Here is a 57,671-nt window from a genome sequence, read left to right on the forward strand (position 1 = left end):
TCTCAGGAATCGTCTTAATACTCCCGGTTTGGTTATGTACAGCCGCCTGATAGATGGGATTTGATGTTAAATTGCGCACGTTGGTCCAGAGGTTATCGTAGGGTGAGCCCGTCTGCTGATCATAGCTGATTAAGGTTCCGTTGTTCGAAAAAATGGCCACGCTGCGAATACCGTTCTTCGCATAGGAGTAAGAAGCCAGTTGATTAACCAATTGGCGTTTACTAAGCTCCACGTCGTCCGCAGGATTATTGATTTCACGCAACAGTCGGATGACATCATCGTTCGTAACGATCTGAAATAACAAATCCTCATAAGCTTGAAGCGAGGTGTCCAAATTTTTGGAGGTTTGAGTCAGATTCGCCTGCACAAGAACGTCTATTTTTCGTTTCATCGCATCGCTAGAGACGTAGTATGATACCATTTGCACGATGAGTACAGGCAGCAGACTAACGAGCATAAACGAAATGATGAGCTTGTTACGATAACTCAATCGCCCTTTCATAACGGAGCAGCTCCCCTTTTCTAGGTTTCTATGATTTGCATGGCTACCCCTATTAATGGACACTACTACTCACATTCCGAGGAAACTAATATTTATAATATAAGGTTTAACACGGAAATACATCTACAAATCCGACAAATCCTGCAGATGAACAAGAAAGTGGGATCGAGTTTCATTTAATGGGGACTTGTGGGGACCCCATTTAACGCTCCCTGCGCGAAGAACGAACCCCAATGTCCTCCTTCGGATTCAGGATAATCGACAAACCCTCGCTCCACGCAAAAAAGCCAGCCTCTTGCGGCTGGCTTTTTTGCGTGGAGACGAACCGTGGCTGAGTAAATCCACAATTCACCGGAGTGTGATGATTCGGATGTTGGGAGGCGCATGATGTATCGAAAGTTACCGTTAATGTTCCTTCGAAAGACTGAATCCTCCTACTACAATCAATGCGACCCTCTTAGCGACTTCCTCTTTATTCATAGTGATGTTCCCAGTGGCCCATTGAATGGCACCTTCATGGATAGCTTGAGCAAAGATAGACGCATAAATATTCTTCTCATCATCTGTATAGATGTTTTCAAGACTTTCCGACAAGTAGTTCTTCAACTCGTTTATCATTTTGTCTTTTAATTGCGGTACGACTAATCCTATATAACTGGTACGGCATTGTATGTTTGGTTCATGATAAAAATCGCAAACCGCTAGCACTAATTGCTTAATGCTGTCTTGGTCAAATTTCGCCTCGCCCTTAGTACATTTTACTATGGCTTCCGATGCGGAGTCCCCCATAATGTAGTCCAACATTTCGTATTTATCATTAAAATGTGCATAGAACGTAGACCGATTAACTTGTGCTTCTTTTGTGATATCCTCTATTTTTATTTTTTCGAAATCCTTCTTGGACACCAAATGGAAGAAAGAATCGATTAAAGATTGTTTCGTTTGCGTCATTCGTACATTCATTACTTTATTCGCCATATCTTCCCCCTTACCCGACATTTTATCGGCATTGTCGCTATAGCAACAATCGCGCATTGTTTGTTGGTTGATGCATTTATTTGCAGAGTGTATATTTCTGTTACGGCAACACGTGTTAGTTTAATATAACACTCATAAGGGGGTTATGATAGTTGAAAACTATACTTGTAACAGGTGGAACAGATGGAATTGGTAAAGGAATCGCAACACACTTTTTAAAAATGGGCGAGCGTGTTATCGTGGTCGGCAGTTCTAGCACTAAAGGAAATCTTTTTTTACAAGAAGCTAGCCGGTTGGGAGCAGGGGAGAGAGCCGTTTTTCTTCAAGCAAATTTAAGTCTGGTTAATGAGAACAAGCGCATAGTAGAAGAAGTAAAAAGCCGGTTTGATTCTTTGGATATCATTGTTTTCTGCGCAACCAATCACAAGACCAATAAAGAATATACGGAAACGCAAGAGGGATTTGAATTGAGCTTCGGGTTATCGTATTTAAGCAGATTTGTTCTTGGCTATGGATTAAAAGAGCTTTTGGAAAAGGCGGATCAACCTGTTATTCTTAATGTTTGTGCTCCAGGAATGAACGGCACAGTTAACTTAGAGGATGTCCAAAATAAAAATAATTATAACGGCTCAAAAGCTAAGTATTATGGCAGCCGTTTAAATGATCTGTTAGGCGTTGCTTTTGCTCATAATGATACTGTTGGAAAAATTAAATATATTCTCTTTAACCCTTGGGCTGTTCAAACCGCTGGAACTTTTGAAGCAATTGAAAATCCATTTATGAGAAGCATGATGAAGCTAATTTATAAAACCATAGGTAAACCGGTAGAAGAAGCAATTCTACCTATCATCGAATTACTAGAGAAGCCACCTACCTCCTCTCTATCTGCCTACAAACAGAGAAAAGAAGTAAGTCTTTCGATGAGAACTTTTGATAAAGAAAATGCTCTCACACTTTATAACAAAACAGTTCAATTACTGAAAGGAGTCTTACGATAATGAAAACAATTGCAATCCAGAAATTAAGAAGTTCAATGGAAGCTATGTTGAGAAGGTAATCGTCTATAAGGAGCATGATGAGCTTATTCTGAAGCTAAATGTTGATGAAAAGCAAAATCCACAACCTCATGCGGTTGTGGATTTACATGGTGGAGGCGAGGGCAGTATCCAATTCCTCATTGAAATGGCTGACGATGGGTGCTCGACGATGACGTTCTTAGCGGTGGAATTGAATTGCGTGCTCAGTCCGCTCCGCTGACTGGGGCGACTCCCCAATTTTATCCACACAAAAACCCGACCTCTTGCGGTCGGGTTTTTCGTAGTGGAGGCGAACCGTGGCTGTGCAAAACCACAATTCGCCGGAGTGTGATGAAATTAAAGTTGTGGCTTACCTTAATAAGCGTAATCCATTCAAAATCACTAAAATAGTACTCCCTTCATGACCAACAACACCTAACGGAAGGGGAACTCCTATTATGAAATTGGAAAGAATCAACACAGTAATCACTAATCCTGCAAAAACCAAGTTCTGCTTAACAACCCATTTCAATCGCCGTCCAAGCACAATGGCCTCTTTTATCTTATCTAAATCATCATTCATAAGCACCAAGTCAGCTGTTTCAAGTGCTACATCACTTCCTGCTACACCCATTGCAATACCAACAGAAGCTGTCGCTAATGCGGGGGCATCATTCACCCCGTCCCCAACCATAGCTACATGGCTATATTCCTCTTTCAAGCGTCTGATGATATTTTGCTTATCATTTGGCAAAAGTTCAGCGTACACAAGATCAATACCAGCCTCATGAGCGATAGCTTCAGCAGTTCGTTTTTGATCCCCTGTTAGCATAGCAACTTGAACGCCAAGCCTCCTTAGTTGAGAAATCGTATTTTTCACTTGTGGTCGAATACGGTCCTGCAAGGCAATAACGCCTGCAATTCCTATCCCATTTGCCACGACTACAACCGTTTTACCTTGCTGCTCTAGTTGATAAATATGAGATTTAATCGGTTGAGTACATAAATCCTCACTAAACATTCCGGGTTTCCCGACCCTCCAATTATCCCCGTACATCTTGGCCTGTACTCCCCAACCTGTTAAAGCTTGAAAATCTGACGGACGCATTAGCATGACTGACATTTCATTTGCTTTTTGTACAATAGCTTTTGCAATAGGATGAGTAGATAAAGATTCAATGGATGCTGACAGTTGAAGCAATTGGGATTCAGTAAATGGTTGGAATGGTACAATGTCTGTAACTAGCGGTCTCCCATATGTCAAAGTACCTGTTTTATCAAAAGCAATTAATTTCACTTGAGATAAAGTTTCCAAATGCAAGCCGCCTTTGAATAATAATCCTTTCCTTGCGCAATTTGATATTGCCGAAAGCATAGCTGGCATAATCGAAGCAACCAAGGCACAGGGAGAGGCTACAACAAGAAAAACCATAGCACGATAAAAGGTTGTACTCCAATCCCAACCCATTAGCCAATGTGGAACTGCGATAAGCATTACTGTTGAAATGATAATTAACCTGGCATATGCTCGCTCGAATCGTTCAATAAAACGTTGAGTTTTCGGCATTTCATTTTGAGCCTCTTGGACCAACCGAATGATCTTAGAAAACAATGATGATTCACTTGATTTAGATACTTCAACAAACAAAGCTCCATCCCCATTTAATGTACCCGCAAACACTTCATCGCCAACTATTTTATCAACTGGCATGCTCTCTCCTGTAATGGAGGCTTGATTGACTGTAGATTTACCCTCTGTCACTATACCATCAGCAGGAATTCGTTCTCCTGTCTTGACTATAACAACATCACCAACTGCTAATTCTTCAATAGGCACTTGCTTTTCCTTACCAAATCGAATTAATACAGCCGTTTCTGGTTTTAATTCCATTAACGCGGATATGTCCCTTGAACTTCTTGCCATTGTAAGTGTTTCTAAAGCACCGCTTAATGAAAAGATAAAAATTAGCACAGCACCTTCTGCCCAATAACCAATACATGCTGCACCAATCGCAGCCATAATCATTAACAGATTCACATCTAAATCCTTTTTATGGACAAGCGTTAAATATCCTTCTTTGGCTTTTACATACCCACCCACGATATAAGCAAATAAATAAAGCCAAATTGAAATACCGACTGAAAAGTGTCCTAACACCCATGCAAACCCAATCAAACCTCCACTTACGATTGCCGCTGACATTTCTCCGTAACGTTCGATCCAATTCCTAAGCTGCTTTTGAGTAATGGTCTGGTTACTTTTTTCAATACTTTGAACAGCTCCAGCACTTTCGGACATATTAAACACCCCTTTTCATTGAGAATGATCATCGTTATTACTTCCCTTAAAACAGTCCATGCTGCCCCTAGACTCAGGGACAGCATGATTTGAGAATGATTATTTTTTTGTATTGATGCATAACTTTTGTATCAGGCAAACTTTGTTTAGAGTCATTTTAATTAACTTTTGCAGAGAAGTAAATTCTTTTTTTTGCCCACGGTAAATTTTTTGTCGCGCAGGCAACACCTTTGTAAGGGGATAATATCATAGTTCATGTGGTCAAAGCCCTTATGGTCGTATATAAAAATGTTTGCTTCGGGCAAAATACTCATAACTACATAAGACAGTAGTTATTTCTTTAACGACTCCCGAAGGGTGGTTTATTTTTGATGTTATACTTTTACAGCTTCGCTTGCCTTATTGGCGGATTAACCATTATTAATGCTACTTTTTCGTATCAAAGCAAACATATTGATCTAGCGTTTTGGTCAATGTTAAAATTTCAACTTATTGCATTACCATTGTTTTTAACTGCCAATATGCTGATTGGGTACGGTGTGAAATTGGGCTATAAAGCCCTGGGTAATTTAACATATGTGCTTTCTACATCAAAAGGATTAGAGATATTAATTTCAATTGTAATGGGATTTCTTTTTATGAAGGAAATCCCCTCTTGGAAAACTTGGGTTGGATTATCTATAGTTCTTGGAGGTTTTGTAATTGCAAAATTGAAATGAATCATGTGGTTGGCCAGCGTATTCAAACTCAAAAATTAAAATAAGAAATTACGTAAAAAAACTTGCAATTAGTTTCCCGAGGGAATAAAATTTGGTTAATATAAAAAAAGTTTACCTTGGGAAAGATTATAAGTATTGTGAGGAAGTGATGTTAATATGAATAGTCAAGTTGAGCAAGTAGAAAGAAATACGGGATGGCTACGACGCAGTTCTAATGTAAGCTTAGAGGAAGTTAATAATTCAGTTAGTATTCCAAACAAGGCGAGATTTTGGCGGAAATTTTTTGCTTTTGCTGGGCCGGGATCCTTAGTAGCTGTAGGTTATGTGGATCCTGGAAACTGGGCAACATCGATTGCTGGAGGAGCACGTTTTGGCTATACCTTATTATCTGTGATTTTAATTTCCAATTTAATTGCGATGTTACTTCAATCATTGGCAGCAAAATTAGGAGTTGTGACGGGCCGGGATTTAGCCCAGGCAACTAGAGATGCAGTTGGTAAAAAAACCTCCTTTATTCTTTGGATTTTATCGGAGGTTGCGATTATTGCATGTGATTTAGCAGAGGTCATTGGATCGGCCATCGCTCTTAATTTACTATTCGGAATCCCTTTATTAATGGGGATTTTAATTACAACCCTAGATGTGCTGCTTTTGTTGCTTTTACAGAAGAAAGGGTTTCGTATTATTGAATCCATCATCATCGTGTTAATGGCGACGATATTCTTTGTATTCGTATTTGAAGTGATCGTCTCCAAACCAGAAATATCGGCTTTATTAGGCGGTTATGTACCGAAGTTTGAAATTGTTACAAATCCAGAGATGTTATTTATCTCTTTAGGAATCTTAGGAGCAACGGTTATGCCGCATAATCTTTATTTGCATTCGTCCATCGTGCAAACCAGGCAATATAAGCGAAATAAAGAAGGACGAAAAGAAGCCTTGAAGTTTTCTATCTGGGATTCGAACATTTCACTATTTATTGCCTTCTTAATAAACTCCGCCATTCTGATTCTGGGTGCAGCTGCCTTCCACGGAACCGGTTTGAATGTTTCTGAAATTGAAGGAGCCTATGAGCTATTAAGCCCAACCGTAGGTGTAGGTATTGCAAGCACATTATTTGCGGTTGCTCTGCTTGCCTCTGGTCAAAATTCAACAATCACTGGAACATTAGCAGGACAAATTGTGATGGAGGGATTTATAAACTTAAGAATTTCCCCTTGGCTACGTCGTATGATTACTCGATTAATAGCTGTCGTACCGGCATTTGTTGTTACGTGGATTGCCGGGTCAAAGGGAACAGGTGATTTACTCTTATGGAGCCAAGTGGTACTGAGTTTACAATTGCCCTTTGCTGTTATTCCACTCGTATTATTCACAAGCGATAAAAGGAAGATGGGAGAGTTTGCAAACCGAACTTGGGTTAAAGTATTATCTTGGCTTTCTACTGTGATCATAGTAATTTTAAATATTTTCCTAGTTACTTACATCATAGCAACCGGTCATGACTTAGGTTAACTTCTGTAGCACTACCTTCCAACAGGGGGATTCGACTAGGATCTGGCAACTTCCTGTCGTTATTAAACTATACCCTCTCTATGGTCTCTCGAATGTTATTTCTTCTAGAAGATCATAAGATCTTGTGATCAATAAAACGCATAAATCCACAACCTCATGCGGTTGTGGATTTACATAGTGGAGGCGAGGGGATTTGAACCCCTGTCTTAAGACATCGCAACACAGGCATCTACGGGTATAGTCACAGTTTTGATGTCACCCTAGTTTCGTTCCATCAACTGCTTGTTACGAAAATCAAACATATCCCGATAAAGAGACATAACGGGGAATACAATAATGTGTCCCATTTGGCAAACAAGGTTCCTTTCTGTTTCTTAGAGAATCCAATCCAGCGAAAATCCCCGACGGTTCTTAAAATGAATACGCCTGATAAAATCCAACCCCCATAAAGAAATAACCAATCAGGGAATATCAGCCTCTCCATGACTTCTCCAAGCTCTAACACAAACAAACCCGCTAAAGCTAATGCCCCCGCTACAACGCTTGTAGCAATTTTCGTCGGTCGAAACTTTATATCTGAACCATCGTTTGGTATCGCTGCCAGAAACCCTCTTTTCCCGCCTACCACCCAATACAGATGAATTCCGCTCAGTAAAAACAAAATTACGCCTACAATCCAAGTGAAAACACTCGCCATCGTACTCCTCCTTTAAATTCCCAATAATTGTACCCTCAGCATTCTAATATGACGATATAGTTCTTCATCTTCAACCTGATCCTTCTTGAATCGTTCATACCACCCCAAATAATAGTGATATAAAATAAGAGATTTTTGCTCAGCAACTTCGGGATCCATTCCAACTTTTCTAAAGAGTGCCGTTGCATAGCTCATTCTTGTTTGCTCGATCGTTTCAAGCATTATATGAAAGACTGGAACCTCCTCACTCAGCTTCCTTAAATAAAATAAAAAATCGCCTTTTCGTGTCCCAGAGAACATTTGGATCAGCATCTTCGTCATTTGATCCTCTGCCTTCTCAGGCTCGGACGAACTTAGGATAACTTGTTGTGTCGATAATTCGACCCATCGTTCTATCAATCGCGTTATAAACTCATTCCGATTTTTGAAGTACCAATAGAAGCTGCTCTTGCTGCAGCCTAACTCTGATGACATTTTTTCAATGACTAAGCCATTTACTCCGCTTTGCGCAAATTGCCTCATCCCTATTTCAATCCATTGAAGTTCCGTGACAATAACTTTTGGAATCCTACTCGCCTCCTTTTCTGTACGATAGCGTCTAGAAAGAGTGTATTCTGATTTATGTAAAACTGCAACATCTATACGATAGCGTTCATAAAATCTTCTTCAAAAGCCCAAGTGCTTGCAAGCATAGCAAAAACCCAGCCCTCATGCCGTGCGGGCTGGGCTGACTCCCCCTTGTAGCTCCCCAAACGAAACACGACTACTTCGTGTCGGTTTCTTGTGTCGCGATTCTTTTATTCGGCTCAGGGGTATCCCATTCTTGATTAAATTTGCTTACGAAGATGATTCGCGGATGACGTTCTTAGCGGTAGAATGAGATGCCGTGCTCGTACGCTTCGCTCCCTGCGCGCGGAACGAACCCAACTGTCCTTCTTCGGACTGGATCGACTCCCCTCATTTCCACGCAAAAAAGCCAGCCTCTTGCGGCTGGCTTTGATGATGGTGGAGGCGAGCCGTGGCTGTACAAATCCACAATTCGCCGCCGTGTGATGATTCGGATGTTCGGCGAGGTAGCATAGTTTAAGATCATTCCATGGTCAGCGTATCGATCTAATGGATGTATGTTTCCAATCCCTGTGCAACTGATAACCATTCTTAAAGCATTTCGGCAAGTGCTCTTTGGACGGTTTTGTGCAGTCTATCTTGCTTAACGGGCTTCACGATGTAGTCGAATGCATTGACTTCGAACGCAAACAGTGCATATTCTTGGTGGGCTGTAACGAACACTAGCTTCATTTCTCTGCCGCTTTCTCCATGAAGCCTCCCCACAATTTCGACATCCCCAACCTCGGTAAGCATTCGTTTCATCATGAAATGCATCGCCTTTTCATCATCGATAATAACGACCTTCATCTCACTGCCCCTTTACAACAATTGGATTGATCTGAAGGTGTGGTTTCAGCCATATAAAAGATTGTAATGAAAACGCAGCCCCGACTTGATAAGGGGCTGCGTCATTCAGGAAAATTCCTATTTTCCTTGCTATAGGAACATTTTTACTTTACTTGCTCTTTTGCGCCAACACGTTCAATAGCACCGTTACGACCTCTGTTCTTGCTTCATGGTCTTGAGGGGCGAATTGGTTATCGCCTTTTCCTTTCACAATGCCTGCTTGTACCACTTATGCGACTGCTTTCTCCGCACAGCTTCCGATCTTCGCTGTATCTATGAAAGTCAGTCCGGTTTCTGCTCCTCTCAGACATTAGTTCAAGGAATCCAAGAGATTCTTAATTTGAGGGTTGAGGTTCAGTGCGTTCAAAATGACTGTCAGTGCCTCTGCGCGTGTGGCATTACCCTTCGGATCAAATACGCCACCGTTCTTCCCATTTATTATACCCACTTCTGCCGCATCTCTAATTAAATTCGCTGCATAAGAGCTTGCAGTGGACATATCCGTAAATTTGCCTTTGGAAACATCTTTGTTCACACTATCCAAGTTCACAATTCGAGATAAAATAATGACGATTTCTTCGCGGCTGATCGCTTGGTCAGGCTTGAATGTTCCGTCGTTATAACCGGCAAGCACCCCTGCGCTAGCGAGTTTCTCGATCGCGTCTTTAGCCCAGTGACTGCCAACATCGTTTAGTGCAACAGAATGATTAGCACTACCGCTGATATTGAATACACGATATATGATCTCTGCGAACTCAGCACGTGTGATTTTGCCGTCAGGACGGAACGTTCCATCCCCATACCCAACGATAACGTGCAGTTTCACGAATGTACCGATGGTCTTTTCTGCCCAGTGTCCTTTAGCGTCAGCTAGTTCAATCTTAACATTAGCTTTCTTAGCTTCCGTTACCTTGGATTCAATAGCATTAACTAAGTTTACTACATTAACAACGCTGCTTTTGAATACATCAATCGTAGGTTCCGTCGGCTTCGTAGGTTCCGTAGGCTTCGTAGGCTTCGTAGATTCAGGAGTCGGTGTTGGTGTTCCGCTGCTGCTGGATGGCGCCCTCGGCGTCACAGCATTGGATGCATCGGAAGCTGCGCTACTACCCATACCATTTACAGCTTTCACCGTAAACGTATACGTGGTTCCGTTTGACAGCCCCGTTACCTTGATCGGGCTTGACACCCCCATTGCGGTGATATTCCCCGACGAGGCTGTGACCTCGTAGCCTGTTACTGGGCTTCCTACATTCACTGCAGGGATGTTGAAGCTGACGGTCGCTTGTCCATCGCTTGCCACTGCTCTTACACCCGTTGGCGATGACGGAACTGCTATGGGCGTTTCGATCACTTCATTGGAAACAGCGCTGTCTCCTCCGGGGTTCGTTGCTTTGACGACAAAATAGTACGTGGTGCCATTCGTCAAACCTGTTACATCATAGCTGTATACCGAACTGCTTACCGTGGTTTCTTCCGCCCCATAAGCTCCAGAAGACGTACTTTTGAATATTTTGTACCCCGTGGAACCAATTACGGGATTCCAAGTAAGGCTTACTTGGGAATCGCTCGCTGTGGCAGGTAGCAGTACCGGCACTCCAGGCACTGGAACCTGCGGTGTTGCGCTCGCTTCATTGGAGTTGCCGCTGTAGCCTCCTGCGTTGCTTGCCTTGACTACGAAATAATACGTCGTGCCGTTCGTCAAGCCTGTTGCCGTGTAGCTATAGGTCGCCCCGCTCACTGTCGCAACCGGGGTTAAGCCGTAGGTGCCCGATGCCGTTCTTGTGTAAACATCATAGGTGACTGCGCCTAAAACACCGTTCCAGCTTAACGTCACTTGTTCGTTACCGGCTGTCCCTGTAAGTCCTGTTGGTGCCGTTGGTGCGTCAACCTGTGGCGTTGCGCTCGCTTCATTCGAGTAAGAGCTATCCCCGCTTTCGTTGCTAGACTTCACCGCAAAGTAATAAGTTGTACCGTTGGTCAGTCCTGTTATTGCTGTGGTTGTGCCGGTGACTGTCGCTACCGGACCTGCATCGTACGTACCAGGGGATGTTCCTTGATACACTTTATAGCTCGTAGCCCCCGAAACGCTGCTCCAGTTTAACGTTATTTGTCCATCACTTTTTGTAGCTGCAACATCAATTGGCGCAGTCGGAGATGCGATATTGAAAAGTTGAAACTCTGCAATGTCAGGAAAGAAAGTCCACGTATTAATAGTAATTTTTACGTATCTTGCACTGACAGCTTGTGACAATGTTTTGGTAATAGTTACTTCAGTATTTCCAGACACTGTATCCACTACAGTCCAAGTTGAATCGTCATTGCTTGTTTCTAAAGTGATTGCATGATTAATGTACTCACCAAGGCGTGATTGTACAACATAACTATTAAATGTAGTTACCGACCCTAAGTCAACCTTAAGCCACGGAGGACTGCTTGCAGATGAGGGTCCCCAATCAGTATATGGATTGCCGTCGACTGCATTACTTGCAGGACTACCGCCCCATACACTACTAGCTGTTGCAGTTTTATTCAAAGCTAAATTAGTTGGGGCTGCATGTACAGAGGTCACTCCTGCCATAAAAATAAATAATAATACCGATAACAAAAAATTACACTGTCTAATCATCCGCTTCTTTCACTCGCTTTTCGTTATATTCGATGATGAACTTCACACGAGCCTTCAATGCCTCAACGCTATGAAATTTACTTTACGCAATAATAACAAGTATTAGAAAACTCTTCTCGTATAGCCACTTTCTTTTAAGTAATGATAGTTTTCTCACTATCCATTCCTCCATATTTCACAACTACAGTATCCTATACTGTTTTCCTCTACTACTATACTACTATATATTCATCTAAGGTTATCAATCTGTAATCACGATCACATTTTTTCGAACAATTAAGAAATTTGGGTAAATACTCATCGTTAATCGCAACATGCTAAAATACATTTATCGGTAACTCATTCGAGATGAGTTACAGGTCAAGGAAAAGCAAAAATCCACAACCTCATGCGGTTGTGGATTTACATGGTGGAGGCGAGGGGAGTATCCAATTCCTCATTGAAATGGCTGACGAAGAGTGCTCGACGATGACGTTCTTAGAGGTGGAATTGAATTGCGTGCTCAGTCCGCTCCGCTACCTTCCGCGCGATCGAACCCCAATGTCCTTTTTAGGACTGGGAGACTCCCCGTTCTACTCCCCAAACGAAACACGACTATTTCATGTCGGTTTCTTGTGTCGCGATTCTATATTCGGCTCAGGGGTATCCCATTCATGATTAAATTTGCTGACGAGGGTAATTCGCGGATGACGTTCTTAGAGGTAGAATGAGATGCCGTGCTCGTCCGCTTCGCTCCCTGCGCGCGGAACGTACCCCATTGTCCTCCTTCGGACTGGATCGACTCCCCTCTTTTCCACGCAAAAAAGCCAGCCTCTTGCGGCTGGCTTTGATGATGGTGGAGGCGAGGGGAGTCGAACCCCTGTCCGAAGACAACGCCACATGTGCTTCTACGGGTGTAGTGACAGTTTTGATGTCACCCTAGAGACTCCCCGTCACCGGATTCCCTTCGGGTCAGCCTGGTTGTCTTCTTCTAGAGAGCCTCAGGCGGAGACTTTCTAGCGTATCCCACTATAGGTTAGCCCCTAGCCTGCCACATGGGCGATGGAAGGTAGAAGCACGCTAACAGTTTCTTAGGCTGCTAAAGCGTAGTTGTTTTGTTGTTTGCCGTTTAATAGGCTTTCCGCGTTAGTGAAGCAGACGCAGCCCTACTACCCGCTACCCACGCTCGTTCTATCCCCGTCGAATCCATAAACGCCCCCGAATGCTGGTCGTCCGCCGCCGAAGCGGTTGGAGTGCCAGGAACCTTCCCGAAGGAAGTACAAGCTTGCTTAGCTTACTGATCTATTATAACACGTGCGACTTACCCTATGCGAAAATATTGTTGCCATCCCTACCACATCATGCCCGCATATCCAAACCGCCAAACCTGCTCACGAGCAATCCAGAAGTGCCTTTTTACTTGTACACCTTCTGCTTCTCGCGGAGAATCCGTTGGATATCCCGTTGGGAATCCCGCTTGGCGTCGGCTTCGCGCTTGTCGAACTGCTTCTTCCCTTTACCGATGCCGATAAGGCATTTGGCGTAGCCGTTCTTGATGTAGACGCGAAGAGGAACCAAAGTGTAACCTTCTCGCTTAACGGAGCCGAGCATCTTATGGATCTGAGTCTTATGCAGCAAGAGCTTGCGAGCCCGAGTCGGATCGACCGGATTATGGCGATTGCCTTGCTCGAAAGGGCTAATATGCATATTGTGAAGGAACATCTCGCCGTTGCGAATCGTTGCGAAAGCATCGCCTAACGTCGCGCGGCCGGTGCGAAGAGACTTAATCTCCGTACCCGTCAGAACCATACCGGCTTCAATGGCTTCCTCGATGAAGTAATCATGGGACGCCTTCTTATTCTGAGCTAATGGCTTGTCGAATTGGTCTTTCTTGCCCATTTTCCTTCATCTCCCTTACCATAACCGTTGATGGCGCCGACCTATAGCTGCCGGACATTCATTATAGCACGCGCCGACCCGCGCCATCAACCGAACGGAACCCAGCTTTATCCTATTTCCCTTGAGACTCCGTGATGCTCTTGTCGATCAGCGCCATTCGAATGTACAAGCCGTTGACGGCCTGGCGGAAATACGCTGCGCGAGGATCGGAATCGACCTCTTCGGTAATCTCGCCCGCGCGCGGCAGCGGATGCAGCACGATCGCATCCTTGCGCATCCGGGACATTAATTCGGCATCGACGATGTACTGGCCGGAAGCCTTCTCGTACTCCTCGACCGAAGGAAAACGTTCCTTCTGAATCCGAGTCTGGTACAGGACATCGATGGAACCCGCGACGGAATCTAGATCGTTCGTCTCGGCGTAACGGATGCCTTTCTCGTCCATGTACTTCTTCACGTTATCGGGAATCCGTACGTTGTCAGGAGAGATATAGTACACCATCACATCCTGATAATTCGCCAAAATGTAGCTCAAAGAGTGAACCGTCCGCCCATACGCGAGATCCCCGACCATCGCGATCTTTAAGCCATCGATCTTGCCGAACTCCTTGCGAATCGTGTAGGCATCCAGCAGCGCCTGCGTTGGATGCTCGCCAGCTCCGTCTCCCGCGTTAATAACCGGGACGGTCGCGACCTTCGCCGCGCGTTTCGCCGCGCCAATCTCGGTATGGCGCATGACGATGATATCGCTGTATCCGCTGATGATGCGAATCGTGTCCTCCAGCGTCTCTCCCTTAATCGCGGAAGAGAATTGCGCCGCATTTTCTGTTCCGATGACGCTTCCGCCGAGACGATTCATCGCCGATTCGAACGACAGCCGCGTCCGCGTGCTCGCTTCGAAGAACAGCGTCGTCATAATCCGTCCCTCATGCCTTCTGTCTCCGCCGCGGGCGACTACGCCTTCCATATCGCGCGCCGCATCGAACAATGCTTCCAGCTCGTTTTTCTCGAACTGTTTGGCTCCTAGTACGTGGTAATATTGTTTCAAATTCCGTCAGCCTCCCCGACATCTCCGTACACACACTAAATACTATCCTATAAGATACTGCGAACTTTGTAAAATGGCATATGTCACGATTTCGAGCCGTCTTCCAAGCGGAAAAAGAACCTCCCGGCAACTCCGTCCGGAAGGCTCTTCCTAGCTTATTCTTTTGGTTTCTTGCGTCTGCTTGGCTTTGCTTCTCCGCTTGGCTTCGGAACGGAAGCTTCCGCCTTCGTGAACGGCTTGGAGCGCTTGCTGCCAAAGCCGCCGCCGTTTCCGCCTCCACGTCCTTTGCGCGGATTGGAGAACATGCCGCCATCCGTACCATCGTCCGTAGCTTTATAATTGCCGGAACGTGGAAGTCCCCACATATCAAGCTTGCCTCGCCTGGCCGGAGCCGCGCCGCCGGAACTTCCCGATCCGCTATTTCCAGCGGAAGGCTTTCCTCCGGATGAGGATGCATTAACAGTCGATTCCGGAGTAAATGAGTCCCGTTCCCCGCCACGACCTTTGCGCTTCGAAGGTGAACGCCCATTCTCGGCTGCAGCCGCAGTAACAGGGGAAGCTTGAATGCCAATCGACTCGACAGGCTCTCTAGCTTGCAAAGCCCCTTGGCCTACCGGCTTTCTCTTCCGCTTACCGCCACCGCCGTTGCCTTGACCGCCGCCGAATTTCCCACCTGCTCCATTAGCACCGCTGCGATCATCCGTCCGTTCGCCGCCTTTACGACCACCGTTTGCACCGCGATCATCCGTTCGCGCGCCTTTTCCGCCGCCCGGTTTACCGCCGCGCCCACCGCGTCCGCGACCGCCGTCGCCTCCGCCGCCAACGCCGACAAAACGTCCCGACGCGTTCAGCTTCTTCCGCTTCCGGTCGAATCCGCCCGGTCCGCGAGCATCGACGAAGCTCACTCGGCTGCCGCTGCGCGATTTCATGTCGACCATCTCAAAGTCGATCGTATGATCGCTCATGTTTACCCGCCCAACGCGAATCTTCACTTCATCGCCGATTCGGTAAATCTTCGATGTTCGTTCGCCGATAAGCGCCATGTGAAGCTCATGGAAATGGTAATAGTCGTCGGTCAGATCGCTAAGACGAATGAGTCCTTCTACTGTATTTTCCAATTCGATGAACATCCCGAAGCTCGTTACGCCGCTGATAATGCCGACGAATTCTTCGCCGATCTTGTCGAGCATGAACTCGGCCTTCTTCAGCTTCTCCGTATCCCGCTCCGCATCGACCGCTACCCGCTCCCGTTCGGAAGATTGAGAAGCGATGTCCGGCATCCGCGCATTCAGCGAATCGAAACGATTGTCCGGCAACGTTCCTCCGTTCTCCAGCACCTCGCGCATGACGCGATGGATCGCCAAGTCCGGATAACGGCGAATCGGGGAAGTAAAGTGGGAGTAATATTCCGCGGCCAATCCGAAATGCCCCAAGCTCTCGGCATCGTACTTCGCCTGCTTCATCGAACGCAGCATCATCGTGCTGAGTACGGTCTCTTCCTTCGTCCCTTGAATCTCTTCTAATAAAGTCTGCAACGCGCGCGGGTGAACGGTATTCCCTTTGCCCCGCACCGCGTAACCGAAATTGCCCGCGAACTGCATGAACGTCATCAGCTTCTCGTTGGAAGGCTCTTCATGAATCCGATAGATGAACGGAACCTTGAGCCAGTGGAAATGCTCGGCCACCGTCTCGTTCGCCACCAGCATGAACTCTTCGATGATCTGCTCCGCGATGGTACGCTCTCTTTTTACGATTTCAACCGGTTTGCCCTGCGCGTCCACGATGACCTTCGATTCCTGGAATTCGAAGTCGATCGCGCCGCGGCGCATTCTCATCGAACGCAGCCCCATAGCCAGCTCGCGCATAAGCTTAAACGTATCCACCAACTTGGAATAACGCTCGGTTACTTCGGGATCTTCTTCGTTCAATATTTTGCGGACGTTCGTGTAAGTCATTCTCTCCGTTGTCCGAATTACGCTCGTAAAAATATCATGACGAACCTGCTTCATCGTATCCGGCTCGAACTCCATCTCGCAGCTCATCGTCAGCCGATCGACTTGCGGATTCAGGGAACAGATCCCGTTCGACAGCCGATGAGGAAGCATCGGAATAACGCGATCGACCAGATAGACGCTGCAGCCCCGGTTGTAGGCTTCCTCGTCCAGCTTGGACTTCTCACGCACGTAATAACTTACGTCCGCGATATGCACGCCCAGCACGATATTGCCATTAGGCAATCGCTCGACGTTAACCGCGTCGTCCAAATCTTTGGCGTCCTCGCCGTCGATCGTCACGATGGTCTTATCGCGCAAGTCTCGGCGGCCTTGTTGAACGATCTCGTCCTCCGTGATCGTGTCCGGCGCGGCTTCCGCCTCCGCCAGTACATCTCCGGGGAAGCTCTCCGGCAAGCCGTGCTTGCGGATGATGCTAAGAATATCGACGCCCGGATCATCCTTATGGCCCAGCACCTCGATGATCTCGCCTTCCGCCGCCGAACGTCCTTCCGGATACGTCAGAATGTTCACGACGACTTTCTGGCCGGTCACGGCACCTTTGAAACCTTCGCTGCGAATGAAAATATCCTTATTAATCCGTTTGTCATCCGGCACTACGAAGCCATAGCTCTCGTGATTCTGGAATACGCCGACCACCTGGGTGACCGCGCGCTTAACGATGCGAACGATCTCGCCTTCCAGCTTGCCGTTCTCGTTCTTCGCGGACACGCGCGCCAGCACGATATCCCCGTTCATCGTTCCCTTCATGTCGTTGGCATGAATGTACAGATCAGGATGCTCCTTGTCGTCGGGAATCAAGAAAGCAAAGCCCTTCGGATGGGACTGAATACGTCCGCGCAGCAAATTCATCCGTTCCGGAACGCCATAGCGCTCCGTACGGGTGAGCAGAATTTTCCCGTCCTGCTCCATCTCGGTCAGCATACGTAAGAAAGCCTTGAATTCAACGGCGTCCTCTATGCCAAAATGTTTTTCTAATTCCTTATAAGTCAACGGTTTATAGGCGGTTTCCCGCATGAAATCGAGCAACTCCTGCTCTGTGCACATCGGCATCCGTATCACCTCGTCCTATGTATAGTATACACACTTTGCGTCCTCGGCAACCGGATGACCCATTCTCATCTCATGCGCGATAGCACAAAAAAAGGCAGGAAGCTCACGCTTCCTGCCTCAGCTCATTTCGTTAGTTTTTCACGAAATACGCGACCACCAAAGAAAGGATGAAGAAACCAATCGCCAACCCGATAGTTAGACGCTGTAAGAACAGGTCAATACCGCGAGCCTTTTGTTTGCCGAACAAGTGCTCAGCTCCACCGGAAATTGCGCCCGACAAGCCTGCGCTCTTACCCTTCTGAAGCAGAACGACTGCAATAAGTCCAAGAGAGAAAATAACCAAAATTATTTTGAGAACGACGTCCATCGTTTACACCTCCCAAATCCCGTTACAAAAACAGTATTTTCATTTTATCACACCGCCCAGTTGGTTGACAACCATCCCTTTAAAATGCAACAACTGACAGCCTTTTCGCTATTCTTAGAAAAAATCCATCAAATGCGTCATAGTTACGGGGATTCTCCGCTTAAGCAGCTCCAAGCAAGCCTCAGACCCGCTAATACGCCCCGCTTCCTTAAGAAGAGCAAGTTGGCGATTGCCCGCAAGCATAGCCGTCAACGCTTGAATATCGCACGTAATCGCTCCGTTATCGGACGCCACGGCGCTTTTGTGTTCAGCCTCGGATCGACCGTTTAGCCTTTCCAACCGCCCCTGGCCTTCCGCGCTCCAAGCAAGCCGGAATATTCCGTTATTCCAAGGCGCGTGCTCATCCGACAAAATAAGCGTGACCGCTTCTTCGCTTGCCCCGGGCGCCCAGGCATACAGCCCAACGAAAGCCTCCGCATCCACGATCCGCGACATGAAATACGGAATAACCTCCTGCTTGATCCGGGGATCGGCTAGCAGGAACGGCAACGGATCATCGATTGGCACAATTATCGTTACCTCGTTAATCATCGAGTCATGATTGGCGACGAAAGTCCATAATGCCTGACGCGAAACCTCGTTCGTGCTCACCCAGTCATGAATCGTCATCACTCTGTCCGCGACCTGATAGAACACGTAACCCTCAGGAACATTACCTTCATTATAATAGACGGCGACATTCCCTTTTTTCGTTAGGATCTTCTTCTCCCACCAGTCCCGAGTCCGAACAAGCGTCCCGCTATAGCGCGAAGCGAACGTAGAGTAGATACCGTCAAGTACTTCTATATCCGGCTTGGTCATCCGCGTAACTTGCCCCGGCGTTTCCTTACGCGGCGGCAATTGCTTCGTCTCGATCGTATACTTCTTGCGTTCAACAGTCAGTTCATAACCGTATTTCCGGTAAAAAGGAAAAGCGAACGGGTGCAGCATGCTGATCGTTTGTCCGTTATTTCTCATCGTTTCCAGACCTCGAACCAACAACTGGCTCACGCATCCCCGCCTTCTCGCTTCCGGCCATGTCGCCACGCCCGCCACGCCGCCCATCGCCAGCTTCCGCCCTTGAATCCACGTCTCGAAAGGAATGATCGTTAATGCGGACAGCAAATCCCCCTGCTCGTCGAACGCTCCCCAATCTTGCTCCGGACGGAAAAGAAGCTTTTTGGACTCCAAATCCTCCGGAGTTAACCGCATTTGGAACGCGAATTGCGACAATGCCATCCTTTCCTCGAAATCATCTACCCGTAGCTGCCTGATGTCCATTGCTCACAACTCCTTCATTTTTAATTCCATTCCAACTTATCGACTAAACTTCTCTCCCTATAATAACAAACTTAATGCTCCAAACGCATCTAAACTATTCCAGTCTCGTGGCGTTTAATCCCGCAAAAACAACCTCCCGCAACAAGCAGAAAGCCAGCCCTCGTCGGCTGGCTTTCTGCCTGTTGAAATCAAGGCCCGGTCGGTCCTGTTGCACCTGTTGGTCCTGTTGGTCCTGTTGCACCGGTTGGACCTGTGATCCCTTGAATCCCTTGAGCACCCGTAGTCCCAGTAGCGCCGGTAATTCCCGTCGCCCCGGTTGCACCTGTGATTCCTTGAATCCCTTGAGCACCCGTATTTCCCGTAGCACCAGTAACTCCGTTAGCCCCGACCGCTCCCGTCAACCCGGTTGCACCTGTAATTCCTTGAATCCCCTGAGCACCGGTATTTCCGGTAGCACCAGTAGCTCCGTTAGCCCCGACCGCTCCCGTCAACCCGGTTGCACCTGTAATTCCTTGAATCCCCTGAGCACCGGTATTTCCGGTAGCACCAGTAGCTCCGTTAGCCCCGACCGCTCCCGTCAACCCGGTTGCACCTGTAATTCCTTGAATCCCCTGAGCACCGGTATTTCCGGTAGCACCAGTAGCTCCGTTAGCCCCGACCGCTCCCGTCAATCCGGTTGCACCTGTAATTCCTTGAATCCCCTGGGCACCGGTATTTCCGGTAGCACCAGTAGCTCCTGTTGCGCCGAATGCTCCGGCCGCCCCCGTCGCTCCAGCCGATCCGACGGCGCCGGTAGCTCCCATCGCTCCGTCCTTCCCGGCTGCGGCAAGAACCATATAATCCGCGGATTGTCCCGGCAATCCTTTCGGTGCGGCTTTTAACGCCACAAACGTACTTCCCTCGAACGTGACGACCTGATATTTTTCATAAGATGGAGCTTTGGCGGTATCAAACACGACCACCCCCGCAAAAATCGACTTCAGCCACTCCTGTTGCGCCTTCTGACTTGAGACGTAAGAGACGCTCGCGCTAGGTTCGATATAGAAAGCGGAATCCCCATTATAGACGACCGCTAGCATTTGCCCCGGCTGAAGATTCACTCCTTGAACGATTGCTTTCGAATCCATCTCGAAATGCAAAGCCTCCCCGGAATCGGCCAGAATCGTCACGTCGTGCGGCGATAACCGAACGAGCATCCCGCGAGCGACTTTATCCGCCGTGTCGGCATACAACTCGGCGCGCGACACGAAAGCCGCCATTTCCAATCGAGTTACGGGCGCTTCCGGTCGGAACGTCCTGTCCGGATAACCGCTGACGATACCCAGCTTAACGACCGCGTTCACGTAACCGCGTGAAGAAGCCGCAATTTGGGACGAGTCAGTGAAGTACGACTTGTTCCCGGCCGACTGAACGGCTCCAGCTTCTTGTCCCAGAGCCCGGATAATGAGCTTCGCCATCCATTCCCGGGTAACAACCGCCTTTCCCCAATTAGAGGATTCGCCGTTCTCTTCTGCCCCAACGATGATTCCCTTCTGCAGAGCCAGCGCGATCCAATCCTTAGCCCAAGAATCGGAGGTCAGAGAAGACTGCGCCGAGCTTTTCGGAGGAACGTCCACGCCTAGAAGCCGCAACGTCAGAATGACCGCTTCCTGGCGCGTCGCCTTTTCGTCCGGACGAAACACGCCGGTCGTATCGTTCACTATTCCCATGGCGCTAAGCTTCGAGATCGACGAATATCCCCACGACGTTTGCGGTACATCTTTGAACCGCTGCGGATCCGCTGCCGCCGCGTAAGCATTGGATGCCCCAAGTCCCAATAACGGGAGCATCCCCACCACGGAGCTGATCGCCCCAACCGTCAGTATTGCCTTCGACTTACCCATTCCCCGATTATCCTGCTGCCGAATGATTTTGCGATACTTCCTGATTTCCTTCTGCCGTTCTCGTTCGTTCATCTCGGTTAATCTCCTCGCTCTCACTCAAGTTAAGTCCTTCAAAATAAGCCCTGTTCCGACGTACGCTCTCATGATTCGGAACATAAGCAGCGGCTTTCTCGTTATGCATGCGAGCTAGATCGGTCATCTGCAACCGATCGTAACAGACGCATAGCTGTAAATGCGGCACCCAATTTCGATAACCATGTATCTCATAAGCGGCGGAAGTCACGGATGACGGAATATGCAGAGCCTGCTCGTACCAACCGACCGCGCCTGCATAATCTCCTTCTTCCATATGGTAGGAGCCCAGCTTGCAGCAATTGATCGGTCGAGGCGACGAATAGGTGAACGACTTCAATATGATCTGCCGTGCCTCGCTTGTCCGCCCTAGAGCATGATAGCCATCCGCCATTTTGCCGCATGCGGCTATACGATCCTCCACCCAACCGTCCTCATACTCTAGAAACCTCTCGTATTGATCGATAGCCCTTTCCCACAATCCATGATCCTTAAGCTCGTTGCCGTAATAATAAAGGTCGCGCGCGGAGAACCGTTCCCCTTTTTCCTCCCGCTCCTCGTAGATCGTCAGATTTCGTCTCGTCTGGGTATGCTCGCGCTTATGGGTCACGGCGGCCATCGATTCGTGTATGTTACCGCCCACCGCCAAATACTCGTGAACTTGCCCGACCCATCGAAAGCCCTTTTCCCGCTTCACGATTCGATTCCGTCGCAAACTGCTCGTCACGTTTCCCTCTTCATCGAAGCTAAGATGGTACGGCATCGAAATCGCGTCCACATCGCGCGTCACCTTGGATAGGGTGTCACGAAGCGAAACCGCATCGCCCGGAAGCAAAATATCATCCGCGTCTAACCACAAAATGTACTCCTTGGTCGCTAGACTGAAAGCATAATTGCGAGCGGCGGAAAAATCGTTCACCCATTCGAAATGGTAAACGTCGTCCGTATATTTGGCGGCGATCGATCGGGTAAGGTCGGTCGAACCGGTATCCACGATAACGATTTCGTCGACGACTCCGCGAACGCTGGACAAACAGCGATCCAGCGTTCCTTCCTCGTTCTTCACGATCATGCACAAACTGACCGTAATTGGAAGAGAAGCAGACGCTTGCGGGACATCCGGGGCGTCTATCACTCCGAGATCCAAGCGATCCCCTTCTTGCTCATAGGGATGGCTATTGATCGCCGCGCAATCCTGCGCGATTGCCAACTCGTATCCAGCCCGCTTTAACCTTCCGCAGAAATCAGATAACTCGATCCCGTCGGCATCCCGCTCCGCATCGAATCCCCCGATACCGAAAAATGCGTCCCGCCGCATGGCCAATAGGTGTCCAACCAACTTGTCCGACTTGAGAGCGCCCCTCGACCGAACTGTCCTTAGCCCTCTTGCGAGCTTATGTAAAGATTCTATCGTCGGATAAGTCCGGTCTAACCTCTGCTCTCCTTCTATGTCGTTCAACATCGGCGCAACCGCCGCCAGGGCCGGATCGCTCTCCAAACATTCGACGAGATCGGTCAGCAAATGTGAGGTTACGACGACGTGATCGTGCAGGAAGACCAGATAATCGCCCTCGGCAATGGCAGCCGCGATCTTGAAGCCTTCGGCGGCGTTCAACCTGCCGGGCCATGTCATTAATCGGCATCCCGGCATGTCCCGGTATAGATCCAACACTGCGGGATCCGCGAGTTGGTTGATAATGATCAGTTCATATGTCCGGGCCGTATGCAATTGAATACTCTTAATGCAAGGATCCGTCCGGCTCGCTTGTTCCGCATAGAGAATGATGGAAACTCTCATCGCAGCCCCCTTCTTAATCCGGTTTGATAGGAAGCGGAAATCTATTAATAAAAATGAGTAATTTGCCGTTTTTTGTCATAATTCTAATTTTAGCATAATTCCCTTTCTGTAAGTATGGCAAAAATCATAAAAATGTTCGATTTACTCCCATGAATACCTATTCAACTTCCTTTACCCACTACTTTATGTACGTTTAACTGACATTGCACAACTTGCATATCCCTCAAATAACTGTACTTTTCCATTTAAACCGCGCAATACAAAAAAACCACTACCCGAGGGTAGTGGTTTTTCGAATTATCTATCGCCGTTTAGATCCATCCGCGCTCTTTGAACCATGCATAGTTCAGCTTAGCGCTCTCCAGTGAGGAGACGTCATACCGCTCTTGCTCGATAATGACATATTCTACGCCGACTTCTTCGCAAGCAGTCAACGCGGAATCCCAATCCACCGAACCTTTGCCGATTTCGGTATCCGTGCCATCCTCTTTGAAATCTTTAGCATGAACGACCGGCAATCTTCCTGCGTACTTGCGCACGTATGCCGCAGGGTCTTGTCCCGCCACCTTCACCCAACCGAGATCGAATTCCGCGAACATCAGATCCGAAGAAATTCTCTCGAACAGATGATCGATCACTAGTTTGCCTTCCACTGGCTTAAACTCGAACGCGTGGTTATGGTATCCGAATTGCAAACCGGCTTCCGTTACGTGCTTAGCCGCCTGTTCGATCGTATCCGCCATCTTGTAAACATCGTCCAACGTCGGCTCGTCGCCAAGCGGATAATACGGAACGATAAAACGTTTCAACCCAAGCTCCAAGCTGAACTCGATTTGTTTCTTAAGATTATCCCAGATCGCTGCATCGTTCACCGTTAACCCGATATGAGCAGAAGGGGCGTTTAATCCGGCATCCGCCAAAGCTTGACGCACCTCTTTGGCCGAGTGGCCGTAATAACCGGCTAGCTCTACGTTACGGTAACCGATTTCTCCGATCTCCTTGATCGTGGCTAGAAAATCTTTCTCGCTGCGGTCGCGAACGGAATATAACTGTAGGCCTACTTGCGGTTTACTCATCTTGAATCCCACCATCCCTATCATTTAGGTCAATCTCCATCTGCCTCTTATTATAGGCTTAAGTATGCGTTCTCACGATGGAGGTTTTTGTCCTCTTTATATGGCATTTTGGAGATTATGAATAGGTTATACCGTTTGAATGCCCCTTCCTCCCGCTGCCCATAAGGCACTTCAAAGTGCCTTAACCACAATATAGTGGCGTCTTATCACCGATCGGATCATCGTTTATGGTTAAGTCATGGAAATCATTTCGTTGAAAATGTTGAGTTCGCTCAATCAGCACACTTCCCCTTGTATGATGATCTTTATTTTTATGCAATTAACTCCACATTAACATATCCGTATAAAAAACCTCTGCGTCATTCGACGCAGAGGCCATAGAGTGATTCGGATTGTAACTAAGTTACGGCTTGGATGAGTGTGCTGCCGCCTGGATGGCTCCGTAAGCCCAATGCGTTGCCGGAACGTCTTTGTAGAGCGGCTCGCCGCCCGCCGTCTGTTCAAGGCCGATTAGCCTATTGATCAGCACGACCGCTTCCGCTCGGCTGAGCGCTTGAGACGGGCGGAAGGTTCCGTCCTTGAACCCCGTCAAAATGCCGGCCGCGCTGACTTCGACGATTGCGGTGTTCGCCCAATGACCTGCAATGTCCGTGAAGCTCTCCGAGGCATTGCGCGCGCCACCTTCGTAGATCACTGCGGCTATGACCGCGATCTCCGCGCGAGTTATCGGTTTGTTCGGCATAAAGTCGCCGTTCGGCGAGCCTTTCATTAAACCGAGCTTTACGACCTTATCTATCGCTTCGCTAGCCCAGCTCGTTGCAGCAACATCCTTAAAGGTTATCGCGGTTTGCGTTGGTTCGCGTTGGATGACCTTAGCCAGTATCGCCGCCAGCTCTGCCCGGGTAATGCTCGCCTCCGGCTTAAAGACACCGCTTGCGTAGCCTTTAATATAGGGCAAAGTAATGTTTTTCTTAGCTTTAGCTATACGGAGCTCGCGCCAACCCTCTACCTGTACGATGGCGAACGTACTGAACTTGTTCACTTCGAACGTCAGGCCTTTAGCGGTTTGACTCGGGAGAAGCCATTCCTGCGTGCCATCGCTATGCTCCACATAGATACCCGTGTCACCAAGCTTCTGCTCGCTTAATTTGTCGCTGCCAATAGGAAGCGTCAACATCACTTTACGATTTTGGAAATTCGTCTCGATCGCCACCGGAAGGCCGATTGGCTTCAGAGCGCCCTTGCCTGCCTCATCTCTAAGCTTAGTATTCCCATCTGCTCGTCGCTTGATCTCGTCCTGCTTTAACTTTGCACGAATCGGCGTGATCTTCAACGTGATCGCTTCTTTGAAGCCCTTGAGAGAGCTTGCAGGCATCCGAACTTCGACGCTGTTCGTTACGATAATTAGCTCAAGATTATTAGCCGCTAGCATGGTAACCACATCCAGCGGAATCATTACATTGAGTTCATCCTCGATATCTTTGTCATCGGGAATGATCAAGCGTAGTTCCCCTGTACCCTTCAATCGTTCAACCCACTGGGAAGTCGCATCCTTCTTGATTTCCAGCTTATCTGTTGCGCGTCCGTTTAAATCAATTGTTCTACTTAACGGTAGAGTACCGAGAACAACGCCTCCGCTCTCCACGCTCAGTTGCACGGTTATCTGCTGGGATGAAGATCCTCCTCCCCCTCCGCCGCTAGGTTGGATAACGATCTTCTTCGCTTCGAAAGCCGTGACCGCTGCGTTCAGCGCTACCACTGCAACATCGACTTGCGCCTGCGTCGCACTAGCATTGTTCGCCACTGTCTTCGCTGCCGTAATCGCTACATTTAGAATCGTTCTCGAGCCGACCGGGTATTGGCCGTTCCCTGTTCCTTCTACCGCCGCCCCATAAGTGGCTTGCGCAGCGGAAATGGCGTTAGTAAGGGTTCCTTTGTCTACGACCACGACTCCACTTATCACCTTCGCCTCGAACTCCACCACTGCTGCGTTCAGCGCAACCACTGCCGCATCTACTTGCACTTTCGTAGCCGCAATATCGTCCGCCACTGCCCAAGCCTCGTCTATAGCATCTTGCAAGACTTCCTTCGCCCCCGTAGGATACTGCCCGTTAGCCCCCCCTACGGTTGCCGCATCATGCTTCCCTTGAGCGGATACGAGAAGCGCCGCTAACGCCGCGCCTATTTTCTTGCCATCAAACTCGGCTATCGCCGCGGTCAAAGTAACGGTCGCCGCGTCGACTTCTTGCTGAGTGACGTTTACCTTAATGCTAACCTGGAAAGCGGAAAATGCGGCAGCCTGCAGCGTAGCCATCGCCCCAGCCTCGTACTGCCCGATAAGATTACCTTCGCTAGATGACATATATTTTGCCATCGCCTCGCCAACCTTCGCGATAAGCGCGCTCATATCCGCGACGATCTTACGACTATCGAACACATTTACCGCGTCAATCATCATGGAGATAAGTGGATTCACCTCGGCTTGAGTCGCATCGGGATTATCCCGTACGGCTACCGCGATGTTGATCGCGTTTTGCAGATCGGCTTTCGAGCCAATTTCATACTCCCCGATTGACTGGCCCTCAACGGCATTATTCACTTTTTCCCGAGCGGAATCGATCCAAGATTCCAGAAGGCTCTTGTCCACGAACGCAGGTACGTCCACTTCCGTTCTGGCGCTCTCAAGCAAATTGGCCGTTATATCCTGAACCGTCACGTAAATCTTAGAGCCTGGAATCCCCGCGGCGATCGTCACCACCAAACTGCCCGTCGCGGCGCCTTGCGTTGCGGTACCGATCCTATTACCGCCGGTCGGCACGTCATAGACGTTAACTACCGCTAGTAACGGAACTCCTTGTATCGTTACGGAGTCTGCCCCGCTCGCTTGATTTTTAACTTGGACATCTTCCGGCAATAGCGCCGAAGTTCTCGGCCTCGTAACGGTAACGGCGATCGTCGCTGTTACCCGATGACTGTTTCCATCTTCGACCTCTACGGTTACGGTTGCGTTTCCGGGACTAACGGGATCAATCCGCAACAAGCGGTCCACATCGACGGTGGCTTCCGCAACGCTGTTATCGCTTGAAGTCGCTCCGCTAAGAGTCATGTCATCTTCGTCCAGATCCGTTGCCAAATCTTCAGCCGAATAGTAAGCTCTGTCTCCCCCTACTTCCAGAGTTACGGACAAGCCGCTTTTTGCGACGGGAGGTAGGTTATTATAGAAAGCTAAATTCGAAAACGTATACTCGTCGTCCACAATTGCATCTATCCGTGCCGCCAAATAGGCAGTACTAGCCGTCGTCTCGATCGGCGGAAGCTTGATTTCATTGCCTTCGGCCGTATCGGACATTTCCAACGTATAGGAAGTGCCGCCCGTCAACGCCTCTCCAACCGGAAGGTACAAGTACAAATGGTTTGCGGTGGGCACGACAACCCGCGGCTGAATAGAACCTGCACCGCTCCGAATCTTGAAATCAGCAGCAACGATGTTGCCGTTAGATAGAGTCGTCGTATTCCCCGAATCTTTGGGGAAAGCAATCTCGATATTATTAGCCCCGCTCCGAGAAGGCGTAAAGGTAACGATAGGATCTCCGGCTTTTAATTCGTAACCCGTTTTATTCGGCCATCTTACTGCCGGAGGAGCCTGGAATAAACCTGTGGACGTATTAGTTAACTCAATCTCTTCCGTCCCCAGCGGATATCCCGCTTGATTCTTCACCGGGGTCGTTCCGCCGGGATCAAACCTTATCTTCACGACGTCCGTGTTTACGACCCGGTTTTTGAGCAGGATCAACACATTATCATTCGCCTGAGACGGGGCGACGAACAGGATGTCGGCCGGCGCTCCATTGACCGTGACCATGAAATGACTGTTCTGAAAATTAAAAAGCGGTTCCACGACCAACCCCTCGGTGAACCCGAATCCGATCGCATCATTGTGGATCACTGGATCCTTGATATGCGGCGCCCTGTCGAGCAGAATTCGGGATATCTGGTTAAGCATGTATCCGTCGAGGTAGCTTACTCGATAGTAGATGTAGTAGAATCCATCTTCGCTTAGCGCGTTAAGTTGCTCCCTATCGAAATCAGCGATGAAGATTCCTTTATCTATCTCGAGGTCATCCATAAAGCGTATCCCGGATAGAGGAGGTGTTACCCATACAGGATTTTGAGACGCATCCATATATTTTCCGTCTCTAGCCCTCTGGATCTGATAGGTTGCACTAACTAGAGGATTGCCTACAGGAGCGGATGCCAGAAGCTTCAAACCATTTAATTGACTAACCATCTCCCCATTGGGTGGAGTCGTACTTATGATTTCCGCTATCGGCCCAGCCGCGCTAACTTTACCTCCTGCAGGAACGACAAGCCCCGCAGCCATTGCCGCAAAGAGCATAAGCGCGAGGAACCTGTTGCCTGCAACTTTAATCGCTTTTCTTCCGAACATTTTTCTACCTCTTCCCCTATTTAAAATGATACGAAATGCCTCGATACGACAAATACTAGCAAGCATCACTCCCAAAATTCTCACAAGATCGGCGAACATGCGGAAACCTTCGTCAAGCACGCAAAAAAAGAGACGGAATGTCTCCCGTCTCCCTTCGCCACTCCTTATTCAATTACTCAGATGATAGATAGGCCTGCGGCCATCTCTCGCAAACGCTCCGACGGAGCGATGCCGAGCTCCCGCTCCAGCAATTTGGCGTATTTGTCATAATGGCTTCGAAACAGCCCCGATTCCCCGTTTTCCGAATACAAACCGAGAAGTGCCGCATTCATATCTTCGTCGAACGGCTCGTTAGACAAGTACGCACGCAACATTTCCTTCATGGACGCTCCATTGCCCGTTCCTCGATAATAGGCAACCAGCATTCGCGCCAAAGACCCGTACAGCTCGGTCAATTCTGCCGCAATACCCGTGCTCCAGACGTAATCTTTGCTGCCGAATACCGTACCCGCATAGATACGAAAGTGCTTTTCGCCCTCGACCGCGCTCCGTTGGTCAATGGCTTTCGTTCGCGCCATGAATTCCCGGAAAACTCCTAAATCCGATAAGGCAACGGGCATCTGAATGCGATAGCCGTCGTTCACGTTCGCAACATCTGCATCGACGTTCGCCTCCTTGAGCGCTTTCTTCAAGCGATAGACGGTGTTGTGGACGTTATGCAAAGCCCGCTCTTCCTCAAGGTCCGGCCACAGCAGGTCCGCAAGCTGCCATTTCCCCGTCACGCGGTTCGGATACGCGAGCAAGTAAGCGAACAATTCTTCCGTCTTCCGAGTCGGCCAGCCGATCAGCGCTCCATCCGCCCTCCTTGTTTCGAACGTTCCGAAACAGCGAACCGTGGGATCCTCCGGTGGCGCGACGTTCGTCAGAACGGACCGAAGCGCATGGTTCTTGCTTAGGCGGGAAACAACCCTTTCGATCGCATCCGGCGTGACCGGCTTCAGCAAATAATCGACCGCGTTCACCCGGAACGCCTCCAACGCGTATTGAGGGTATGCCGTCGTAAATACGATTTGCAGATGGTCGTCCATTGCCTTCAGCTTGTCCGCGAGCTCGATGCCTCCCATCCTTGGCATCTCTACGTCGAGGAAAGCGGCATCGGGCTTGATCTCATCATAAGCTTCCAATGCCGCCGATGCGCTCGTGAACGTTCCAGCGACCGTTAACAATGGATGCTGCCCAACCAATCTTTCCATTAGATCCAGTATCGGCTTCTCATCTTCCACGATCATGACCCGCATGATGCCCACCTCCTCCTATTGCCACTCTTCAGCCAGCGGCCTGATCCGTTTCATCTTCCTTGGGCAGGAATACAGTTACCTTCGTTCCCCGTTCCAGAGCGGAGTCGAAAGCAATGCTTGCTCCCGTCATCGCCAACAGTCGCCTTCTCACGTTCGTCATGCCGATTCCCGCGCCGTCCGGCCGATCCCCCGTATTTAACTGATACACGATGTCATCCGCCATTCCGACTCCATCATCCATGATGTCGAACCGGACATATCCATTTCCATCCGTAATCGATAGCGAGACCGTACCCGGACCTTCTTTCTCGAACAAGCCATGCCGGATCGCGTTTTCTACGATCGGTTGAATGCTCAGCGACGGAATCCGCAGATTTTCTACCCCTGGGTCCGCATGAAGTTTGAACTCGAAACGCTCTCCGAACCGGGCTTTCTCGATCTCGACGTAAGCTTGAATCAGCTCCAATTCCATGCTCAGAGGCACCGTCATGGTATGGTGGTCCCGTTCGAATACGAAGCGCAAGTAACGGCTTAGCATCGACAACAAATACGCAGCCTTCTCTCCGTCCGTATAACAAAATGAAATAATGCTACTGATCGCGTTATATAGAAAATGCGGTTTAATCTGCGCTTGCAGGAATGCCATCTCGTTCTTAATCGCTTGGTCCATCGACGACTTCATCGACAACAGCGTGCGCACCCGGGCAGTCAACGTCTTCGAATCGAACGGCTTGGCGATAAAATCGTTCCCCCCCGACTTGAAGCATAACTCGATGTCGTGCAATGCGTCCTTGACGGTCGCAAACAGAATGGGCAAGTCGATGATCGAACGGGTTTCCCGAACGATACGGCACAGGTCGATTCCGGACATCTCCGGCATCATGACGTCTAAGATGACCAGATCGATTCGAGGATACTCCTTGAGCTTGCGAAGGGCTTCCTTCGCCGAAAAAGCCGTAATCACGTTATGGCTCTCGCCAAGCAAATTCAGCAAAATACGAATATTGGATGCCTCGTCATCCACGATTAGTATCGTATGTTCGTAACGCTCGTCCACGATATCTAGATTCGTACGCGTTACGGCAACCTCTCTATAAGCCTCCTCGAACGTCTCATCTTGTTCATCAGATATCCCCTCGGCTTTAACCGCCGGCAGCGTGAACGTCATTCTCGTTCCTTGTCCCGGTATCGAACGCTCAACCGCGATTGCCCCGCCCATTCTCTCGACCAGTTGGCGACTAATGTAGAGTCCGAGCCCCATTCCTGTATATCCGTCGTGCGGCAATGGCCGTTCCGCTTGCTCGAAATATCCGAAGATCGCCTCGTGGCTTTCCTCCGGAATGCCGACTCCTGTGTCTTCGACGGAGATGGAGTACTTGTCTCCCTCCTCATGAGCGGAAATCTCGATCACTCCGGTCTCCGTATGTTTAATCGCATTATGAATTAAGTTATATAGTACTTGCCGAACCCTGTTCTCATCCGCCTTGACCAAGGTGCGCGGCGCAATCAGGTTGCTCCAACGAACTTCTTTGCCCGTCAGCTCGAACTCCAGCACCTGGAACACCGTCTGGGCTAGGACGTGAACGTCCAGTACCGATTGGTGCAATCGCAAATCTCCATGCTTCATTTGTACGACATCTACAAGATCGTTCACGAGCGCCGATAGCTTAGTAGAAGTATCTTGTATAAGCGATAGCTCGCTGCGTTGCTTATCCGTTAGTTGTCCGGCCTTCTCCTCCAGAAGATACGAAGCTATATTCTGAATGCCATGAAGCGGCGTCTTCAGCTCGTGGGAAGTATTCGCCAGGAATTCGTCCTTCAGTTGATCCCGGAGAATCAGTTTGTCGGTTAACTTCTCTGTCTGCTCCATAGCATGGGCAAGCCTTAGCGCTAATAAGGTATTGACGAACGCAATGATCGCGATCATCGCGATTCTGCGTCCTACGTCCGTCTCCACCCAGCCCAGCGAAAAGAACAAGCCGAAGAGCAAGATCGATACTATCGCCAACATCATTCCGCACAGCAGGGCGATCTCCTTGCGATTCAATAGCTCGCCATCCTGCTTGACATACAATCGCGCAATCCGATAGACATAGACCACGACCACTAGCAACGCATAATCCCACTGCAGGTTGCCAATGGACTGATATAAGGAATAGGGCAATACGACGACAAGGAGCAAATACAATCCGATCGGAGCGACCATGCAATAGAGAAGCTTCTTTCCAATCAACTTACGATCCAAGTGATGCAAGAAAAATCCGAGGATTACGATATTAGTGAATCCGCCGATATCATATACCTTATAAGCCACCTCGAAAGGTATCCACGAGCATAGCTGGAGCAACAGTTTGTCCCCGCTCATGCTCAGCAAGACTAACATCGACAAAAAATATAAACCGCTGTACAGGTAAGCTTTATCCTTTCTCCGCATCACATAGATACTAAGATGGTACCCGCCGAATAATAGGAGAATGAATATCCCAGACAGCTCGGTCCCGAAGATCACATGACCCGAGCGGATCATTTCCTTTTGCAACCCGAACTGGATATCGTCGATTCCTCCGCCTATCGGATACGTAAAATCGGCAACTTGAAGGATAATCTCCATCTCTTTCCCATCCACTCGAAAGAAAGTCGTGTAGGGAGTATTTCCAGGCTCGTAGCTCTCTGCGCTTGCCGAGGGATTCCCCTCGCTTCCAAGTATATCGCCGTTCACATACAACTTGTGCGACATCATGATGTTCGTTATCTTAATCCCGTAATTTTCGTTCTCATCTTTCAGCTTAACCTTAAGACGATACGTCCCGTAATCCGCCGCACCCGCTTCATCGAAAGGCTTACCACCGTACCATGCGTTCGGAACGTTCGAGTACATAGGCTGCTCCGCGATTCCCATGAGAAAATTGTTCGGCGTAAGCAGCCGATCCCTGTAGAACTCCCACTCCCCGTCGAGATTAACGATAGACTTACCTTGATCGCTAAACTCCCATCCGCTTAGATCAAGCACGCCTTGGACCGCGACAGGGGCTTCCTTGCTCGGCATTGTGTATTGGTAAATTCCGAGCAAGACTGTGATAGCCACGAGCGGAATAAACGTAATCGCGGCTATTCGATTAAAATATCTCATCCCGCTCCTTAATACTCTCATCCCGTACCCCCGGCTTTCATTTTCCATCAGCATACATACGCTCGCTCACAAGAATCTCCCAAGCTCTTTTTTACAGTACCATAGAATTTTAAGGAATGAATATGCTTATCTAAACGCGACTGCATTTCCCTTATTCAAACATTTCTCTTGGACCTGGAACAACTTTCCACCGGTTTACGTCGTATTATTGATGACAACCACTCGGAAAGGATTGAAAGTAGAAATGGAACAATCTACAGAAACATTGAAACCTACTCCGACAACCCCGCTCAGAAATAACAAAAAACGACGAAAAATCATTCTATATAGCGCCCTTGGCGTATTTCTTATTATTGCGTCATACGTGATCTACTATTTTTATTCTCTCTATTCTATCGCGGATCAAATCTATATCAGTCCCAAAGAATACCAGGCAACCGCGCCGATTCCTACGGATGGAAGCAGTCCCGCCCCCGCAGCCCTTGAGCCGCCCGAATGGGTCGGGGACGAACGGATTAACATCCTACTGCTCGGGGGCGACTCGCGCGGAGTTAAATCCAGCTCCAAACCCCGCTCGGATACGATGATGATCGCTTCCATCGATCCCGTCGATAAGAGCACGCATTTGTTCTCTCTCTTGCGGGACACCTACGTCGAAATACCGCACCACGGCTCGAACCGTCTTAACGCGGCGATTACGATGGGCGGACCACTGCTCTCGATGGAGACTGTACATAATCTGATCGATCTGCCTATCCACTATTACGTGTATACGGATTTCGAAGGCTTCATCTCTTTGATCGACGAGCTTGGCGGCATCGATTTTGAAGTGGATAAGGACATGAAACGAGTCGACAAACAGGATGATCCGAGATATAACATCAAGCTGGAAAAGGGAATGCAGCACTTAGACGGCCTAACCGCGTTGCAATATGTGCGCTACCGAAGCGATGCCATGTCCGACTTCGCCCGCTCCGATCGCCAACGGAGATTCCTGTCCGCCATTGCGACCAAATTACAGAGCACAACCTCGCTATTGAGGCTGCCTCAATTGCTCGGCGGAGTTGCTCCTTATATCGAGACAAACATTCCTCCCGGCGACATGATCAAGCTGGCGCGGCTAGGGATGAAGCTGGATACGAGCCAATTGACGGGAATCCAAATTCCGCAGATGGGCGCGTTTAAGGACGCAAGAATTAACGATATGGAAGTGCTTGTCCCCGATGAAGAGAAGATTAAGAGTTATGTGAAGGAACAGCTCGCAAACTAATGTAACGGGTTCGTTCAAGGCACTTTTTTGGCCTTCGTGCGGACAATGCGAACGTGGCAGCCTCGTTTAACAAATAAAAAAAAGAACGGACCGCGCATAAGCGCAGGGTCCGTCCTTCTTGTTGTCGTGATGACTGACTAAGTTGTTGTGTTGTGTGGATGATACTGGTGCTAAAGTTGATACTTGTGACGCTATGGATTACTTCAGGTTGCTAAGGTTGTAGAACGCTGCTTTGCCGCCGTATTTCGCAGTGGAGCCCAAGCGATCTTCGATGCGAAGCAATTGGTTGTATTTCGCAACGCGGTCCGTACGGGACGGAGCGCCTGTTTTGATTTGACCAGCGTTAGTCGCAACAGCGATGTCCGCAATCGTGCTGTCTTCGGACTCACCGGAACGGTGAGAGATAACAGCCGTGTAACCAGCGCGTTTCGCCATTTCGATTGCGTCGAAAGTTTCAGTAAGCGATCCGATTTGGTTAACTTTAACGAGGATGGAGTTACCCACGCCTTGTTTGATTCCGTCGGACAGACGCTCAGTGTTCGTTACGAACAGATCGTCGCCAACGAGTTGTACTTTGCCGCCCAATTTCTCGGTAAGCAATTTCCAACCAGCCCAATCGTCTTCGGAGCAACCATCTTCGATGGAGATGATTGGGTATTTGTCTACCCAGCTAGCAAGAAGGTCAACGAACTCAGCAGGAGTAAAGGACTTGCCTTCGCCTGAAAGGTGGTATTTGCCGTCTTTGAAGAACTCAGTAGAAGCGACATCCATACCCAAGAATACATCAACGCCAGCTTTGTAGCCTGCTTTTTCGATAGCTTCCATGATTGTGGAAAGTGCTTCTTCGTTCGAACCAAGGTTAGGAGCAAATCCGCCTTCGTCGCCGACTGCAGTGTTCAAGCCTTTTGCTTTCAATACGCCTTTCAGCGCGTGGAAAATTTCAGTTCCCATGCGAAGAGCTTCGGAGAACGTAGCTGCACCGATTGGAAGAACCATGAATTCTTGAACATCGATGTTGTTATCGGCATGTTCGCCACCGTTAACGATGTTCATCATAGGTACTGGAAGCGTCTTAGCGTTGAATCCGCCAAGGTAAGTGTACAATGGCACATCCAGAGCTTCTGCAGCTGCACGTGCAACAGCCATAGATACAGCAAGGATCGCGTTAGCGCCCAGCTTAGCTTTGTTAGGAGTACCGTCGAGCTCGATCATTTTGTGGTCGATTTCGACTTGGTCAAGCGCATCGTATCCGATGATTTCCGGAGCGATGATCATGTTTACGTTCTCAACGGCTTTCAGTACGCCTTTACCCAGGTAACGGCTTTTGTCGCCATCGCGAAGCTCAACCGCTTCGTAAGCACCGGTAGAAGCACCGGATGGTACGATAGCGCTGCCGAGCACGCCGGATTCCAAACGAACTTCGACTTCAACGGTAGGGTTACCGCGGGAGTCCAACACTTCACGTGCATAAACATCAGTAATGATCGTCATGAAGAACACTCCTTTAATTAAATTAAATTTTTACTTAGTTAATCAGCGTCTTGCCTGTCATTTGCTCCGGCTGCGGAAGCTGCAGCAGCGTTAAGAGCGTTGGAGCTACATCCGCTAGAATACCGCCTTCGCGTAGCGCATGTCCAGCTTGCGTCACGATACAAGGAACCGGATTCGTCGTGTGCGCCGTGAACGGACGCTCGTTATCGTCAATGACCATGTCTGCATTGCCGTGATCGGCAATAATAACGCAAACTCCGCCTTTGGCCGTAACCGCATCGACCACTTTGCCCAAGCATTCATCCGTCGCTTCTACCGCTTTGATCGTCGGCTCAAGCATACCCGAGTGACCTACCATATCCGCATTAGCGAAGTTAAGAATGATAGCATCATGGTTATCCGCTTCGATTTCCTTCACCAGCGTTTCCGTAACCTCGTAGATGCTCATCTCCGGCTGCAGGTCATAAGTAGCAACCTTAGGCGAATTGATGAGGATACGGGTTTCGCCCTCGAGAACATGATCGCGTCCGCCGCTGAAGAAGAAAGTAACGTGAGGATACTTTTCCGTCTCGGCGATTCTGAGCTGCTTTTTCCCGTGTTGCACGAGAACTTCACCTAAGGTGTTGTCCAACTCCTTAGGCTTATACGCAACAAACCCGCCAACGGTTTCCGCAAAAAGCGTCATGCAAACGAAATACAGGTTTTTCGGAAGACCCGCTCCGCGGTCGAACCCGCGAAAATCTTCGTTAGTGAACACGTTGGACAGTTGAATTGCGCGATCCGGACGGAAGTTGAAGAAGATAACCGCATCTTCGGACTCAACGAGTCCAACCGGTTTTCCATCTGCTCCCACGATTACTGTCGGCATGACGAACTCGTCATATACCGACTTCTCGTAAGATTCTTTAACAGCCGCAACCGGATCAACAGCCGTTGGGCCATCTCCATAAACCATGGCACGGTAGGATTTCTCCGTCCGTTCCCACCGTTTGTCCCGATCCATCGCGTAGTAACGGCCTTGAATCGTAGCGACCTTGCCGATGCCGAGCTCTTCGATCTTGCCTTGCAACTGGGTCAAATAGCCAACCGCGCTATCCGGCGATACATCCCGACCATCCAAGAATGCGTGGATATAAACCTGCTCCAACCCTTGTTTCTTAGCCAGCTCCAAGAGAGCGAACAAATGAGCGATGTGGCTATGTACGCCCCCATCGGACAACAAACCGTACAAGTGCAATTTCTTATTGTTATCCTTCGCGTGCTTAACCGCGCCGACTAACGTGGAGTTGTCATAGAAATCCTCATCGCGAATCGATTTGGAAATCCGAGTCAAATCCTGATAGACGATACGGCCAGCGCCGATGTTCAAATGCCCGACCTCGGAATTTCCCATCTGGCCTTCCGGAAGTCCAACCGCTTCCCCGCAAGCCGTTAAGGTCGTATGGGGGAAAGTGCTCCAATACTTGTCGAAGTTAGGTTTCTTGGCTTGAGCCACGGCGTTGCCGTGAGAGCTTTCGCGAAGACCGAAACCGTCGAGAATAATAAGCGCAACCGGTTTGGGAGCTGCCATATTACTTCGCCCCTTCTACTAACGCCACGTAGGAAGCCGGCTCAAGGCTAGCGCCGCCTACCAAAGCGCCATCGATATCGGATTGGCCCATGTACTCGGCTACCGTGTTCGGTTTAACGCTTCCGCCGTATTGAATACGAACCTTGTCAGCGACTTCAGCGCCGAATTGTGCTGCAACAACGCCACGGATGTAGCTAGTCACTTCGTTCGCGTCTTCGGAAGTCGAAGATTTACCCGTTCCGATTGCCCAGATTGGCTCATAAGCGATTACCGTTGCTGCCGCTTGTTCAGCAGTCAATCCTGCCAATCCGCCCTCGGTTTGAACGCGTACAACTTCTTTCGTTTGGCCAGCTTCGCGCTCTTCGAGCTTCTCGCCAACGCAGACGATTGGAGTCAAGCCGTGACGGAATGCCGCGTGGGCTTTCTTGTTCACGATCTCGTCCGTTTCCACAAAATATTGACGGCGCTCCGAGTGACCGATAATGACGTAATGAACGCCCAGGTCTTTCAGCATAACTCCGCTGATCTCGCCAGTGAACGCGCCATTGTCTTCGAAGTGCAGGTTTTGCGCGCCGACTTTGATCGTCGTGCCTTTAACCGCTTCAACCAATGCAGGCAGTGCCGTGAACGGAGCGCAAATTACGCTCTCAACTCCGGAAACCTCAGCCTTGCCTTTCACTTCGGCAACGAAAGCAGTCGCTTCGCCAGCCGTTTTGAACATTTTCCAGTTACCCGCAATAATCGGTGTTCTGCTCATATGTGTCACCTCTATTTGTCGTTAAGAGCTACAACGCCCGGAAGGACTTTGCCTTCCATGAATTCCAGCGATGCGCCGCCACCCGTGGAAATGTGGTTCATTTGGTCAGCCAACTTGAACTTCTCAGCCGCAGCCGCGGAATCTCCGCCGCCGATTACAGTGTAAGCATCCGTAGTTGCGCAAGCTTGCGCAACCGCGCGAGTTCCGTGGGAGAACGGCTCGATTTCGAATACGCCCATCGGTCCGTTCCACACGACCAATTTGGAGTTTTTGATAACGTCCGCATAAATTTCGCGAGTTTTCGGTCCGATGTCGATACCTTCCCAATCCGCCGGGATACCGTCAGTATCGACGATCCGCGTGTTCGCAGTAGCGCTGAAGCCGTCAGCCACAACGATATCTACAGGCAGGTAGAAGTTTTTGCCGAGCTGCTTCGCTTTCTCGATGAATCCGAGGGATTGCTCCAGCTTGGAATTGTCGAGAAGGGATTGGCCGATTTCTTTGCCTTGCGCTTTAAGGAACGTATAGGAAAGTCCGCCGCCGATGATAATATTGTCCGCGATCTCGATCATTTTATTGATGACATCGATTTTATCTTTAACCTTGGAACCGCCCACGATCGCCGTGAAAGGACGCTCCGGATTGTTCAAAGCTTTGCCGAGTACGTCTAGCTCTTTCTCCATCAGCAAACCGGATACAGCCGGGATATGATGAGCGATGCCTTCCGTAGAAGCGTGAGCACGGTGAGCCGCGCCGAACGCGTCGTTCACGAACAGATCCGCCAATGCGGCGAAAGCTTTGGCCAATTCGGAATCATTGCTTTCTTCGCCTGGGTGAAAGCGAACATTCTCCAGCAAGAGCACATCGCCGTCTTTCAGCGCGTCTACTTTCGCTTGTACGCTTGCGCCTACGACTTCATCCGCTTTGTTGACTTGTTTGCCCAGAAGATCGGACAGACGAGCAGCAACCGGAGTCAAACGCAATTCTTCTACAACTTCGCCTTTCGGACGTCCCAAGTGGCTAGCGAGAATGACTTTCGCGCCTTTCTCGATCAAATACTTGATCGTTGGCAACGTTTCGCGAATACGCGTGTCATCCGTAATTGCGCCGTTTTCTAGAGGCACGTTGAAATCAACCCGGACAAATACCTTTTTCCCTGCAACATCGACGTCTCTTACGCTTTTCTTGTTCAAGAGTCAAACCTCCTCGGGTGGCTATCAATCTCCGGGCGCAAAGCTAGGCTCCAATGAAGGAGCCCGCTTTTGTGTCCGTATAACGCATTCTCATTCAAACTCCCCAAGAAGCGTAGTCAGTGCGTAGGGGAGTTACGCTCTAACGATGACCCGAAGCGCTCGAAAAGCGCGAACGGAGTCACCCTTTTTGCTCCAAAAGTAAAGCGTAGTCCCGGTTTGCAGAGCAAATCCGGGACGGAGCGATCCTTGCACCCCATGTAACTCTCAGCCGTCAACGGAAACTCCTGCGACAATCGCCGGGTGTCCAGAGGGCAGAGCCCTCGGAATCCCCCTTCGGGAAGGGGGACTTAGGGGGATGCGGCACTCAGACTTAGGGGGTAGCGTATTTTCTTATAAACCTTTGCTAGCGATATAAGCAGCCAAGTCAACAACGCGGTTGGAGTAGCCCCACTCGTTGTCGTACCAGGAAAGAACTTTAACCATGTTGCCTTCTACAACCATCGTGTTCAACGCATCGATTGTGGAAGAAGCAGGATCGCCGTTGTAGTCGCTGGAAACAAGCGGCTCTTCGGAGTAGTTCAAGATACCTTTCAAAGGACCTTCAGCAGCAGCTTTCAGAGCCGCGTTTACTTCTTCAACTGTAACGTTAACTTTCAACTCAGCAACGAGATCCGTTACGGAAACGTTAGGAGTCGGTACACGCATGGACATTCCGTTCAATTTGCCTTTCAATTCAGGCAATACGAGGGAAACGGCTTTAGCAGCACCCGTGGAAGAAGGAATGATGTTCTCAGCCGCAGCGCGTGCGCGACGCAGGTCTTTGTGTGGAAGATCCAGAACGCTTTGGTCATTCGTGTAAGAGTGGATCGTGTTCATCATGCCTTTAACGATTCCGAACTGATCGTTCAATACTTTAGCGAATGGAGCCAAGCAGTTCGTCGTGCAAGAAGCATTGGAGATGATCGTGTGAGCGGATGCATCGTATTTGTCATGGTTAACGCCCATAACGATAGTGATGTCTTCGTTAGTAGCTGGAGCGGAGATGATTACTTTCTTCGCGCCGCCTTTCAAGTGAAGCTCGGCTTTGTCTTTCGCAGTGAAGATACCTGTGGATTCAACTACGATTTCAGCGCCTACGGAAGACCAAGGCAAGTTGCCAGGATCGCGCTCAGCGAATACTTTAACCGTTCTGCCGTTTACGATAAGCGCGCCTTCGCCCACTTCAACCGTTCCGTCCAATTTGCCGTGAGTCGTATCATATTTCAGAAGGTGAGCAAGCGTGTTAACGTCAGTCAGGTCGTTGATTGCAACGATCTCTACGTTCGGGTTGTTCAGGGATGCGCGGAATACGTTACGTCCGATACGTCCAAATCCGTTAATACCAACTTTTACTACTGCCATGATTGGTTTCCTCCTTGGAATGAAAAAAATTTGTTTGATCTATATGTCAGGCGCCTTTAGCGCCGAGACCACTATGCTAGTAGGGTTTCCTGAAAAATGAGCTTATAACGGTCAGATTGAATTAAACGTGCCTGAGCGCTTCTTTCGCAGCTGCTTCGTCCGTTACGAGAACGTCGTCGTGACCGAATCTCATGACCGACGCGATCGCCTCGCCTTTACTGCTACCGCCGGCGATACCGATCACCATGCCTGCCGCTTCGATATCATCCAAGCGCAAGCCCGCTGTCGCCATACGATGAACGACTTTGCCGTTACGATCAAAATAATAACCAAACGCTTCTGCTAGCGCGCCGTCCTTGACCAATTCTTCCATCGTCTCATCCTTTAGCTTCCGACGCCTTGCCATTGTCACCGCATCCCCGATCCCATGAACGACGATACGCGCGCTGCGTATCATATCGACCACTTCTCGGACATTCGGCTCCTGCATGATCGTCTGATAAGCTTCCTCGCTGAGATGGTCAGGCACATGAAGCATCCGATAACGCGCTCCCGTTCGCTTAGCCAATTCCGAAGCGATCGTATTCGCCTGATAGTCCACGCTCTCTCCTAAGCCGCCTCGCGCCGGCACGAACCAGTTGTCTCGCAACTGAGAAGGCGTCGTGAATTGCGAAGCCATTCGAGCCATTGTGGATCCGCCCATAACGGCAACTACGTCTCCGGAGGATAGAATGTCGCGCAGCACGCGGCTTCCCGCTCTGCCAAGCTCCATTTTAATGTGATCCGAAGCATCGGAGTCTCCTGGAACGATGACTACCCGCTTCAATCCGAATGCGTGACGAACCGTCTCTTCTAGATCCGACAGACCGAACAGTTCCTTGACGATCGGCTCCATCTCTTCCACTAACTGTTGTCCGCTCGCGCTGAGAGTCATACCGGACGATGCCGTATTCAGCAGCCCTTGCGACCTAAGCACCTCAAGCTCCGAACGCAGAACGCGTTCCGTCATATCTACGCTAGTGGCAAGCGTTCGCCGCCCGATCGTACCCGCCATGTGAATCCGGTGCAAAATATCGTACCGTTTCTCCATTACCTGCAACAGATCAGGAAGCAACTTCTTCTGAATGTTCACGATTTGTCGCATTCTGTTCGATTACCCTCCTGAGACCGAATGGTCATCGTCGGTAACGATGCGAATGTTTGGTTGGACGAAATTTGTCCCGCCATATCACTTTAAGTCCCACCTCTATTTTATCTAAATTTCTAAACCGATGCAATACTTACCGTCCACGAAAATAACAAATTTAAAACAGCATGTTCCCTTGCATTTTAGGGCCGCATCACCTATAATAACTCTTGCTGCAATTAATGAGCGCCCGTGGTCCAACGGATATGACGCAGCCCTCCGAAGGCTGAGATTGAGGTTCGATTCCTCACGGGCGCGCCAATTTTTATTTAACGCCAAATATAGCCTACAGCACAACCGACCGTTTGATACGGTCGGTTTTTTTATTTCCTTATATTCTATTACCCGTCCCCATCGAATTAACTCGTAGAGGATCGCGTTATCGGAAAGCATGGAAGAAAGGGGATTGTGCTGGAAAGTTTACGTCCGCCTTTAAAATCGAGTTGTGACCCTATATTCTCATCCCAAACAACTCGATTTTAACCAGCGGTGGAAGCACAACCCCTTCTCTGTAATGCTGATTTCCGATAACAACTCCCCTACATGGCTACAGCCGATGAACCCGCTTTGACTTTCTTTGACTTTTACCCCCAAATTCGCTATGATAAGAAAACCAAATTATGAGGAGGGACGTCAAACATGAGTTTTGTACCTATGGTTGTCGAGCAAACAAACCGCGGGGAGAGAGCCTACGACATTTATTCCCGCTTACTCAAGGATCGAATCGTATTTCTAGGTACTCAGGTCAATGACGTGGTTGCCAACTCCATCATCGCCCAGCTGCTGTTCTTGGCGGCCGAAGATCCGGAAAAAGACATCCACTTATACATCAACAGCCCAGGCGGCTCCATTACGTCCGGGATGGCCATTTACGATACGATGCAGTTCATCAAACCTGACGTCTCCACCATTTGCGTCGGCATGGCCGCATCTATGGGAGCTTTCTTGCTTGCGGCAGGCGCCAAAGGCAAACGCTTCGCCCTTCCTAACAGCGAAGTAATGATCCATCAACCGCTCGGCGGAGCAGAAGGCCAAGCGAGCGATATCGAGATTAGAGCTCGCCGTATCTTAAAGCTTCGGGATAAGCTTAACGGCATCCTATCGGAGCGCACAGGTCAGCCGCTTGAGAGAATCGAGAAAGACACCGATCGCGACAACTTCATGGAAGCCGAAGTTGCACGCGAATACGGACTGATCGATAAAGTTATCGACAAAGTCGTTTAACTATAAGAAACCGCCAACTAAAACGCGCACGGCCGTCTTTCCAGCGGCCGTACGCGTTTTTAACTTTCATGTAAAAAGACAATATCGATTTACCACATATATACTCGAGTGTCAACAAAAATTCAAAACTTTGAATGCCCTCTCTGCTAGTCAGACAATCCGTGATATGCTGGTTTATGAGATAATACCATTTACCTCCAGTTCTAGTTATCTCTTAGGAACTCAGAAGAGAGGGATCCACATGCATGAAAGAGCTTACCCGTATCTAGTAACCAAGTCGTCCGAATTGAAAGAAAACGTCCGTAATACGAGAGAAAATTCAGTGGATATGGCGGCTGCCCGTCGATTAAGCGATAAAGCGTCATTGCTTCGCCCGTTGAAGGACGAACACTTGCTGGAAGTATATAGAGAAGCCAAAAAAATGAATTTATCCAGTGAATTCATCGAATTGCTGGAAGAAGCGCTCTCCATTCGCCAGTTAAGTCATTACAAAGAAGCCTAAAACCTACAGAAAACTACATAATTTATGACCACCCTCCATTCGGATGGTGGTTTTTTATTTCTTATCATAGACAAAGAAAAAGGCAGGTACTGAAACCCCTGCCTCATCTTTCGCGTTTCCACGACGAGCGAATTACTGCATTTCGTACTGTACGGTAACGGATGTACTGATCTCGATCTGGCCGGACTGCACCGATGAAGACGCCGGAGTTGCTGCTAAATCGTTCATCATCATTTTAGCTTCGGTACGCGCATACAGGATAGGTGCGTTCGACACATCGCCTTGCACGATGTTCACAACGCCCTTCAGTTGGCGCTTAGCTGATGTTGCTAGCACACCTGCCTTGGCCGCCGCGTTATCCATCGCTTTTTTCAAAGCATCCAGCTCATATTGTTCCTTCTTCTCAGTCGAGAACTGTACGCCATCAAGACGATTAGCGCCAGCTGCAGTCAAAGCATCAAACAACTTCCCGATTTCCGGCAGCTTCCGGTAAGTCACTTGAATGGAATGAACGGCCACATACCCTTTGAGTACCCGCCCATCCTTCTCCGTATAATTGTATTCTGGCTGTACATCGAAACTCGTTGTCTTAACGTCTTTCTTGTCTATCCCGAATTTCTCATATAACGTTTTCTCTACTCCCGCAAATTTAGTCGCATTCGCTTGTTGGGCATCCGCGGCTTTTGATCCGCGAGTTTCAACCGCCAAGTTAAGATACGCGACATCCGGTTCCACCATAATCGATCCGGTTGCCCCTACCGTAACCGTATACGCCGGTGTTGTTGCCGCAGGTAAAGACTCAGCCGCCACGATATTGCCCTCCCCTTTGTTTAACCCCACCCATCCGATTACGCCGGCTACCAAAGCCACCACTAGCACTTGCATCGTTTTTTTCTTCATGATTCAATCCCCTTTCGATCGTTTGAACTTAAGACGCAAAGCGTAACCCAAATGTTTCAACAATTGTTTTTAAAATGCAAAAAGCTCCTCGAAGGGAGCTTCATGCAAATGTGACTTATTGGTTTTCCAGTTCTTCTTTGCTTACAAGCTGCACTAAAGCGGTTACAGCTTGCTCTGCGTCAGAACCTTCCGCGCTGATCGCGACTTCCGTACCCGAACTGATCGCCAAGCTCATAATACCCATGATGCTCTTAGCGTTAACTTTCTTGTCATCCTTCTCCACGAAGACGTCGGAGGAGAATTTATTGGCTTCTTGCACGAATAGTGCCGCCGGTCTGGCGTGAAGACCCGTTTTAAGCCGAACAACCACCGGCTGTCTCGTCATGGACCGGATACCCCCTATCTTTGTTCGTCCCGCTACCCGGGACCCCCGTGCTACAGTTTCTTAACTATTATAACATTGATATGAACAAATACGCTATACGGTTATGCTCCGCCATTCCGGATTTTTTCAGCCCACTCATCTAGCTTCCGAAGCCGGTGGTTTACTCCCGATTTGCTTACCTGCCCTTTCAATAAATCGCCGACTTCCTTCAAGTTAATATCTGGATGTTGAAGCCTGACTTCCGCCACCTCGCGAAGCTTATCCGGCATATTATGCAGGCCTACCTCTTTCACGAGCAGCTTGATGTTATCGATCTGTCTGACCGCAGCTCCGATTGTTTTGTTCAAATTGGCCGTCTCGCAATTAACGATCCGGTTTACGGAATTACGCATATCCCGCATGATGCGAACATCCTCGAATTTGAACAGCGCCTGATGAGCGCCGATAAGGCTTAGAAACTCGATGATTTTCTCGCCTTCCTTAATATATAGGATAAACCCCTTCTTCCGCTCAATAAACCTCGCGTTAAGATGGAATTTATTAGCAAGATCAACTAGCGCTTGACAATGTTCTTCGTACATCGAGGAGATCTCCAAGTGATACGACGAACCCTCAGGGTTATTGACCGATCCTCCTGCAAGGAATGCACCGCGCATATAAGCCTTTTTGCAGCATGATTTCCGAACCAATTCCTTGTCGATGCTCGGATGAAATAAGAAACCTTCCGATACGATTGAGAGATCATTCAGTATCGCCTCCGCCCCGGCAGGCACCCTCACGACGTATACATTGTTCTTCTTGAGCCGCATTTTCTTACGAACGAGAAGCTCGGTTACAACCTTGAAATGCCGCTTAAGAAGGGTATAAATTCGGCGTGAGATTGCGGCATTCTCGGTGGAGATATCCAGAACAACCCGTCTGTTGGACAGCGAGATCGTTCCGTTCATCCGAATCAATGCCGACAACTCTGCCTTCTCGCAGCAACTTTCGGTCTCTAGCAGCGTTAATTCCTTTTTCGTTAGTGCCGCAAACGACATGCCTCTTTCACCCCTTTCGCAACATCCAATCTTCGACCAGATGGTAAATATGATCACTTAACTTCGCTGCGTCATGACGCAAATAGGTCCGGAATAATACAAGCGTGTCGGCGATAACCTTATATCCTCGCTTGGTTACTTCCTCTAAGTCCAAATGAACGGCTGTGGAGCCCTTTTCCGCATATAGACTTTGCACCTGCGGGGGAATCTCCCCATCGTTAACGATAACATAATCGAATATATGATGGCCAATATGAGAATGGATTGCGGTTAAATGATCGCTTACGGAATAATTGTCCGTTTCGCCCGGCTGCGTCATCACGTTGCATACGAACAGCTTCACCGCATCCGACTGGATAATCGCTTCCGCAAGCTTAGGCACGATCAGATTCGGAAGAATACTCGTATATAAGCTTCCCGGCCCGATCAGAATCGCATCGGCGTCCCGGAGCGCTTGAACAGCTTCCGGCAAAGCCTCGACGTCTGCCGGCTCCAGGAACACTTTACGAATAGCGAGCCCGGATTTCGGTATCGTTGATTCTCCTACGACGATAGAGCCATCCTCCATCTCGGCCTTCAACACGATCGCTTGATTCGCCGCCGGCAGGACGCGACCCCGAACGGCGAATATTCGACTTAACTCGGTAATTCCCGTTACGAAATCACCTGTAATGTCCGTCATCGCCGCCAAGATTAGATTGCCTAAGCTATGCCCGGCTAATCCGGTTCCATTCTGAAATCGATATTTAAGCACCTCGGCCAGCAGGGGCTCCGTATCCGCTAACGCGGTCAATACGTTGCGGATATCCCCGGGAGGGGGAATCTGCAACTCCTCGCGCAGAATGCCCGAGCTCCCGCCATCGTCGGCAACCGTTACGATTGCCGTAATATCAAGCGGCTTCTGCTTAAGCCCGCGAAGCATGACGGACAACCCCGTGCCGCCGCCAATGACGACGATCCGCGGCTTACGGGTAAGACTCGGCTGTTGTTTGATCGCCATAGCCTCCCCTCAGCTTTGCCGATCGCGATCAGAATCGCGATGGCTCACTCTCACAAGTTCCGTCTCGCTAGAGCCTAGCATACGCCCTAGATACTCCGCCAGAGCCACGGAACGATGCTTGCCTCCCGTACACCCGATTCCGATGACGACTTGGCTCTTGCCTTCCTTGTGGTACAGAGGAATCAAATATTGCAGCATATCCAGTAATTTGCTGAGGAAGGTTTGCGTTTCCGGCCATTTCATGACATAGTCGTAAACTTCCGGCTCAACGCCTGTTTTCGGACGTAAATTGTCCACATAATGCGGATTAGGCAAAAACCGAACATCGAAGATCAAATCCGCATCGATCGGAACGCCGTACTTAAATCCGAAGGACGTAACGTTAATATTAATATTGTTCCGATCCATGTCCGTAAAGCGACCGATGATCTTCTCCTTCAGAGCGGCCGGCTTGATGTTGCTCGTATCGATGACTTGATTCGCCCAGCCTTTCAGATCCTCCAGCAGTTTCCGCTCCAAATGGATCCCGTCCAGCGGTAAACCGTCCGGAGCAAGAGGGTGCCTGCGCCGACTTTCCTTGTAACGCTGTACGAGCACCGAATCCGTCGCATCGAGAAACAGAATCTCATAATGAATCGTATAGTTCTCGCGAATATGATTAAGCGATTCGGATAAAGCCGTAAAAAACTCGCGTCCCCGCAAGTCGATGACCAAAGCTACTTTGGCTATGCGCCCTTGCGATTGTTCGATCAGTTCGGCGAATTTCGGTATGAGTACGGGTGGCAAGTTATCTACGCAGAAAAAACCCAAATCCTCCAGGCTCTGCACGGCAATGGTTTTCCCCGCGCCCGACATCCCCGTTATGATGACTAGCGTAGGCTGTGACGTTATCGTATCCATGCTTTCCCCTCCCCCAATAAAGACCAATGAATGAAAGAACGCTCGACCCGCCATATTCGCGCGGAGCCGAGCGTCTGCTTCAATTATGCTCGAAGGAACAATCCCGCTGCCCCTACGACCCCAGCGTTGTTGCCGAGCTCGGCAGCGACGATCTCCACTCCTTCGCGGGCATTATCCGGCGTTAATTTATTGAACACCTCGCGAATTTGCTCGAACAAGAATTCCCCGGCCTTGCTCACGCCACCGCCAACGATGAACCTCTCCGGATTAACGACAACGGCGACCGCCGCCATCGATTTGCCCAGATAGAAAGCCGCACGGCTAACGATGCGCTGAGAGACTTCATCTCCGCCCTTAGCAGCGTCAATAACATCCTTCGCCGTCAATTCGCCTTCGACGAGCGCCAGCGAAGTCCGGTCTCCCCGGTCCACAGCGTCTTTGCCCATTCGGATAATTCCGGTTGCCGACGATACCGTCTCCAAGCACCCCATCTTACCGCAGCCGCATTGGATCGCTTCAAGGTCGGCCACGATGGACAAATGGCCAAGCTCTCCTGCCATACCCGTAGACCCCTCAATAAGCCGATTGTGCAAAATAATGCCGCCGCCGACGCCGGTTCCAAGCGTATAACATACGCAGTTAGGAATGTTCCTGCCTGCGCCGCCCCACGCTTCACCAAGGGCAGCTACGTTAGCGTCATTATTAATTTTGACCGGCTTGCCGAGCTTCTCTTCCATAATTTGCTTGACGTGCACATCTTTGAAAGGAAGGTTAGGCGAGAAGTTAATGATGCCCTCCGGAATATTCAGAAATCCGGCGATACCGATTCCTACGCCCGCAACGGCATCCCATTCCGGTGTTCCCGGAGGTACGAGCTCTTTGACATAGGCCGCAATGTTGGATAACACGGCGTCCGCTCCACCAGCAGCTTGTGTAGGCCCTTCGTAAGTACGGAGCAAATCCCCCGTTGCATTGCACAAGCCGACCTTAATAGCGGTTCCACCCAAATCTACGCCTACATACAACGATTCTGACATGTTAATCGACACCTCATAAGAATAAATGTTATTTCCTCATACTCATCCGGCTCGCGCCGTCTTAAGACCGTTATCCGCTTCACTTAACCTAGAGATTGGCTCCAATCATGCACGGCCGAATTCTCTAAATATTTCTCGCAATCGAGCGCGGCCATGCACCCGCTGCCGGCGGCTGTAATCGCTTGACGATATTTATGATCCTGAACGTCGCCGCATGCGAATACGCCCGGAATATTCGTTTCCGTCGTCCCCGGATTCACTTTAATATAGCCGAGTTCATCCGTATCGATCTGATTATCCAAGAACTTTGTGTTCGGCGTATGGCCGATTGCTACGAACAAGCCTTGTGTATCGATGATTTCTTCTTGTCCGGTCGCGTTGTTGAGCACCTTCAACCCGGTAACGCCATTGTCTCCGGCTACGACCTCGATCGGAGTTTTGTTTAAGCCCCACAGGATTTTGTTGTTCTCCCGCGCGCGATCCTGCATGATCTTAGACGCTCTCATCTCGTCACGCCGATGTACGAGCGTAACTTCGGAGGCGAAACGAGTCAAGAAACTCGCTTCCTCCATCGCGGAATCCCCACCGCCGACGACGATGATCTTCTTCCCGCGGAAGAAAAATCCGTCGCACGTCGCGCAAGTGCTGACGCCTCGCCCAACATTGTCTCTTTCCCCTGGAATGCCCATATATTTGGCAGATGCGCCCGTGGAGATGATCAAGGTTTCCGCTTGCAACGTTTCGCCGCCCTCCAAGGAAAGCGTAAACGGTCGTTTCGACATATCCACCTTATTAATCCAACCCGTACGGAATTCTGCCCCGAACCGCTCCGCTTGCTTACGCATGTTCGCCATCAAGTCAGGCCCCATAATTCCTTCCGGAAATCCGGGGAAATTCTCGACTTCCGTCGTTGTCGTCAGTTGGCCGCCCGGTTCCGGTCCTTCGATGACCAGCGGGGACAGGTTGGCCCTTGCCAAATAGATAGCCGCCGTTAAACCGGCAGGTCCGGTTCCGATTACGATCGTTTTGTGCATCATCGTTCCTCCTATTGTGCAACGTTCTGCCTACGAACACGGTTTAGTGAAAAGAAGGCGTCGTTAAATCTAGCTTCTCCCGAATGCCGCATGCTTCGTCAATTCGGTTCGCATAACGGCTTATGCTCGCTTGGGAGACGCCATAGCGACTAACCAAATCCGCGTAAGTAACCGTTCTGCGGTGCATCTTGGCCGTCCAATATTCCAAGGCCGCAGCCCAACCTGTCGACTTATGAAGCTTAGGCACTTCGGGATAAACACGGGACAAGTAGTCGACCCACAACGTCATCATATCGTGCTGCTGTACGACGTCATACCGTCCCGACATGCCTTCGAGCGCTTGCTCCAGAACGGCTTGCCAAGCACTGTCCCATACCGGCAGCTTCGCCGACTTGCGTCGCGCCTCAAGCGTAATCGTCCGTCCGCTGAACATAACGATCAACGAATCCTGGACTCCGATGGAACGCAGCACGAGAACGGCTACTCGCTTCAATTCGTCGTCCTCATCCGCATCGATCAAGAAGGCTTTCAACGCTTCGATAACTTCTTCGTCGGCGACGAGCCCCAGCGCTTGAATGACCTGAACCTTCGTACGGCGGTCTCCATGGCGAAGTGCCCAGAAGAAGGAAGAACGAATGAGCGGATCGCGCTTCAATGCCTCCGTCACTTGACCCGGACTATGCTCCCATTGCCGAAATTGCTCTTCGAAGGGCAAATGGTAATGATAATGAGTCGGGGGACTTTCCTCTCCCGCGCGAACCTGTTCCAGCCTCCGCAAATAAAACGAGGGAACGGGCGATTCCGCGTCCAGCTTCTCGGCTTGCTTCCAGTGTTTCTCCGCATCATCGTAACGTTGCAGATTCACGGCCGCCACGGCCGCGAAGTGGTGCAGGCTCGGTTCTCCCGAAAGCTCTCCCGTCCTTAGCAAACGGCGGAAGTGCCCGTAAGCCTCGCGATGCTCTCCAACGATTCCTAGCGTGGTCGCCATCTTGAACACATGCTCGGGATGGAACGGCACCGTCTTGTTCAGCTTCTCGATCAAAGCCTGCAGCGGCCCATCTTGATTCGAATGCTGGTAGAAAATCGCGAGATTGCAAAGCGCATGCAAATTCCCGGGTTCCGCTTCAAGCACTTCCGTAATGGTGACGATCGATTTCTCGAATAATCCCATATAGTAGTATGCCAGTCCCAGGTTATTCCTTGCAGCGAGAAAGTCGGGTTCTCGCCCAATAATTTCTTCCAGCATCTTAACGGCTTCCGCGAAATGTCCTGCTTCCAGCAGCTCGCGGGCTTTGTCGTGCGCGTATATATTTTCCTTCGCCTTAATGGTAACTAGCTTGGTAGGCCGGTTCAGCTCGTAATTCAGCAGATCGAGCAATTCGTCCGACTCATCCAGAAACTGTCCCTCGAGATCGTTCTCCAAATACCGGACAAGCGCTTCTTCTGCGGCTTCGAACAATTCCATATTGGCGTAGTTGTTAGCTAAGTAATAATAGCATTCCGTCATGCCCGGATCGATCTGATCCAATACCGAGCGAAGAATGACGTTCGATTCCTCGTAACGCCCCATCTCCGACAGAATACCTGCCATGTTGCAGTGATTGACCGGATTTTCCGGTTCGTACTCGACCGCCCGGCGAAAATATTTAAGTGCCTTGTCGTAGTGGTATCGATCCAGCGACTGTACGGCACGTTCGAAAAAGAATGTAGCGTCCAGACGCATCGGGATCACTTTGGGACGTCGGTTGTTGGCCGCACGCTTCCGCTGACTCATCGGCAAGGCACCTCCTAGGTGTTCTGGAACTTCATCACCCACGATTATATCACAGCCTGAGCAATCCATAAAATAAAACCATCGGCGAACGCGATTCGACGTTCACCGATGGTTCTATCTATCTTCCGACTAAATTCCTGCGTTCTTGAAGAGCGTGCTGATCGAGCCGCCCTCCATGATAATACGAGTAGCTTCCGCTAACATCGGAGCAACGGTAATGACCTTGAAGCGCGAGGAACGCTCTTCCGGCAACAAGATGGAGTCCGTAACGACGACTTCCTTAATGTTCGGATGATCGAGACGTTGCAAGGCAGGACCTGAGAACAGCGGATGCGTGGCGCATACGAACACGTCTTCCGCTCCGCGTTCCTTCAAACCTTCCACGACGTTCACGATCGTCGTTCCGGTATCGATCATGTCTTCGATAATGATCGGCGTACAGCCTTGGACATCCCCTATAACATGGGTGATGACGGATTCGTTATGCGCCGGGCGTTTCTTAATCATGATGGCGAAAGCGCAATCCAATTGGTTGGCCAGCTTCTCGGCCGTCGAAGCTCGTCCGGCATCAGGCGAGACGACAACCGGGTTACGGATATTCTTAGCCTTCAGATAATCGCTGATTAAATCCAGCGCAGTCAGGTGATCGACCGGAATATTGAAGAAACCTTGAATGGCAGGAGCATGAAGATCGATCGTAACGATCCGGTGTGCGCCTACTGTCGTTAGTACATCGGCAACCATCTTCGCGGATATTGGCTCGCGCGGAGCGGCTTTTCGTTCTTGACGAGCATAGCCATAGTACGGCAATACGACGTTGATGGTACGAGCGGATGCCCTTTTTGCGGCATCGATCATGACCAGCAACTCTACGAAGTAGTCATTGATCGGATGGGATAACGATTGGACTATGAACACGTCGCAATTACGAATCGTTTCCTCATAGTGAACGTATACCTCGCCGCTCTTGAACCGGGAAAGTTTGATTTTCCCAAGCGGCAACCCAAGATGCTCGGCTATTTTACTTGCCAACAATGGATTGGATGATCCCGAAAAGATACGAAGCTTGCTGCTGCTGTACATGTGCCCCTCCAAATTTAGCTATTCAACACTCCATGTGTCGAAAACCGTCAGTAAACCTATAGTCAACCTACATTATACATGAGTACGGCTGGATTTCAAAAAGGTTTCAACACCCGTTTGCGCCGCTCAAACGTGGCTATGTGCGAATATCCGACGTTTTTCAGCATCGTTTGCGCATCTGCCCCTTTTTGCCCCACTTTATCGGGGTGATGAGCATCGGAACCATAGGTAACCGGGATGTCGAGAGCCATTGCTCTTTCGAGCATGCCAACGGAGGGATACATTTCCTTGCATGGGGCATAGAAGCCTGCTGCGTTAAGCTCGAAAGCAAGATCGTGCCGTTTAACGGCCTTAAGGGCGGCATCCTCCAACGGAGTCGCATCCTCCTCGGGACGGAAGCCGAACCGCTTGATGGCATCGATATGGCCGATATAGTCGTAGAAGCCTGTAGCCGCCGCTTTCTGGATCGCATCGAAGTACTGCTCGTAAGCCCCGATGACGCTCCTGCCTTCCCATTGATGCACCTGCCGGAAATCCGTTACGTCCCAAGTGCCGAGAAAATGAACCGAGCCGATCACGTAATCCCACGGGTATCCGTTCACGATTGCTTCGATCTGTTCCTCGTAGCCTTCGATGTAATCCCCTTCCAAGCCGACTCGCACGGCGATTCTGTCCTTGTACTTTTCCTGCAGGCTAAGGCATTCCTCCACGTATCGGGGAAGCTCTTCCATCGACATCGCGATATCGGGATGCTCTTCCGGGCTGACATGAAGCAAAGGCATGTGATCGGACAAGCCGATTTGCTCCATGCCTTTGTCAATCGCGCTTAACACGTATTCTTCTAAAGTCCCGACCGCGTGTCCGCAACGATAGTTATGCGTATGATAGTCGATGCGCATGGATGTACTCATCACCGTCACCTAATCATTCTTGACCGGCTTCCGGTTCCGGAATTCAAGCTCTTGCAGAACCCCATCGAACGGAATGCCTTGCTCGCGCAATAGAACCATCAAGTGGAAAATCAAATCCGCAGCTTCGCAACGAAGCTCGTCTTGATCGCGGTTTTTGGCGGCAATGATCACTTCCGCGGTTTCCTCGCCGACCTTCTTGAGAATTTTGTCTACGCCCTTCTCGAAAAGGTAAGTCGTGTACGCGCCTTCCGGACGTTCCGCGTCTCTTTGCGCGATCGTCGTTTCGAGGCGGCTTAACGGACCGAACCGATCGTCATCGTGCGACTGCAAGGATGTCGAGGCCGCTTGGCTATCATTCGCCGCATCTAAGGTTCCTTCGCGATAGAAGCAGCTGTAAGCCCCCGTATGGCAGGCAGGGCCGTTCTGACGCACTTTCACGAGCAATGTATCGCCGTCGCAATCGTAATGCAGAGAGACGATTTGCTGCGTATGGCCGCTTGTCGCGCCCTTGTTCCACAATTCGTTCCGGGAGCGGCTCCAGAACCACGTTTGGCCGCTTTCCAGCGACTTATGCAAAGACTCTTTATTCATATACGCCAGCATCAGCACTTCTTTGCTCAGCGCGTCTTGCACGATGGCCGGCACAAGCCCGTCCGGGCTCCATTTGATTTGATCCTGTAATTGAGCTGATTCTTGTTGTGTCATCGTACGTTCACTCCTTTACCGCGTAGCGTATCTTTAACCTCTTGCACCGACACTTCTTTGTAATGGAAAATGCTTGCGGCAAGCGCCGCGTCCGCGCGGCCTTCCGCGAATACGTCCGCGAAATGCTGGGCGTTGCCCGCTCCGCCGGAGGCGATGACCGGAATGCCTACGCTGCTCGATACCGCGCTCGTAAGAGCGACATCGAAGCCGTCCTTCGTTCCGTCCGCGTCCATGCTTGTCAGCAGAAGCTCCCCGGCTCCCCGGCGCTCCGCTTCTTGCGCCCAAGCAAGCGCGCGAATGCCCGTCGCGTTGCGGCCGCCGTGAGTGAATACTTCCCATTCTCCCCACTCCGCATTGAACTTCGCATCGATTGCCACGACGATACACTGCGCACCGAACGTCCGCGAGCCGTCCGTGATCAGATCCGGGTTGCGGATCGCCGCCGTGTTAATGCCGATCTTGTCTGCTCCGGCGCGGAGCAGTCGCTTCATGTCTTCGACGGCGGAGATGCCTCCGCCAACCGTAAAGGGAATCGTAATTTCCCCGGCCGTCCGGCGAACGACGTCGACCATCGTGGCCCGTCCTTCTACCGATGCGGAGATGTCCAGGAACACAAGCTCATCCGCGCCCTCGCGGTCATAGATTGCCGCAAGCTCCACCGGATCTCCGGCATCGCGCAGATTTACAAAATTAACTCCCTTAACGACTCGCCCGTCTTTAACGTCGAGGCAAGGAATGATTCGTTTGGCCAGCATGTTGCGTTCCTCCTTTTATCGCGTTCTCCGCTATCACGACCGCGACGGATCGCAATAGGCCACGACTTCGCTATAGGACAAAGTTCCTCCGAAAATATCGAGGGCGCTGCCGATCGTAATGTCCAGCTTGCCGCTCGTCAACTCCCGGAATCGCGCCAAATCCGTGATCGATCGCGCACCACCTGCGTAAGTGGTCGGAATTCTTGCCCATTCGGATAGCTTAGCTGCCAGCTTCTCTTGGACGCCCTCCCGCTTACCCTCAACGTCGACCGCGTGGATCAGAAACTCGTCGCAGTAGCTTTCGAGCTCTCGGACATTTGCTTCGTTTACCTCCAAATCGCTAAACGTCTTCCACTGGTTTGTCACTACATACCATTTTCCATCCCGTTCCTTGCAGCTGAGGTCAAGTACAAGTCGTTCCCGACCAACCTCCGAAACGATTCGCCGCAGGTTATCCATCTGCAGGCGACCGTCCCGGAAAACGTAAGAAGTGACGATGACGTGCGAAGCCCCTTCACATAAGTAGGCTGCCGCGTTCTCCGCTGTGATGCCGCCGCCGATCTGCAAACCGCCTGGATATGCCCTTAGCGCCGACAGCGCAGCCTCCCGGTTGCCGTCTCCGAGCATGATGATATGCCCGCCAGTTAACCCGTCTTGTTTATACAGCGAAGCATAGTAGTCCGCCTCCCGTTCGGAGACGAAGTTCTCCACGACCTTCGAGGTGTCCGCTTGAAGCGTCTCCCCGACGATCTGCTTCACCTTACCTTGGTGAATATCAATACAAGGTCTGAACTTCAAATCTCTCAGTCCTTCATTATAGTTTTCCCGACTGTCATATCCGTGAACTTGCGCAGCAACGCCATGCCAAGAACGCCGCTTTTCTCCGGATGGAATTGCATCCCGAATAGGGAACCCCGTCCAACGATTGCCGTAACCGGCTGGTAGTAGTCCGTTACCGCGAGCAGATCCGAGCTTAGTTCCGGCAAAACGTGATAAGAGTGAACGAAATAGACGTGTCCGGGCTCTACTCCATCGAATAGAGGGCTCGGTTGTTGAAACGTAAGCTCATTCCAGCCCATATGCGGCACTTTATAATCGCCCTGGAAACGAACAACCCGGCCGGGAAGCAAATCCAAGCCTTGGTGCACGCCATGCTCCTCGCTTTCGGTGAACAAAAGCTGCATTCCCAGACAAATTCCGAGAAGCGGTTTGCCGGAAGCAGCATAGGCTTTCACCACGTCCACCAACCCGGTATCCCGGAGATTGGCCATGGCGTCGCCGAAAGCGCCGACGCCGGGCAATATCGCGCCGTCGGCAGCGAGAATCTGCTCCGGATCGGAGGTTACGATCATCTCGCAACCCAACCTCTCTACGGCTTTGCTGACGCTATGCAGGTTGCCCATGCCGTAGTCGATAATGGCGATCACTTACAACACTCCTTTGGTAGAAGGCACGCCCTTCACGCGTGGATCGATCGAAGTCGCTTCGTCTAGCGCGCGTCCGAGCGCTTTGAATACCGCTTCGATCATGTGGTGCGTATTACGTCCGTAGTGGACGATGACATGTAAAGTAATTCGCGCTTCAAGCGCCAATTTCCATAGAAACTCGTGTACGAGCTCCGTCGTGAAGCTGCCGACGGTAGCTGCCGGGAACTCCCCGCGCAATTCGAAATGCGGACGGTTGCTGATGTCGATCACGACTTGCGCAAGCGCCTCGTCCATCGGCACGAATACGCTGGCATAACGCTTAATGCCTGCTTTGTCTCCTAACGCTTCGCGAAGCACCTGACCCAGGCAAATCCCGATATCCTCGACCGTATGGTGATCGTCGATGTCCACGTCGCCGCGAGCGTCCACTTTGAGATCGAATTGTCCGTGCTTAGCGAACAGATCCAACATGTGATTCAGGAAAGGAACGTCCGTCTCGATGGACACCTCTCCAGTACCGTCTACTCCCAAGGACAATTGGATGTCCGTTTCATTCGTCTTGCGGGATACGGCCGAACTGCGGCCTGCTTTCAATTGCTCTTCACTCATTTCTATTCCCTACCTTCCAATCGGATTTCCACCGCGCGGGCGTGAGCTTCCAGCCCTTCATGGCGGGCAAGCGTCGCAATCCCTGCAGCGTCTCTGAACAATGCATTCTTGCTATATCGGATCAAACTGGATTTCTTCAGAAAATCGTCCACGTTCAGCGGAGAAGAGAACCTCGCGGTTCCGTTCGTCGGCAAAATATGGTTCGGACCGGCGAAATAATCTCCCACCGGCTCGGAGCTGTAAGGACCGAGGAAGATCGCGCCTGCCGTCTCGATCCGGCCAAGCAAATCAAGCGGATCCTCGGTCATCACTTCCAGATGCTCCGGCG

The 57,671-nt window shown here is 49.9% G+C and carries 47 protein-coding genes, 1 tRNA gene, 1 other RNA gene and 3 pseudogenes (2 of these 52 cut by a window edge); 7 read left to right on the forward strand and 45 right to left on the reverse strand.

Going from position 1 to position 57,671, the window contains the following annotated elements; translation table 11 throughout:
* Together L3D05_RS12705 and L3D05_RS12710 are read right to left on the reverse strand one after the other, a co-directional pair.
* A protein-coding gene (locus L3D05_RS12705; RefSeq protein WP_239616418.1) for a cache domain-containing sensor histidine kinase crosses the window boundary here: on the reverse strand, positions 1-502 show its start. The gene continues 1,256 nt to the left of window position 1, outside the view; the window shows 502 of its 1,758 coding nt (coding positions 1-502); the start codon lies at positions 500-502; the stop codon falls past the left edge of the window.
* A 405-nt stretch (positions 503-907) separates the two neighbouring features.
* Positions 908-1,480 carry a TetR/AcrR family transcriptional regulator gene (locus L3D05_RS12710; RefSeq protein ID WP_239616419.1) on the reverse strand — a complete coding sequence of 191 codons (573 nt, stop codon included), beginning with the start codon at positions 1,478-1,480 and terminating at the stop codon, positions 908-910.
* A gap of 152 nt (positions 1,481-1,632) precedes the next feature.
* On the opposite strand from L3D05_RS12710, the gene L3D05_RS12715 reads away from it, so the two are divergent.
* Positions 1,633-2,478, forward strand: a complete 846-nt coding sequence (locus L3D05_RS12715; protein WP_239616420.1) for an SDR family NAD(P)-dependent oxidoreductase — start codon at positions 1,633-1,635, stop codon at positions 2,476-2,478.
* Between the two features lie 388 nt (positions 2,479-2,866).
* Here L3D05_RS12715 and L3D05_RS12720 read toward each other — a convergent pair whose 3' ends face one another.
* Complete coding sequence (locus tag L3D05_RS12720; protein WP_239616421.1) at positions 2,867-4,795, reverse strand: heavy metal translocating P-type ATPase; 1,929 nt, start codon at positions 4,793-4,795, stop codon at positions 2,867-2,869.
* A 371-nt stretch (positions 4,796-5,166) separates the two neighbouring features.
* Here L3D05_RS12720 and L3D05_RS12725 point away from each other — a divergent pair, with 371 nt between their 5' ends.
* Both L3D05_RS12725 and L3D05_RS12730 read left to right on the forward strand, forming a co-directional pair.
* The gene (locus tag L3D05_RS12725; protein WP_239616422.1) at positions 5,167-5,514 is read left to right on the forward strand and encodes a hypothetical protein; all 348 of its coding nucleotides are present in this window, start codon (positions 5,167-5,169) and stop codon (positions 5,512-5,514) included.
* Between the two features lie 156 nt (positions 5,515-5,670).
* Positions 5,671-7,029 (forward strand): Nramp family divalent metal transporter, encoded by a 1,359-nt coding sequence (locus L3D05_RS12730; protein ID WP_239616423.1) that lies wholly within the window; start codon positions 5,671-5,673, stop codon positions 7,027-7,029.
* Positions 7,030-7,303: 274 nt separating this feature from the next.
* On the opposite strand, the gene L3D05_RS12735 is transcribed toward L3D05_RS12730, so the two are convergent.
* The 20 genes and pseudogenes from L3D05_RS12735 to L3D05_RS12815 form a co-directional block, all read right to left on the reverse strand.
* Positions 7,304-7,726, reverse strand: a complete 423-nt coding sequence (locus tag L3D05_RS12735; RefSeq protein WP_239616424.1) for a DUF3995 domain-containing protein — start codon at positions 7,724-7,726, stop codon at positions 7,304-7,306.
* A gap of 12 nt (positions 7,727-7,738) precedes the next feature.
* A complete protein-coding gene (locus L3D05_RS12740; RefSeq protein WP_239616425.1) occupies positions 7,739-8,047 on the reverse strand; it encodes a hypothetical protein in 309 nt (102 codons plus the stop codon).
* A 96-nt stretch (positions 8,048-8,143) separates the two neighbouring features.
* Positions 8,144-8,248 (reverse strand): annotated as a pseudogene (locus tag L3D05_RS26730) (TetR family transcriptional regulator); the annotation flags it as partial.
* A 636-nt stretch (positions 8,249-8,884) separates the two neighbouring features.
* Positions 8,885-9,142 carry a LytR/AlgR family response regulator transcription factor gene (locus L3D05_RS12745; RefSeq protein ID WP_239616426.1) on the reverse strand — a complete coding sequence of 86 codons (258 nt, stop codon included), beginning with the start codon at positions 9,140-9,142 and terminating at the stop codon, positions 8,885-8,887.
* A gap of 148 nt (positions 9,143-9,290) precedes the next feature.
* The gene (locus tag L3D05_RS26875) at positions 9,291-9,410 is read right to left on the reverse strand and encodes an S-layer homology domain-containing protein (protein ID WP_439647945.1); all 120 of its coding nucleotides are present in this window, start codon (positions 9,408-9,410) and stop codon (positions 9,291-9,293) included.
* Positions 9,411-9,491: 81 nt separating this feature from the next.
* On the reverse strand, positions 9,492-11,246 hold the full coding sequence (locus L3D05_RS12750) for an S-layer homology domain-containing protein (protein ID WP_239616487.1): 1,755 nt from the start codon (positions 11,244-11,246) through the stop codon (positions 9,492-9,494).
* Positions 11,247-11,393: 147 nt separating this feature from the next.
* Positions 11,394-11,810, reverse strand: a pseudogene (locus L3D05_RS26735) (discoidin domain-containing protein); the annotation flags it as partial.
* 833 nt (positions 11,811-12,643) lie between these two features.
* Positions 12,644-13,009, reverse strand: a transfer-messenger RNA (tmRNA) gene (ssrA, locus tag L3D05_RS12760).
* Between the two features lie 196 nt (positions 13,010-13,205).
* Positions 13,206-13,688, reverse strand: a complete 483-nt coding sequence (gene smpB, locus L3D05_RS12765) for an SsrA-binding protein SmpB (RefSeq protein ID WP_239616427.1) — start codon at positions 13,686-13,688, stop codon at positions 13,206-13,208.
* Between the two features lie 112 nt (positions 13,689-13,800).
* Entirely contained in the window at positions 13,801-14,736 is a 936-nt protein-coding gene (pyrB, locus tag L3D05_RS12770) for an aspartate carbamoyltransferase (RefSeq protein ID WP_239616428.1), read from the reverse strand.
* Between the two features lie 155 nt (positions 14,737-14,891).
* Positions 14,892-17,795, reverse strand: coding sequence for a ribonuclease R (gene rnr / locus L3D05_RS12775; protein WP_239616488.1), 2,904 nt, complete (start codon positions 17,793-17,795; stop codon positions 14,892-14,894).
* A gap of 136 nt (positions 17,796-17,931) precedes the next feature.
* Positions 17,932-18,168, reverse strand: a complete 237-nt coding sequence (secG, locus tag L3D05_RS12780; protein WP_239616429.1) for a preprotein translocase subunit SecG — start codon at positions 18,166-18,168, stop codon at positions 17,932-17,934.
* 114 nt (positions 18,169-18,282) lie between these two features.
* Positions 18,283-19,488 carry a GNAT family N-acetyltransferase gene (locus tag L3D05_RS12785; protein ID WP_239616430.1) on the reverse strand — a complete coding sequence of 402 codons (1,206 nt, stop codon included), beginning with the start codon at positions 19,486-19,488 and terminating at the stop codon, positions 18,283-18,285.
* Between the two features lie 188 nt (positions 19,489-19,676).
* Positions 19,677-21,443, reverse strand: a complete 1,767-nt coding sequence (locus L3D05_RS12790) for an S-layer homology domain-containing protein (protein ID WP_305037441.1) — start codon at positions 21,441-21,443, stop codon at positions 19,677-19,679.
* Entirely contained in the window at positions 21,379-22,515 is a 1,137-nt protein-coding gene (locus L3D05_RS26880) for a glycosyltransferase (protein ID WP_439647948.1), read from the reverse strand. Before L3D05_RS26880 ends, L3D05_RS12790 begins: the two co-directional genes overlap by 65 nt.
* Before the next feature lie 246 nt (positions 22,516-22,761).
* A pseudogene (locus tag L3D05_RS26885) lies at positions 22,762-23,241 on the reverse strand (glycosyltransferase); the annotation flags it as partial.
* A gap of 311 nt (positions 23,242-23,552) precedes the next feature.
* Positions 23,553-24,317, reverse strand: a complete 765-nt coding sequence (locus L3D05_RS12800) for a sugar phosphate isomerase/epimerase family protein (RefSeq protein WP_239616432.1) — start codon at positions 24,315-24,317, stop codon at positions 23,553-23,555.
* A gap of 403 nt (positions 24,318-24,720) precedes the next feature.
* On the reverse strand, positions 24,721-28,764 hold the full coding sequence (locus L3D05_RS12805; RefSeq protein WP_239616433.1) for an S-layer homology domain-containing protein: 4,044 nt from the start codon (positions 28,762-28,764) through the stop codon (positions 24,721-24,723).
* Between the two features lie 176 nt (positions 28,765-28,940).
* Complete coding sequence (locus L3D05_RS12810) at positions 28,941-30,062, reverse strand: response regulator (RefSeq protein ID WP_239616434.1); 1,122 nt, start codon at positions 30,060-30,062, stop codon at positions 28,941-28,943.
* A gap of 28 nt (positions 30,063-30,090) precedes the next feature.
* Complete coding sequence (locus tag L3D05_RS12815) at positions 30,091-33,213, reverse strand: hybrid sensor histidine kinase/response regulator (RefSeq protein WP_239616435.1); 3,123 nt, start codon at positions 33,211-33,213, stop codon at positions 30,091-30,093.
* Between the two features lie 223 nt (positions 33,214-33,436).
* On the opposite strand from L3D05_RS12815, the gene L3D05_RS12820 reads away from it, so the two are divergent.
* Positions 33,437-34,462, forward strand: coding sequence for an LCP family protein (locus L3D05_RS12820; RefSeq protein WP_239616436.1), 1,026 nt, complete (start codon positions 33,437-33,439; stop codon positions 34,460-34,462).
* Positions 34,463-34,660: 198 nt separating this feature from the next.
* Here L3D05_RS12820 and eno read toward each other — a convergent pair whose 3' ends face one another.
* From eno to L3D05_RS12850, 6 genes are all read right to left on the reverse strand, one after another.
* Positions 34,661-35,953 carry a phosphopyruvate hydratase gene (gene eno / locus L3D05_RS12825; protein ID WP_239616437.1) on the reverse strand — a complete coding sequence of 431 codons (1,293 nt, stop codon included), beginning with the start codon at positions 35,951-35,953 and terminating at the stop codon, positions 34,661-34,663.
* A gap of 34 nt (positions 35,954-35,987) precedes the next feature.
* Positions 35,988-37,523, reverse strand: a complete 1,536-nt coding sequence (gpmI, locus tag L3D05_RS12830; protein ID WP_239616438.1) for a 2,3-bisphosphoglycerate-independent phosphoglycerate mutase — start codon at positions 37,521-37,523, stop codon at positions 35,988-35,990.
* A 1-nt stretch (position 37,524) separates the two neighbouring features.
* Positions 37,525-38,280, reverse strand: a complete 756-nt coding sequence (gene tpiA, locus L3D05_RS12835) for a triose-phosphate isomerase (RefSeq protein WP_239616439.1) — start codon at positions 38,278-38,280, stop codon at positions 37,525-37,527.
* Between the two features lie 11 nt (positions 38,281-38,291).
* On the reverse strand, positions 38,292-39,473 hold the full coding sequence (locus L3D05_RS12840; RefSeq protein ID WP_239616440.1) for a phosphoglycerate kinase: 1,182 nt from the start codon (positions 39,471-39,473) through the stop codon (positions 38,292-38,294).
* 390 nt (positions 39,474-39,863) lie between these two features.
* A complete protein-coding gene (gene gap / locus L3D05_RS12845) occupies positions 39,864-40,874 on the reverse strand; it encodes a type I glyceraldehyde-3-phosphate dehydrogenase (RefSeq protein ID WP_239616441.1) in 1,011 nt (336 codons plus the stop codon).
* 121 nt (positions 40,875-40,995) lie between these two features.
* The gene (locus L3D05_RS12850) at positions 40,996-42,018 is read right to left on the reverse strand and encodes a sugar-binding transcriptional regulator (RefSeq protein WP_239616442.1); all 1,023 of its coding nucleotides are present in this window, start codon (positions 42,016-42,018) and stop codon (positions 40,996-40,998) included.
* Positions 42,019-42,246: 228 nt separating this feature from the next.
* On the opposite strand from L3D05_RS12850, the gene L3D05_RS12855 reads away from it, so the two are divergent.
* From L3D05_RS12855 to sda, 3 genes are all read left to right on the forward strand, one after another.
* A tRNA-Arg gene (locus L3D05_RS12855) sits at positions 42,247-42,321 on the forward strand.
* A gap of 378 nt (positions 42,322-42,699) precedes the next feature.
* A complete protein-coding gene (clpP, locus tag L3D05_RS12860; protein ID WP_239616443.1) occupies positions 42,700-43,284 on the forward strand; it encodes an ATP-dependent Clp endopeptidase proteolytic subunit ClpP in 585 nt (194 codons plus the stop codon).
* A 241-nt stretch (positions 43,285-43,525) separates the two neighbouring features.
* Positions 43,526-43,786, forward strand: coding sequence for a sporulation histidine kinase inhibitor Sda (gene sda, locus L3D05_RS12865; protein ID WP_239616444.1), 261 nt, complete (start codon positions 43,526-43,528; stop codon positions 43,784-43,786).
* Between the two features lie 132 nt (positions 43,787-43,918).
* On the opposite strand, the gene L3D05_RS12870 is transcribed toward sda, so the two are convergent.
* The 16 genes from L3D05_RS12870 to hisD all read right to left on the reverse strand — a co-directional run.
* Complete coding sequence (locus tag L3D05_RS12870; protein ID WP_239616445.1) at positions 43,919-44,686, reverse strand: SIMPL domain-containing protein; 768 nt, start codon at positions 44,684-44,686, stop codon at positions 43,919-43,921.
* A 115-nt stretch (positions 44,687-44,801) separates the two neighbouring features.
* Positions 44,802-45,071 carry an HPr family phosphocarrier protein gene (locus L3D05_RS12875; protein WP_027086334.1) on the reverse strand — a complete coding sequence of 90 codons (270 nt, stop codon included), beginning with the start codon at positions 45,069-45,071 and terminating at the stop codon, positions 44,802-44,804.
* Positions 45,072-45,172: 101 nt separating this feature from the next.
* Positions 45,173-46,108 (reverse strand): DNA-binding protein WhiA, encoded by a 936-nt coding sequence (whiA, locus tag L3D05_RS12880; RefSeq protein ID WP_239616446.1) that lies wholly within the window; start codon positions 46,106-46,108, stop codon positions 45,173-45,175.
* Positions 46,109-46,115: 7 nt separating this feature from the next.
* Positions 46,116-47,108: a gluconeogenesis morphogenetic factor MgfK gene (gene mgfK, locus L3D05_RS12885; RefSeq protein ID WP_239616447.1), complete on the reverse strand. Its 993-nt coding sequence runs from the start codon at positions 47,106-47,108 to the stop codon at positions 46,116-46,118.
* Between the two features lie 9 nt (positions 47,109-47,117).
* Complete coding sequence (gene rapZ / locus L3D05_RS12890) at positions 47,118-48,008, reverse strand: RNase adapter RapZ (RefSeq protein WP_239616448.1); 891 nt, start codon at positions 48,006-48,008, stop codon at positions 47,118-47,120.
* A gap of 83 nt (positions 48,009-48,091) precedes the next feature.
* Complete coding sequence (locus L3D05_RS12895; protein ID WP_239616449.1) at positions 48,092-49,045, reverse strand: ROK family glucokinase; 954 nt, start codon at positions 49,043-49,045, stop codon at positions 48,092-48,094.
* A gap of 83 nt (positions 49,046-49,128) precedes the next feature.
* Positions 49,129-50,079, reverse strand: a complete 951-nt coding sequence (gene trxB, locus L3D05_RS12900; RefSeq protein ID WP_239616489.1) for a thioredoxin-disulfide reductase — start codon at positions 50,077-50,079, stop codon at positions 49,129-49,131.
* A 43-nt stretch (positions 50,080-50,122) separates the two neighbouring features.
* Complete coding sequence (locus L3D05_RS12905; RefSeq protein ID WP_239616450.1) at positions 50,123-51,853, reverse strand: tetratricopeptide repeat protein; 1,731 nt, start codon at positions 51,851-51,853, stop codon at positions 50,123-50,125.
* A 129-nt stretch (positions 51,854-51,982) separates the two neighbouring features.
* A complete protein-coding gene (locus L3D05_RS12910; protein WP_239616451.1) occupies positions 51,983-52,936 on the reverse strand; it encodes a ribose-phosphate diphosphokinase in 954 nt (317 codons plus the stop codon).
* A gap of 95 nt (positions 52,937-53,031) precedes the next feature.
* Positions 53,032-53,835 carry a histidinol-phosphatase HisJ gene (gene hisJ, locus L3D05_RS12915; protein WP_239616490.1) on the reverse strand — a complete coding sequence of 268 codons (804 nt, stop codon included), beginning with the start codon at positions 53,833-53,835 and terminating at the stop codon, positions 53,032-53,034.
* A gap of 21 nt (positions 53,836-53,856) precedes the next feature.
* On the reverse strand, positions 53,857-54,552 hold the full coding sequence (gene hisIE, locus L3D05_RS12920; protein ID WP_239616452.1) for a bifunctional phosphoribosyl-AMP cyclohydrolase/phosphoribosyl-ATP diphosphatase HisIE: 696 nt from the start codon (positions 54,550-54,552) through the stop codon (positions 53,857-53,859).
* Positions 54,549-55,307 (reverse strand): imidazole glycerol phosphate synthase subunit HisF, encoded by a 759-nt coding sequence (gene hisF / locus L3D05_RS12925; RefSeq protein ID WP_239616453.1) that lies wholly within the window; start codon positions 55,305-55,307, stop codon positions 54,549-54,551. Before hisF ends, hisIE begins: the two co-directional genes overlap by 4 nt.
* Before the next feature lie 33 nt (positions 55,308-55,340).
* Positions 55,341-56,105 (reverse strand): phosphoribosylformimino-5-aminoimidazole carboxamide ribotide isomerase, encoded by a 765-nt coding sequence (gene hisA, locus L3D05_RS12930; RefSeq protein ID WP_239616454.1) that lies wholly within the window; start codon positions 56,103-56,105, stop codon positions 55,341-55,343.
* A 5-nt stretch (positions 56,106-56,110) separates the two neighbouring features.
* Positions 56,111-56,734 carry an imidazole glycerol phosphate synthase subunit HisH gene (gene hisH, locus L3D05_RS12935; RefSeq protein WP_239616455.1) on the reverse strand — a complete coding sequence of 208 codons (624 nt, stop codon included), beginning with the start codon at positions 56,732-56,734 and terminating at the stop codon, positions 56,111-56,113.
* On the reverse strand, positions 56,735-57,343 hold the full coding sequence (gene hisB, locus L3D05_RS12940) for an imidazoleglycerol-phosphate dehydratase HisB (RefSeq protein WP_239616456.1): 609 nt from the start codon (positions 57,341-57,343) through the stop codon (positions 56,735-56,737).
* A gap of 2 nt (positions 57,344-57,345) precedes the next feature.
* A protein-coding gene (gene hisD, locus L3D05_RS12945; protein ID WP_239616457.1) for a histidinol dehydrogenase crosses the window boundary here: on the reverse strand, positions 57,346-57,671 show its 3' end. 958 nt of this gene lie beyond the right edge of the window; only the last 326 of its 1,284 coding nucleotides appear in the window; its start codon lies beyond the right edge, outside the window; it ends in the stop codon at positions 57,346-57,348.

Origin of the sequence: Cohnella mopanensis (assembly GCF_022352055.1) — a bacterium.
Lineage (GTDB): Bacteria > Bacillota > Bacilli > Paenibacillales > Paenibacillaceae > Cohnella > Cohnella mopanensis.

Coding starts and splice junctions, on each gene's coding strand:
- hisIE (WP_239616452.1), bottom strand. CDS start 54,552: ATGACACAACAAGAATCAGCTCAATTACAGGATCAAATCAAATGGAGC.
- L3D05_RS12740 (WP_239616425.1), bottom strand. CDS start 8,047: ATGACGAAGATGCTGATCCAAATGTTCTCTGGGACACGAAAAGGCGAT.
- L3D05_RS12725 (WP_239616422.1), top strand. CDS start 5,167: ATGTTATACTTTTACAGCTTCGCTTGCCTTATTGGCGGATTAACCATT.
- eno (WP_239616437.1), bottom strand. CDS start 35,953: ATGACGATCATTACTGATGTTTATGCACGTGAAGTGTTGGACTCCCGC.
- L3D05_RS12745 (WP_239616426.1), bottom strand. CDS start 9,142: ATGAAGGTCGTTATTATCGATGATGAAAAGGCGATGCATTTCATGATG.
- L3D05_RS12790 (WP_305037441.1), bottom strand. CDS start 21,443: ATGAACGAACGAGAACGGCAGAAGGAAATCAGGAAGTATCGCAAAATC.
- clpP (WP_239616443.1), top strand. CDS start 42,700: ATGAGTTTTGTACCTATGGTTGTCGAGCAAACAAACCGCGGGGAGAGA.
- L3D05_RS12730 (WP_239616423.1), top strand. CDS start 5,671: ATGAATAGTCAAGTTGAGCAAGTAGAAAGAAATACGGGATGGCTACGA.
- L3D05_RS12800 (WP_239616432.1), bottom strand. CDS start 24,317: ATGAGTAAACCGCAAGTAGGCCTACAGTTATATTCCGTTCGCGACCGC.
- gap (WP_239616441.1), bottom strand. CDS start 40,874: ATGGCAGTAGTAAAAGTTGGTATTAACGGATTTGGACGTATCGGACGT.
- smpB (WP_239616427.1), bottom strand. CDS start 13,688: ATGGGCAAGAAAGACCAATTCGACAAGCCATTAGCTCAGAATAAGAAG.
- secG (WP_239616429.1), bottom strand. CDS start 18,168: ATGGACGTCGTTCTCAAAATAATTTTGGTTATTTTCTCTCTTGGACTT.
- L3D05_RS12805 (WP_239616433.1), bottom strand. CDS start 28,764: ATGTTCGGAAGAAAAGCGATTAAAGTTGCAGGCAACAGGTTCCTCGCG.
- L3D05_RS12785 (WP_239616430.1), bottom strand. CDS start 19,488: ATGGACATCAGGCAGCTACGGGTAGATGATTTCGAGGAAAGGATGGCA.
- hisF (WP_239616453.1), bottom strand. CDS start 55,307: ATGCTGGCCAAACGAATCATTCCTTGCCTCGACGTTAAAGACGGGCGA.
- hisB (WP_239616456.1), bottom strand. CDS start 57,343: ATGAGTGAAGAGCAATTGAAAGCAGGCCGCAGTTCGGCCGTATCCCGC.
- L3D05_RS12720 (WP_239616421.1), bottom strand. CDS start 4,795: ATGTCCGAAAGTGCTGGAGCTGTTCAAAGTATTGAAAAAAGTAACCAG.
- L3D05_RS26880 (WP_439647948.1), bottom strand. CDS start 22,515: ATGATCGTGAAGAACGAGGAAGGAACGCTGGATCGCTGTTTGTCCAGC.
- whiA (WP_239616446.1), bottom strand. CDS start 46,108: ATGTCGTTTGCGGCACTAACGAAAAAGGAATTAACGCTGCTAGAGACC.
- rapZ (WP_239616448.1), bottom strand. CDS start 48,008: ATGGATACGATAACGTCACAGCCTACGCTAGTCATCATAACGGGGATG.
- L3D05_RS12815 (WP_239616435.1), bottom strand. CDS start 33,213: ATGAGAGTATTAAGGAGCGGGATGAGATATTTTAATCGAATAGCCGCG.
- rnr (WP_239616488.1), bottom strand. CDS start 17,795: ATGTGCACAGAGCAGGAGTTGCTCGATTTCATGCGGGAAACCGCCTAT.
- L3D05_RS12910 (WP_239616451.1), bottom strand. CDS start 52,936: ATGTACAGCAGCAGCAAGCTTCGTATCTTTTCGGGATCATCCAATCCA.
- gpmI (WP_239616438.1), bottom strand. CDS start 37,523: ATGGCAGCTCCCAAACCGGTTGCGCTTATTATTCTCGACGGTTTCGGT.
- trxB (WP_239616489.1), bottom strand. CDS start 50,079: ATGCACAAAACGATCGTAATCGGAACCGGACCTGCCGGTTTAACGGCG.
- sda (WP_239616444.1), top strand. CDS start 43,526: ATGCATGAAAGAGCTTACCCGTATCTAGTAACCAAGTCGTCCGAATTG.
- L3D05_RS12820 (WP_239616436.1), top strand. CDS start 33,437: ATGGAACAATCTACAGAAACATTGAAACCTACTCCGACAACCCCGCTC.
- L3D05_RS12905 (WP_239616450.1), bottom strand. CDS start 51,853: ATGAGTCAGCGGAAGCGTGCGGCCAACAACCGACGTCCCAAAGTGATC.
- mgfK (WP_239616447.1), bottom strand. CDS start 47,108: ATGGCGATCAAACAACAGCCGAGTCTTACCCGTAAGCCGCGGATCGTC.
- L3D05_RS12810 (WP_239616434.1), bottom strand. CDS start 30,062: ATGCGGGTCATGATCGTGGAAGATGAGAAGCCGATACTGGATCTAATG.
- L3D05_RS12875 (WP_027086334.1), bottom strand. CDS start 45,071: ATGACGAGACAGCCGGTGGTTGTTCGGCTTAAAACGGGTCTTCACGCC.
- L3D05_RS12735 (WP_239616424.1), bottom strand. CDS start 7,726: ATGGCGAGTGTTTTCACTTGGATTGTAGGCGTAATTTTGTTTTTACTG.
- tpiA (WP_239616439.1), bottom strand. CDS start 38,280: ATGAGCAGAACACCGATTATTGCGGGTAACTGGAAAATGTTCAAAACG.
- L3D05_RS12850 (WP_239616442.1), bottom strand. CDS start 42,018: ATGCGACAAATCGTGAACATTCAGAAGAAGTTGCTTCCTGATCTGTTG.
- hisJ (WP_239616490.1), bottom strand. CDS start 53,835: ATGCGCATCGACTATCATACGCATAACTATCGTTGCGGACACGCGGTC.
- L3D05_RS12870 (WP_239616445.1), bottom strand. CDS start 44,686: ATGAAGAAAAAAACGATGCAAGTGCTAGTGGTGGCTTTGGTAGCCGGC.
- L3D05_RS12895 (WP_239616449.1), bottom strand. CDS start 49,045: ATGTCAGAATCGTTGTATGTAGGCGTAGATTTGGGTGGAACCGCTATT.
- L3D05_RS12710 (WP_239616419.1), bottom strand. CDS start 1,480: ATGGCGAATAAAGTAATGAATGTACGAATGACGCAAACGAAACAATCT.